Genomic DNA, 56,900 nt, shown 5'->3' with positions numbered 1-56,900 from the left:
GCGGTTGCCTCGCAGGGCTGCCGCCGGCGCTTGTGAATCAGCGAGGGGCGCTGGATGTGCACTACCTGCTCGGCGCTGCCGGCCAGCACCCGGCCAGTGGCGTCGACGATCTGCACCGCCAGGCGATGACTGCCACGATCCAGGTTGTGCAGCTGCAGGCCGGCGGGCCAGGCCTGTCCGTCGAGCAGCAGCCGATAGCTGTGGCCGGGCAGCAGCGCCGGTTCGCTGCTCGCCTCGACGCGCAGATCACCGGTTGGGTCGGGATGCCCGGCATCCGCAGCGGGGAACAGGATCGCTACCTGCTGATAAGGCGAGCGCTGCTCCGTGCGTGCCGCTGCGGGATCGGACGGAATCGCGAGGGTGACAGTTGCCGGCATGCGGTTGATCGGGTTCTGGATGAGCGGCTGTGCACCCTCGTGGGGCGCGCGGTCGCTGAACATCGGCGTGCCGCTGGCGTCGCGATAGCTGTAAACCTCGGCTTGGGCGATTGCAGGCAAGGTCAGCAGCAGCCAGCCCAGGCACTGGCGCATCAGGGTGCAGGCCGCGCCGGGCCGGGCCGCGCTGGGCTGTTCACGCTGATGCGCTGCACCGTGACGGTCTGCGCATCGCTCTGCTGGATCGGCTGGCCGGCGGCATCCAGCACCTGCACCACCAGGCTGTAGGTGCCCCGGTCGGCCTGGCGCACCGGCAGGGACGCGCCCTGGGTGGTCGGCCCGTGCGGCTGGCCGTCCAGCAGCAGGCGCAGGCTGTGCCCGGTGGCCAGCGGCGGCTCCACGGCGACCTGCACGTCGAAGCTGCCATTGTTGGCGCGCAGGGCCTCGTCGTCCGGCAGGTTGATGATCTCCAGGCGGGCATAGCGGCTGACGGGCATGGGCGTCGTCGGCGCATCGGCGGGGTTGGATGGCGTGGGCGGGGCAATGCGGTTGATGGGGGGCTGCTCGATGCGTTCGGCGGGGCGTCGCTCGGGTGGCTGGTCGGTGAACACCGGGCGGCCCTGGTCATCGGTGTAACGGTAGATCTCGGCACTGGCGGTTGCGGTCAGCAGGCCGAGCAGGCAGGCGGTGAACAGGCGCATGGGGCATCTCCGACGGACTCGCGACAAGCCTTGCACCGGCCCGGGGGGCTGGCAAGCACGCCAGGCGCGGAATGTGCCGGGGATCAGCAAGTCTGCTGCGAACGTCGGGCGGTCAGCACCTTTCGGGCCGCGGTCGGCTGCACGGGCATGGTGGACAAGAACGGCGTTGTCCGCCTACGCCTCGTGCGCTCTTTATCGCGGCTGAAGCCGCTCCTACAAAAAAAGCAGGCACAAAAAACCCCCGCCGAGGCGGGGGTTCGTTTTGCCGGGGAGGCGATCAGACGCTGTAGTACAGGTCGTATTCCAGCGGGTGCACGAAGGTGCGCACCTTGATCTCTTCCTCGGACTTCAGCTCGATGTAGGCATCGATGAAGTCGTCGGAGAACACGCCGCCCTTGGTCAGGAAGGCGCGGCCCTTGTCCAGCTCTTCCAGGGCTTCCTTCAGGCTGCCGCACACCTGCGGGATCTGCTTGGATTCTTCCGGCGGCAGGTCATACAGGTTCTTGTCGGCGGCGTCGCCGGGGTGGATCTTGTTCTGGATGCCGTCCAGGCCGGCCATCAGCAGGGCGGCGAAGCACAGGTAGGGGTTGGCCGCCGGGTCCGGGAAGCGCGCCTCGATGCGGCGGGCCTTCGGGCTGGTGACGTACGGGATACGGATGGAAGCGGAACGGTTGCGGGCCGAGTAGGCCAGCATGACCGGGGCTTCGAAGCCCGGGACCAGACGCTTGTAGGAGTTGGTCGACGGGTTGGTGAAGCCGTTCAGGGCCTTGCCGTGCTTGATGATGCCGCCGATGAAGTACAGGGCGGTCTCGGACAGGCCGGCATAGCCTTCGCCCGCGAAGGTGTTCTTGCCATCCTTGGAGATGGACATGTGCACGTGCATGCCGGAGCCGTTGTCGCCATACAGGGGCTTGGGCATGAAGGTCACGGTCTTGCCGTAGGCATCGGCGACGTTGTGCACGCAGTACTTCAGGGTCTGCACTTCGTCAGCCTTGGCGACCAGGGTGTTGAACTTCACGCCGATTTCGTTCTGACCGGCAGTGGCCACTTCGTGGTGGTGCACCTCGACGACCAGGCCCATTTCTTCCAGGGCGTTGCACATGGCGGTACGGATTTCGTGGTCGTGGTCGACCGGCGGTACCGGGAAGTAGCCGCCCTTCACGCCCGGACGGTGGCCCTTGTTGCCGCCTTCGATGTCGGCGTCGGTGTTCCAGGAAGCCTGCTCGGAGAAGATCTTGAACATCGAGCCGGAGATGTCGGACTTGAACTTCACTTCGTCGAAGATGAAGAACTCGGGCTCCGGACCGACGAACACGGTGTCGCCGATGCCGGTGGACTTCAGGTATTCCTCGGCGCGGCGGGCGATGGCGCGCGGGTCGCGATCGTAGCTCTGCATGGTGCTCGGCTCGATGATGTCGCAGACCAGGATTAGGGTCGGCTCTTCGGTGAACGGGTCGAGCACGGCGGTGCTGTCGTCGGGCAGGAGGATCATGTCCGAGGCTTCGATGCCCTTCCAGCCGGCAACGGAGGAGCCGTCGAACATCTTGCCATGCTCGAAGAAGTCGTCGTCCGCATCGCGGGCCGGCATGGTCAGGTGCTGCTGCTTGCCTTTGGTATCGGTGAAGCGAAGGTCAATCCACTTCACATCATGTTCTTTGATCAGTTGAAGCGACTTCGACATGGTGTCCTCCAGGGGAATCGATCTGGGGGTTCGCCAACCAGGCTGACGCCCCAGGGGATAGGTGATGCCGGGGCGGGATCATCCGTCAGGGCAACCTGCCTCACAAGGGAGCAATTAGTGTGCCAGTGCACCTGAATGCACCGGGGGTCGTGCGTGGTGCGGCTTTGATGAAAGTTACGGCGGCGGCGGCGGATAACGCAGGCACCATAATGGTGCGTTTCGCTCGGTCCGGAAGCAATTTGGTGCGCGCGCGGTCTGTGCAAATTGCTGGTCAATAGGTGAGCGATTTCCGGTATACTCCGCGCCCTTCTTTTCGGCCCCCCCGCCAGCGTTCCTCAATGAAACTCATCGTCAAGCCCTTCGCGGAAATCACCATCAAGAGCCGTCCGGTGCGCAAGCAGTTCATCCGGCAACTGGCGAAGAACATCCGCGCGGTGCTCAAGGACCTGGACCCGGAGCTGCGCGTCGAGGGCGAGTGGGACAACCTGGACGTGATCACCACCGTGCAGGAACGCCGGGTGCTCAACGAGATGTTCGAGCGCCTGCGCAACCTGCCGGGCATCGCGCATTTCCTGGAAGTCCACGAATACCCTTATGTGGATTTCGACGACGTCTTCGAGAAGTGCCGCGAGCACTACGGCGACCAGCTGCCGGGCAAGCAGTTCGCGGTGCGCTGCAAGCGCGCCGGCAACACCCACGACTTCACCTCGGTCGAGCTGGCCAGCCACGTCGGCAGCCGCCTGCGTCGTGAATGCGGGGCGTCCGGCATCGACCTGAAGCACCCCGAGGTCGAGGTGCGCTTCGAGGTGCGCTACGACCGCCTGCTGATCATTCATGCGCAGCATGAAGGCCTGGGCGGTTACCCGCTGGGCTCGGTGGAGCAGGTGGTGGTGCTGATGTCCGGCGGCTTCGATTCCACCGTGGCCGCCTACCAGATGATGCGCCGCGGCATGCTCAGCCACTTCTGCTTCTTCAACCTCGGCGGCCGCGCCCACGAGCTGGGGGTGATGGAAGTCGCCCACTACCTGTGGGAGAAATTCGGCCGTTCGCACCGCGTGCTGTTCGTCAGCGTGCCGTTCGAGGAAGTGGTCGGCGAGATCCTCGGCAAGGTCGACAACAGTCAGATGGGCGTGGTGCTCAAGCGCATGATGCTGCGCGCCGCCAGCCAGGTGGCCGAGAACCTGCACATCGATGCGCTGGTGACCGGCGAGGCGATTTCCCAGGTCTCCAGCCAGACGCTGCCCAACCTCTCGGTGATCGACGCGGTGACCGATACCCTGGTGCTGCGCCCGCTGATCGCCGCCCACAAGCAGGACATCATCGACACCGCCACGCGCATCGGCACCGCCGAGTTCGCCAAGCACATGCCCGAATACTGCGGCGTGATCTCGGTGAACCCCACCACGCGCGCCAAGCGTGACCGCGTGGAGTACGAAGAAAGTCATTTCGACATGGCGATCCTCGAGCGGGCCATCGAGCGCGCCCGTTTCGTGGCCATCGACAAGGTCATCGACGAACTCGGCCAGGACGTGCCGGTGGAAGAAGTCCGCGAGGCGCTGCCCGGCCAGATCGTGCTGGACATCCGCCATCCGGACGCCGCCGAGGACGAACCCCTGCAATTGCCGGGCGTCGAAGTCAGGGCCATGCCGTTCTATGCCATCAACAGCCAGTTCAAGAATCTCGACGCCAATCGCCAGTACCTGTTGTATTGCGATCGCGGCGTGATGAGCCGCCTGCATGCCCACCACCTGCTCAGTGAGGGGCATGCCAATGTGCGCGTTTACCGTCCGGCCTAAGCAGCCGGGCCTGCTCGGTGGCAGTATTCGCCACCGCCCTCCCGACCTGTCCTGAACTCTGTTGATCTGGCCTCTGCTCATGTCGAGCGGAGGGAACGCCTTCAGACGGCGGGCCGCCTGCCCCGACGTTTATATCGAGATAGAACCGTGATCGAAAAACTCCGCAACATCGCCATCATCGCCCACGTCGACCATGGCAAGACCACCCTGGTGGACAAACTCCTGCGCCTGTCCGGCACCCTGGACCGCAAGGAGCTGGAAAACGAGCGCGTGATGGACAGCAACGACCAGGAAAAGGAACGTGGCATCACCATCCTGGCCAAGAACACCGCGCTGAAGTGGAACGGCTACAACATCAACATCGTCGACACCCCCGGCCACGCTGATTTCGGTGGTGAGGTCGAGCGCGTGATGTCCATGGTGGATTCCGTGCTGCTGGTGGTCGACGCCCAGGACGGCCCCATGCCGCAGACCCGCTTCGTGACCCAGAAGGCCTTCAAGGCCGGCCTGCGTCCGATCGTGGTGGTCAACAAGATCGACCGTCCCGGCGCGCGTCCGGACTGGGTTGTCGACCAGATCTTCGACCTGTTCGACAACTTGGGCGCCACCGACGAGCAGCTGGACTTCCCGATCGTCTACGCCAGTGCCCTGAACGGCATCGCCGGCATGGACCACGAGAAGATGGACGACAACATGGATGCCCTGTTCCAGGCCATCATCGACCACGTCCCGGCGCCTAAGGTTGACCTGGACGGTCCGTTCCAGATGCAGATCTCCCAGCTGGACTACAACAGCTTCCTCGGCGTGATCGGCATCGGCCGCATCGCCCGCGGCGTGATCAAGGCCAACAGCCCGGTCACCGCCATCGGCGCCGACGGCAAGAAGCGCAACGGCCGCATCCTGAAGATCATGGGCCACTCCGGCCTGCAGCGCGTGGAAGTTGCCGAGGCAGAAGCGGGCGACATCGTCTGCGTCTCTGGCATGGACGAGCTGTACATCTCCGACACCCTGTGCGACCAGAACGCCGTCGAGGCACTGCCGCCGCTGACCGTCGACCAGCCGACCGTGAGCATGACCTTCCAGGTCAACGACTCGCCGTTCGCCGGCAAGGAAGGCAAGTTCGTCACCAGCCGCAACATCAAGGACCGTCTGGACAAGGAGCTGCTGCACAACGTGGCGCTGCGCGTCGAGCCGGGCGAAAGCCCCGAGAAGTTCAAGGTCTCCGGCCGTGGCGAACTGCACCTCTCGGTGCTGATCGAAACCATGCGCCGTGAAGGCTTCGAACTGGCCGTCGGCCGTCCGGAAGTGGTGATCATCGAGAACGAGGCCGGCGAGAAGCAGGAACCGTACGAGAACGTCACCATCGACATCGAAGAGCAGCACCAGGGTCCGGTGATGGAGCAGATGGGTCTGCGCAAGGGCGATCTGACCAACATGATCCCCGACGGCAAGGGCCGCGTGCGTCTGGAGTACACTATCCCGGCGCGTGGCCTGATCGGCTTCCGCAACAGCTTCCTGACCATGACCTCGGGCACCGGCATCCTGACCTCGACCTTCAGCCACTACGGCCCGATCAAGGCCGGCGAAGTGACCAACCGCCAGAACGGCGTGCTGGTTTCCATGGCCACCGGTACCGCGCTGACCTACTCGCTGGAAACCCTGCAGGCCCGCGGCAAGCTGTTCCTCGAGCCGGGCCAGGACATCTACGAAGGCCAGCTGTGCGGCATCAACAGCCGTGACAACGACCTGGTGATCAACCCCACCAAGGGCAAGAAGCTCGACAACATGCGCGCTTCCGGCAAGGACGAAGTCATCGCCCTGGTGCCGCCGATCAAGTTCACCCTGGAACAGGCGCTGGAATTCATCGACGACGACGAGCTGGTGGAAGTGACGCCGAAGTCCATCCGCCTGCGCAAGAAGTACCTGAACGAAAATGACCGCAAGCGCTTCGAGCGCAGCAAGGTCTGATTCGGCCAGGGCTGAAATGAAAAACCGCCGGTAGCGATACCGGCGGTTTTTTTTGGCCTGTTCAAGACGGCCTCAGTCGCGAGCTACCGTGCCTGGGCAGCCGGAACGGCGCGGCACGCCAGCCGTCACTGCCGCACGCCGACCGCCAGGCCTTCCTCGCGCTGGCCGACGAAGGTCGCCCAGGCCTCGATCACTTCCGGGCGCCGCCCCCCTTCGCCGATCACCAGGCTCACCGCCTTGCCGGCGCCCCGCGTCCGGAGGCTGCGCCAGCCCGGCTGGTCCCCCTTGCTGAGCAGCAGGCGCCGGGTGACGGTCTTGTAGGGTGAGTTGTACTGCACATGCTCGGCATTCAGGTAGGCAATCTCCGGCCGCGACATGAACTCGATGAAACGCCAGGCCTGCTCGGGCAGCCGCGATTTCGCCGGCACCACCAGGGCATCCACATAGACGGTGCTGCCCTCGTCGGGTATCAGAAACTCCAGATTCGGGTTCTCGCCAATCATCGCGCGGGCATCGCCTTCCCAGGCCATGGCGATGCACTGACGGCCAGCGGGCAGGTCGTCCAGGTACGCCAGGTTGTCCACCGCCCGCAGATGCGGACGCAGCTCGACCAGCGCCTTGTGGAAGGCCCGCAGTTCGCGCCCGGCTGGACGCTCGGCGAGCGCGCCGTGCCAGTTCATCCACAACGCAAAGAACTCGGCGCGCGCATCCAGCAGGGAGGCGCCGCAGCTCGACAGGCGGGCCAGATTCCTGGGGTCGAACAGCAGGCCCCACGAGCTAGGGGCTTCCGCGCCGAGCGCCTGCTCAACGCGCGCGCGATCCATGACGATGCCGACGCGCCCCCACATATAGGGCATGGCGTAGCGACGGCCCGGGTCGACACTGCTCAGTCGGCTGAGGATCAGCGGATCGATGTCCTCATAGACGGCCAGCGAGCGCGCGGCAATGGGCTGCAGCAGCCCTTCCCGGATCAGGCCGGGCAGGTAATGGCTGTCCGGCACCAGCACATCCGGCGGGAATTCCTGGCGCAGCAGCGCATCGGCATCCTCGTCGGTTTCAAAGGTGCGGTAATCGACAACGATGCCGGTTTCCTCGGTGAAACGGGCGATCAGGTCGGGATTGATGTAGTCGTTCCAGTTGGCCACAACCAGCGCCGGAGAGGCGTGCGCGGGCATGACCTGCAACAGGATCAGGAGAGGAACGGCCAAGATCGCCAGGCTGCGAACGCGCAACCGGCATGCAAGGGTAAGACGGGGGTGTGCTGCCATCATCGACGTTCCCTCTTGTCTGGCTGCGGGGGGCCGGCAATCCAAGCCGGGCGGGAACACTAGCGCACTCTAATGGCAATTAGCCATGCACTTTGGTCGAGGTGCGACATTCTGGCAGGGGCGCTGCGCCGCAAGGCCAGCCGTACTGCTGCGGCAGTTCGAGCTGAGTATTCTGGAGGCCGTCACCTGGGCCAAACAGCAGCCGCTACCGACCATGGCGTAATGCCAGCCCGTTGGCGATCTTTGTAGAATCGGCGCCCCGAACAGGCAGTCAGCGAGTCGATTCTTCAGATGGAGAGCAAGGGAAACCACGAAGTCGGTGTCACTGGCCTGGTGCTCTCCGGTGGCGGCGCGCGCGCGGCCTATCAGGCCGGCGTACTGTCGGCGATTGCCGAGTTGCTGCCGGACCCCACGCGCAATCCCTTTCCGGTCATCGTCGGCACCTCGGCCGGGGCGATCAACGCGGTCGGGCTGGCCTGCGGGGCGTTGCAGTTCGGCGAGGCGGTGCAGCGCATCCGCGCGGTCTGGCACAACCTGCATTGCGATCAGGTATTTCGCAGCGACTGGCCCGGTCTGCTGTTGCAGGTTGGGCGTTTCCTGCGCCGCGGCCTGCTCGGGATGCGGCGCGACAAGCCGCTGTCGCTGCTGGACAGCGCGCCGCTGCGCGGCATGGTCGAGCGGGAGATGAACTTCAATGGCATCGCCGCCGCAATCCGCCAGCGCAGTCTGCGCGCGGTGGCAGTGACCGCGTTCAGCTACGACTCCGGTCACGCGGTGACCTTCTACCAGGGCTGGGGCTCGATCGACCCCTGGTTCCGCCACCGCCGGGTCGGTGTGCCGACGCGCCTGGGTGCGGATCACCTGCTGGCCAGCGCGGCGATTCCCCTGGTGTTTCCGCCGGTGCGGCTGAATCACGAGTACTACGGCGATGGCGCGGTGCGTCAGGTGGCGCCGATCAGCCCGGCGCTGCACCTGGGCGCCACGCGCATCCTGGTGGTGGGCGTGAGCAGCAATCCGGAGCGGGACGACGCCACGGCGCCGGCCAGCAACCAGCCGCCGAGCCTGGCGCGCATCGGTGGCCACATGCTCAACAGCACTTTCGTCGACAACCTGGAATCGGACATCGAGCTGCTGGAGCGCCTCAACCATATCGGGCAGATCCTGCCCGCCGGCCGCGAGAAGCGGCAGCTGGGGCTGCGCAATGTGGACGTGCTGGTGATCAATCCCAGCGAGCCGCTGGAACCGATCGCCGCGCGGCACCGCAAGGCCCTGCCGCGTTCGCTGCGCACCTTCCTGCGCGGGCCGGGCGCGACCCAGGTCGGCGGCGCCGGGGTGCTCAGCTATCTCTTGTTCGAGCCCGGTTACTGCAACGAGCTGATGGAACTGGGCTACCGGGACGCGATGGCGCGGCAGGAGGATCTGCGCGCCTTTCTGGGGGTGCAGCAGACACAACCTGTGGTGGCGCTGGGTGTGCCGGGCTGACGGAGACGCAGCGGGTGAATTGTGTGGGGGCAGGCAGGGTCTAGTCTGGGTGAGTGCGTTACGAACAACGCTCTGGAAGTTGTTCCGACAACCCTGACAGGAGTCGCTTCATGCCCTTCCGACACCCTCTGGGCCTCAGCCTGCTGCTGGCCCTACCCACGCTTGCCCTGGCCTCCCCCTATTCCCAACTGGTGATCTTCGGCGATTCGCTGAGCGACAGCGGACAGTTTCCCGACCTGCTGGGTCCGCTGGATGGCGTGCAGCCCATCGGCGGGCTGCGCATGACCAACCGCACCGGCCCGACCTACCGGGACAATCAGGACGAGCCCTACGCCGCCGTGGCGCCGCAATACCTGGCGCAACGCCTGGGCCTGGCGGCGCTGCCTTCCACGCCTGCCCTGCAGGACAACGACAATCCCGACGGCACCAACTACGCGGTGGCCGGCTACCGCACTGACGACATTCTGGCCTCGATCATCGAGCCGGATGGTTCGGTGGTCGCGCGCTCCGGTGTCACGCTGCGCGAGCGTGACGGCTATCTGGTGGATACGCCGAGGGTCGATCCCGACACGCTGTTCCTGCTCAATGGCGGCGGCAATGACCTGTTCCAGGGGCGCGTGGTGGACGCCGCCAGCGCCGGGGTGGCGGCAGCCGATCTGGTGGCGGGTGTGGCGGCGCTGCGCCAGGCCGGGGCGCGCCACATCATCGTGTCGGACCTGCCGGATGTCGGCCTGACGCCCGCTGGCGCGGCGTCAGGCGACCGGGCGCTGTGGAGCAGCCTGTCGACGGCCTTCAACGATGTGCTGCGCAATCAACTGGCCGCCCTGGACAGCTCGGTGATCCTGCTCAACGTGCGCGGGCTGGTTGCCGAAGTGGTGGCCGACCCGGCGCGCTACGGCTTCGATCCGGCCGTGGTGCAGACCGATGTGTGTTTTGTCGGTTACCAATGCAACATGGATCCGACCTGGGGCATCACCGGCGCGACCGCCGATCCCGCGCGCCTGATGTTCTTCGATGGCGTGCACCCGACCACCGCCGTGCATGCCATCAATGCCGACTACATCCATTCGATTCTCGCCGCGCCGTGGGAGATCAGCCTGCTACCCGAGATCGCCCTGGGTGGCCTGATGTCCCACCAGCAGCAACTGCGCCATGAGTGGCAGTCGGCACGCGGCGACTGGCAGCGCCGTGGCGACTGGCACACCTTCGTCGCCGCCACCGGGCACAGTCGCGACTTCGAGCCGGGCGTCGGAGTCAGTGAGGCGGACAACGACGGGCTGGGCATCACCCTCGGCAGCAGCTATCGACTGGCCGATGCCTGGCGCTGGGGTTTCTCGCTGGGCCTGCAGGACCAGCGCCTGGAGACGCCGAGCGATTCCAGCTACAAGCTGGACGCCTATCTGTTGAGCACCTTCCTGCAATTCCAGCGCAGCCGGCTGTGGGCCGATGTGGGCCTGAGCTACGGCAAGCTCGAGTACCGCGATCTGGAGCGGCACTTCGCGATGGGCATCAGCGAGCGGGTGGAAAAGGGCGAGACGGACGGCGCCATTGGCGGTGCCAGCCTGCGTCTGGGCTACGCCCTGGGACGCAAGGGGCGCTGGTCGCTGAGCCCCTTCATCAGTGCCGAGTATGCGCGGGCGGACATGGATGCCTGGCGTGAGCGCAGCGACAGTTCAACGGCCTTGCGTTACGCCGACCAGACCCGGGACAGCAAGCGCGCCGGCGTCGGGATAGAGGCGCGGATCGGCATCGGCAGGCGCTCCGAGCTGTTCGGCGAGGTGGCCCGCGAGCGGGAATTCGAGGACGAGGCGCAGGTGGTCGACATGGGCCTGGTATCGGTACCCGGGTTCGACTACGGCCTGCAGGGCTACACCCCGCATCGCGACCACACCCTGGCCACACTCGGCGTGGCCACCGAGCTCGGTCAGGCCTTCCAGGTGCGTCTCGCCTATCAGCTGCGCGACGCCGAGGAGCGCCAGCACGGCGCCAACCTGTCGCTGACCTGGGGGTTCTAGCTGGCCATTTCCCAGCGGCTGCGGTCCCGCAATTGCCGCGAGGCGATGTAGCGGGGCCGGCCGCTGGTGTCCTCCAGCTCGGTGAGGCCGGCCAACTGGTTGACGATGCGATAGCGTCGACCGGCGGACTTGTCGGTGAGGGGATAAAGCTGGGCGATGTGCTGGGCCAGTTCGGTAAGCGTGCTCATAACCGCGTGCGCTGCCAGGAATGTTGGCAGCGTATGTACCGCAGCCAGGTTACAGCTTGAGGTCAGCGCGCCGGGGTGACCCGCCAGACACGGTTGCCGACATCGTCCGCCACCAACAGCGCGCCCCGGCTGTCCACCGCCACACCGACCGGCCGGCCGAAGGCCTGATCATTCTCGTCATCAAGGAAGCCGGTGAGTACGTCCCGGGGCGGCCCGGCCGGACGGCCTTGAGCATCGAAGGGCACGAACACCACCTTGTAACCGCTGCGTGGCTTGCGGTTCCAGGAACCGTGCTGGCCCACGAACGCGCCGTGGCGATACGGCGCAGGTAGCAGATCGCCGGTGTAGAAGGTCAGGCCCAGGGAGGCCGTGTGCGCACCCAGCGCGTAATCGGGCACGATGGCCTGCGCGACGAGATCGGGTCGTGGGGGCTTTACGCGCTCGTCCACATGCTGGCCGAAGTAGCTGTAGGGCCAGCCATAGAAGCCGCCTTCGCGCACCGAGGTCATGTAGTCGGGCACCAGGTCGCTGCCGATCTCGTCGCGCTCGTTGACCGCCACCCACAGCTCGCCGCTGTCCGGTTGCCAGGCCAGACCGTTGGGGTTGCGCAGCCCGGAGGCGAACAGCCGGGTCGAGCCGCTGGCGATATCGATGGCCAGGATCGCGGCGCGGTTCTTTTCCTCCGCCATGCCGAACTCGGCCACGTTGCTGTTGGAGCCGACCGTGGCGTACAGGGTCCGGCCGTCCGGACTGGCGATCAGGTCCTTGGTCCAGTGGTGGTTGCGCGGCCCGGCCGGCAGATCGGCGATCTTCTCGCCCTCGGCATCGATCCGTATTACGCCCGTCCGATAGGGGAAGCGCAGGATGGCGTCGGTGTTGGCCACGCACAGGTGGTCGCCCACCAGCGCCATGCCGAAGGGCGAGTTCAGGTCCTCCAGGAAGGGCGTCTGCAGCTCGGCGACGCCATCGCCGTCCGCGTCGCGCAGCAGCGTGATGCGATTGGCGCTGGGCACCCCGGCCCCGGCGTAGTTCATCATCTTGTTCATCACCCAGCCGCGTACGCCCTTCTGCGCGACCGGGCGTTGTGGCGCGTTGGTTTCCGTCACCAGCACGTCGCCATTGGGCAGGCTCAGCAGCGTGCGTGGATGCTCCAGCCCGCTGGCGAAGGCCTGCACCCGTAGGCCCGGCGCGGCACTAGGGGTGCGCTCTGGCGGCCAGCCGACTGCCTTTGCCGGGCTGACCGTGGGCAGCAGTGTCTTCTTCGGCTCGGGCAGTTCGGGTTGCGGGCCGTAGCCTGTGGATACATCCAGCGTGGCCGTGTCGCCGCAACCGGCCAGGGCGAGCAGCAAGGCAATGCGGAGGAAGCGCTGAGGGGTTCCGGCTGGCATGGCGTCCTCCCGTACTCGTGGCGTTCTTGCTACGACAGGGGAAGGGAGGAAAAGTGGCCAGGGAGAGGCGCGGTGTACTGCGAAAAGCGGCTTGGAGAGATGGTGGGCCCGCTGGGACTCGAACCCAGGACCAAAGGATTATGAGACCGGGTTTTGGCATATCAGGGCGTTTCAGGTGGTTGCTGTTTGTTAACTAACTTATTGAAAAATAAGAATTTCAGCTTTCTCTTTGTTGCCTTTGATTTCCCGGATTATGCTGACTTTGCATGAGAAACGGGGAACGAACGGGGAAAGTGGAAACATGGCCAAGCGCTCCCGGATGACCGAAATGGAGGCCCATGCGGTAAAGACGCGCCAGTCCGAACCGGTCGGTTCGCGCGGGAAGGGCACCCTGCTGCTGGAGCGCAAAGCGTCCGGAACCATCCTTGCCTTCTATCGCGAGCGGACGGCCAGCACCGACAACCGCCTGCCGCTCGGAATCCTCTCGCGCAAACCCGTACCCGAAACGCAGGAGCGCACACTCAGCGAGCTGCGTGTTGAGGCATTACGCATCTCCACCGCAGCGGAATCCGCTGGCGGACTGGCCCGTTACCTGAAACAGCAGGCCGAGGAGTTGGCCGCAGCTGAAGCAGAGCGGGAACGCCTGCGTCGCGAAGAAGAACGGGCGGCCAAGCGCGGCAGTTTCGGAGACCTGCTGGATGGATACGTTGAGCACATGGAAAAGAGCGGCAAGCGTAGCGCTCGTGAAGTGCACAACATCTTTAAGTCGCATGTGCGGGATCATCACTCCGAACTGATCGCTCGGCCGGCGGCGGAGATCCAGCCGGAGGACATTCAGCTCATCCTGGCCGGGGTGCTGCGGCGCAAACCCAGCAGAAGGGGAATCGGTAACAAGGCGGGTGGGAGCGCCAGTAACGGAATGCGGACTACCACGGACAAGCTGCGCCGCTACCTGCGGGCGGCCTTCAGTCACGCGGTGAAAAGCCACCTCTCGCCCGAGCGCCTGGCACACGGCGGCAAGCTGTTCGCGATCAGCTCAAACCCGGCACGAGACATCCCGGTCATCGAGGGCACTGGTGGCGGAAACACCGAGTCACTGGAGCCGGCTGAGCTGGCGGAACTGCTGCGTTACCTGGATACCCTTCCAGAGCGGAACCGGGCTGCCGCAAACGCCCTGATCTATCTGGGTGGGCAGCGGCTGCGACAGATCTGCGCGGTGCGGTGGGAGGATGTGACGGAAGACACGATCGCCCTCCTGGATGCCAAGGGTCGCAAGGCTCAGGCCTGGGCTCACTTGCTGCCGATCACGCCGCGCATCCGTGAAATCATGGAGCCCCTGTTCCGGGATCGCCTTGGCCCGGGTCCTTTAGCCCTGGTGCCGGGGCGCGCGGCGAACGATGCAACCCTGTCGAAGATTTTTTCCGAGGCGGGTAGCGTGCTTGCCGCAGCGGGTAAAGCCCAACCCTTTACTTGGAAAAATGTCCGCGTGACGGTCGAAACCCTGCTGGCTTCCCAAGGGGTAAGTGCGGAGGTGCGTGCCTGGTTGCTGTCGCACGGACGCAGCGGAGTACAGCAGAAACACTATGACCGCTACTCGTACTTGCCCGAGAAACGGGCCGCATTGGAGCAGTGGGGACGGTACCTGGATCGGCTGAAGGAGGGCGGTATCAACGAGAATATTGTCCTGCTGTCGAAACGACGCGGCTGACCGTTCCGCATGCCTCTCCGACCTTGACGGCCCACCGCACGGCCTGCTTTATTGACGGGGCAAGTCGCTGTTGTTGACAGCGCCCAGGTAGCCCGAACCTTCAAGGCTACGCCGCTTCGCGGTGGTTCAAACCAGTGCGCTCCGCGTCCGTCATCGCGCACGGTCGCCGTACCCATTCGGCGATGGATGCTGTTTCTACTCTCCGACGTCAGCCAGGCGTCCACCTTTTCCCGACGGCCACCTGCCGTGCCTTTACCTGCCCGGGTAGTTTTCACGCCCTGCGCTGAAATCAGCCCACGCCCGTCTCTGTGCCCCACACAGAGACGGGCGCGAAACACACCTCCCCAGCCCTTGTCCCACGCGGCATTCGGCGCTTTCTCCCAATGACAATCCGGCTGACAACAGCCGTTTTGCACTGCCGCGACTTCGCTATCGGTGCCAACGCTCCGCTGTTCGGAGCACCTGAGCGACCCTCAGGCTGGTACCGGTGCGACTGCCGCGCTACTCCCGCCCAACCCCGCGTGCCGGTCTCGTCAGCCGGCGCAGCCTCCCCCCGCCGCTGCCTTCGGGCAGTTCAGGAGGCCGGATCGTTGGGTTCATGCCCGTGCTCGGGGTCGTACCGAGCCGTCTGTCCCGCGTTAGAGGACATCCCCACAGGCGCAGGGGCCTTGCCACCCTGATAACACTCAGCAGCCGAGGCGGAAGGCGTGGGGGAAAGGGATCGAGCAATGGATCAGGAGATTCGCCATGCGTGCAGGACAGAACAAGCGCAATTTCGGCTACGGCCGCCAGCTCAGCTATGCCGGCCCACAGGCGCTGCGCGAGCTGTTCGGCGCCGGGCGCTACGCCACCGTGCAGGCGCACACGGAGCGCTGGCAGCGCTTCGCCGACTGGTGCCGCTCTTCGGAGGGGCCGGGCTGCAACGATGCCCGACAGATCAGCCGCGACACCCTGCAGGACTATGCCAGCCATCTTCGTGGTGAAGTCGAACAGGGCCGGCTGGCCATCGCCACCGCGCAGAACCGGCTGTCCAGCGTCAACCGCACCCTGGAGGCGCTGCGCGGGGATCACCAGGTGCGGCTGCCGAGCCCCAGCCAGGCGCTGGGCCTGTACCGCTGCACGGTGCGCCAGGCGCCACCGCCGGGTCAGGATCGGGTTCAGCTGGAGCGTCTCAGCCAGGCGCTGCATCAGCAGGGCCACGAGCGGGTCGCCGCCATCGTGCACCTGGCTCGGGAAACCGGCATGCGCCTGCGCGAGACGATCCTCGCCGACCTGCCGCGCCTGGAGCGTGAAGCCGAACAGCAGGGCCGCATCAACATCCAGGACGGCACCAAGGGTGGCCGCAAGGGCGCCGGCGCGCCGCGCTGGATCGAGGCCACGCCCGGCGTGCGCGATGCTCTGCACCAGGCCAGGGAAGCCTCGCCGACCGGCAGCCGCAACCTGCTCGCACCCGATGAGCGCTACGTGCAGTTTCGCGACCGGCAGATCCGCCCGGCACGCGAGCTGCTGCACGCGCACGGCCTGAAGGGCTTTCACGACCTGCGCGCCGCCTACGCCTGCGAGCGCTACCAGCAGCTCACCGGATCGGGGGCGCCGGTCAACGGCGGCCGCTGTGCCGATCGGACACTGGACCGCGAAGCGCGTCAGCAGCTCAGCCAGGAACTCGGCCACCACCGCATCGACGTGGTTGCCGCCTACGTCGGCAGCCTCGGTCGCTAAGGAGGGAAACCATGAAACCCTCGGTTGACATGGCCCTATTCCTCACCGCCGTGCTCAAAGGCGCCCACGCCACCCGGCAACGACACCTCAACCAGGCACGCCTGATCCAGGCGGCGATCCAGCAGCGCTGGCAGCTCGACAATCCTTGGCGCTGGCAGCTCAAGCACCTGCAGTGGTTTGTGCATGAGCATCTGACCGAGCACTCCCCGCACAGCCGCTACTACTACGGGCTGACGGTGAGGCTGATTGTGACGCGGCTGGGGAAGGAGAAGAGTTGGGGAATTGCAGGAATATCTTCCTAAGGGACGGATTAGCGTCTATCTTCAACCAATTCTGTTTGAAAAAACAGCAAGTTCTGGCGCTTGGAAAGCTGGAAACCTCGTTGAAATCGGGTTCGTTAGGAATGTCGAACTGTATAATGATAAATGTGAAGCTCAGTGTTTACTGGGGCGGCAGTAAAGGCTTCTGGTGCCGCACTCCTGGCAGAAAAATACTTCACCTTCAGTCAATAGTGAATTGAAATTGCTCCAATATTGTACGAGTCATATAGAATCTGACCAAGGTGCCGCAAATTTCACTAGAAAAGTTGTATGGCACATCATGTTATTGAAAGTCGAATTTTGTTGATACTCACTAAAAATCATCCTCAAGCTCAGGAGAGTCACAGCTGTCTGAGATTCGTGCTTTCGCGGCCTTCCAGTTGTAAAGCGATACTCTGGCAGCCTCTTCACTGATTGAGATCTTTAGGCGTAGAGATTCAATGTTTTGCTCAATGCTGTCCTCAGGTTTGCAAAGTCTATTTATCGCATCAGTTAAGCTTGCAAAGGAAATAGGTTGCAGAGAAAAAAGGCTGCTGCGGCGCTGCCAATACCCTTGCTGGGAAAAATAGCGGGCAAGGGAATTGTAAAAGTATTTTGAGTAGGCTTCACCCTGCAGGATATTCAACTCACACTGAATGATTGATGGATCTACAGGCTGATCGTGCCGCCGCAGAACCGTCTCAATCGCACAGCGCATAGCGCCTAGGTCGACCTTTTCGTAAGCAATCTCTGATGTGGTGTAAAGCATGCGGTCGACTTGTACTACTTGGTTAGCTGCCATTAGCTCGTTTAGATAAAGCGTTGCATGCCGGGAGCTGCGGCTTTTTATAAGTTGAGCAATCTCATTTTTAGTCAAAGGGCCTTTGCTTTTTCGCATCGCCTCCAGAATCACATTTTTCTGCGAAAACAATTCAAATTCAGGGTTCAGGCTGATGGAGTCAGCCTGTGATTTGCCATTAAAGTAAATGCCGTTGGATTTTCCGCGCATCTTGACTACATAGCGGAGTATATAATAGTCAAGCTTACGTAGATCAGGCATGGCCGCATGGGCTTCATTTAAATGTGCAACGTCCCTTGCGCTGGTGGCGAAATAGGTGTTCAGGTCGCGAAAAATGGCGGGCTCGTCGAGGGTGGTAAAGTCGACAAAGCGGGTGTGTCGGTATATCCCTTTCCCTGAGACATACATTAGTTCTGAATCCTGCAATCCATGCCCAGCGATCTTTTCTGAAAACGGACTGTTGGAGATGCCGCGCTGGTTCGCATGCCTTGCTATATCCAGCCAGGGCAGGCCGTTCGGATGCTCACTGAGCACGGCCGCGGCTGCCTCGTGCTTCCCTAGCCTTAGTGGACGTACTTGGTAGTTTTCAAGTGCCAATTGTCCCTGTGCATGAAGAAAATGCAGCACATCGGCTGCATCCTTTAGATCCGAGCTCAACACTTGTTGAAGATATTGAAGAACATCATCTTTATCAGCTACTGAACCGTGCATGGCAAAAAAATTATCTAGGATAGATAATGGCGGGCGGGGCGATGAGCCTTTAGAGGCAATATGGCCCTGGCTTACGAATGCCAGAAAATCATGGAAATGTGCCGGCTCTGCGAAGCAGCCGAAGAGATCTGCCATTTCAACGCGTAGCTCGTGTAAAGGCAAGTTCATTGCCGCATGCCAAATCTCAGCGTTATCCAGGGCAAGGTAACTATTTAGTTGCTCGTTAATTTTGCTTTCCAGTTGCCGAATTCGCTCTCGGGAAACATCGTATTTTTGACCAATCTCGGAAAGGGTCAAGCGCTCGTCAACAAACCCCCATCGGTGTTGAAAAATTATTTGGCTTTTCTCATCGAGGGTCGCCAAAAAATTGTCCAACTGACCTAACAAGTACTCGCCCAACGCAGCTACTGACTCAAACGATTGCCTTGTGGCGGTTATCAAGGAGGATGGGGCGGCATGATAGTTCAAGTCGCCCGCTGCAATTTTTTGCAGTTCCGAGGAAAGTCGCGCCCGCACCTGTAATAGTCGGCTGCGGGTGCGACCGACAATCCTACCTTCTCCTTCTTTTTCAAAAGACTCAAAGCTCAAAATAGCGCGGATATCAGCACGGCCTATAACTCGCTCAAGCTTGGCAATAACTTTGAGGTCGGCAGTGTCCAGTTGCGTGAGGTTGAGTCGCATGTCATCTCGAACGAACTCGATTGGCTCAGCCATAGCTTCTAGCTCTGGAGGTGGTAAGAATTCAGTTGCCTGCATATACAGGACTTTAAGTTCCTGCCAGTCATCTCTATATGCTTTACCGACCCCGTCAAGTTTGAGCAGGCTATCTATTGGGAGGTTCAAAATATCCTCAAGGCGCTCGAAAGCTGAAATTTCAGCACTTTTGCTTGCGCTGCGGCATAATCTATTAATTAATTTATCGAAGCGACCGCCTAGGCGAACATCGTCAATGGGCGTCTTCGGATGGGGGAGACCAGGTTGGGAATCAGTCACTGACAGGTCCGATTGAGAACAAATTAATGGATAATTGTCTTTGATGTCCTGATGCTCATCTGCAGGATTGAGCATTTCCTGTTCTATGTGTGAGGTGGAATTGTGCTCGATCAGAGATAGCAGCTCCTGGAAAGCCGGGAGCGTGCGCAAAATAAGGAGCTCTTGAATATCCAGTCGGGCGACCAGAATATCCAGTTTTGTTGATACTTCCGTTGCGGGGATCAGACTAGAATCGACCATCTGCTCTTTCAGAGAGCGAGCTGCTGCCCTAATATTGAGAGTATCCTGCATACTACTAACCTCTCAATCGTACCAAAAACACCGATGTGGAGCGAAATGCGGCAGTTATAAGGTCGATTTGTTCTTTAGGTAATTTCAGAAGGTCTGCGCGACTATTTACAATTCCACGATATTTAGCAAGCAGGTCAAGCTGTACCCGGTCCTCGGCAACTTGAGGTGCTGAGACAGCTTGGGAAATTTTGCCATGCGCTGTAATCGCCTCTGGCCCAGAGGTCTTTTGCTCGACCTGAGTGATTTTTGCTAGCGCATTTGCAGATGCTAACCTATTAACTAATGAAGATATTTCCGCTGCTGTGAGCCACGGCAACGTTTTGTACTGAAACTCCAAAGATAAAGCCTTTGGGCTGGGTGCTACTCCGTGCCTCTCTTGATAGGAGGCGTATGCTTGAGCTACGGCGTTACTAATAGAGCTATCATCAAGATTCATGCCGAAAGCAGCTTGGAGATATCCTTGATAAGAGTCAAAGTGTGTGGCCACCTGATCCAAAGAGATGTCTTCAAGGCTATTCTCTAGGGCGTCAATAGAAGGCACATTGCCGTTGGTTAGTCGGTAATGCCTGAGTTTTTCGATTAATTCTTCACGGCTATTTAGTCGGTACTTTAAGCTTGCAATCAGTTCCAGTACACGCGCCGCTGACTGGCTGTAAGTAACCTCAATTGTGTCATCGTGCAGATCGTACTGATCTTCGCGAAGCTCATCCAAATCGCCTTCTTTCAGCCTATTTATTTTCTTGCTGCGCACAGCTTTAGCCAACTGCTGAACATCCTTAAGGCGATCCAGTGATCCCACAAAGTCGAGCACATGGACACACTCCTTATTATTCGTCTTTCGCAAGCCGCGGCCCAGTTGTTGTAGCCATATTGTCTTAGATCCTGTGTAGCGCATAAAAACTAGCAAATTTGTTTCAGGTATGTCGATCCCTTCATTAAATAGGTCGCAAACCAATATATATTTCAGGTCTCCCTCTCGGAACTTTCGTATATTCTCTCGTCTTTCATTATCCGGCATGCGCGAATGCACGCTAGTAGCGGTACCGGGTTCGAAAAAGCCTAAAAGATGCCGTAGATGCCGAATGTTCCGGCAGAAGACGATTCCCTTTACATAGGCTATCTGCTTCTGCTTAATTGTGGCCTCAATCAGGCGCACAACTTCCTGATCCTTCTTGTGCAGGAAAAGTCGTTTATCTAGGTCCGCGACCGACAAGCCGCTCTCCAGCTGGTCAATACGATCTTGGTCAATGTCATCGAGCAAAACTAGATACTTCGGAAAAGCCAATTTTTTATTCTGCAACCCCCATATTAGGTCATAGCGGCCAATATGGCCGTCTACACCGCCAAAGAAGTCGCTAACGCTTTTGTTATCGGTGCGCCAAGGCGTTGCTGTCAGACCAATAAGAAGACGTGGGCGGAAGTGCTCCACAACGCTCGCATAAGTCTTTGCCGGGGTGTGGTGGGCCTCATCAATGATTACATATTCAAAGCTATCCGCTGCCAGTTCGGTTAGTTGGCCATACAACGTGTCAAAGCTGGCGAAGACCAAATCAGTATTCTCGGGACGAGCGCCCGCGAAGCAGGCAGAAAAGCTGTAGCGCCCAAAGCCAAGTACGTTCTTAAAAGCGGTCACCGACTGAAGTAGTATCTCGATCTGGTGAGCGATAAATAGCACGCGCTGCCGCCCCTCCGCACGTTCGAGTAACTGTTTGATCAGCAACGCAACTGTGTAGGTTTTGCCTAGCCCGGTAGCCATCTCAATCAGCAGCTTCCGTTTGCCTTTATCGAACTGCTCCAGTGCTTGCTCAATCACATCTATCTGATACTCGCGTGGTTTGATTCTTCGACCAATTTCTGAACCGCGCACCACAAACAAGTTTTTCAAAGCATCCCGGTCAATCAGCTCGACACCTAGACGCAAGGCCCTTACTTTCACCTCGGATGTAAAATAAGAGTTCGTAACCAGAATCATCTGCTTTACATCGGCGAGCCGAGCACCGGTAACAAGCTGATTCAGGGCGCTAACATCGACAGTCGTGTTTATATCCCGTTGTTTGACCTCCACGGCAAACTTACGCCCGTCGCGGTAAGCAAATATGTCCACCCCTCCATCACCAAATCGATAATCGCTACCAACTTCTGTGACAAATGCGTCCTGCCAGCCTGAAGCAAGCAGGAGATCCTTCACAAAGTGCTCGAAGTCTTTATGGCTCAGGCTATCCACCAGCCTAAAGTCTGCAATCTGCATTGATTCTCCTAGCTATCCATGTCGATGCGTGATGCGTGCACCGCTCCTACCTGTCGAAGCGAATTACGTGGTCCCGTGCAACGAATAGCTCGAAGACTTCGACATAGGCAATGGTTGACTTTTAATTTCTATTAGTGCGCGCTGTACACTTTCTCGGCGGTGGGTAATTGCCTGCCGAGGCTGGCCGAGTAGCTGACCACGGTTGCTCCCTATTACCAATGGCAATTTCGCTCATAACTCCCTCCGTTGACTTGCTCCTCGGCTTCTTCAGTCAGCTGATCGCTGATGGCGGTAATGTACCCCGTTTGGTTGTGGGTTTGGCCAGCAAAGCCCTGCCGAAACGGAGGATCCCCACCGGGGAGCCTGCGCTTCGGAAGGGCTCACCCCTCATGGCGGCATCAAGCGCGGCGACAGCGGCGACTCCGGCGACACGTCACGACGGCTCTGGCTTTCAGGGTTGCGATGCGTGGGCGACAGTTGGCGACAGCTCGGCGTTCTCGCTGTCCGTGTCGCCAGTCGTCGCCATGGCTTCGCCAGTGCCCGAGGCGCGCGGCGTCTGGCCGGTCGCCGGCGTCGCCGCTGTCGCCAGGGGTGACAGGACGAAGACCCGGCCATCCGGACTGAACAACTGCCGGTGCTCAACCAGGATGCCCAGCAGTTCATCCCGCTGCCGGGCGCTCTTGCGCACGAGGCGCGGGCCCTCGCGTTGCAGGCGGCGCGCTTCGAAGCGCTGCCAATCATTGGCAAGCAGCCACTCCAGCAGCCGTTGCGCCAGGAGCGTGCGCGAGTCGGTCTGCGCAGGGTTAACGACGCGCAGCGCTTCGCCCAAATACCACTCCATCAGCATGGCGGCGCGCTCGATTAGCTCGCAGGTGATGGCCTCCGACTCTTCGACTACCGTCATCACGCCGGCCATGCGCAACACATTCTCGGCACCCTTGGCGGCCATGGGCTTGATCTCCTGGAGCTCGCCCCCCTTGCCCAGCCGGGTCTCGATGCGGTTGTGCACTTCAATCCAGGCGGCCAGCGCCGGCGCCTCCAAAGTCAGTGACGGCGGGGCCAATCCCTCATGCGCATCGAGGGCGGGCGTGCGGGCCAAGAGTTGCGCCATGCGCTGCCAGTAGCGATTCAGGCATACATCCTCGTCGGGATTCAGGTCGCGATACAGACGGGTGCCGGCCAGCGATTGCGGCCAGGCGACCAGAAACCGCGCCAGAAAGCCCTGACCCTGCAGGATCGGGTTGCTCAGCACCTCCCGAGCGACCACGGGCTGGATCATCAGGTGGACACTCAGGCGGCAGCCGGCACGGGCGGCGCTTTCGCCCTCAACGGCGCGCAGGCGACGGATCGGTGACCCGTCCCACAAACTGGAAAGCCCCGAAGCGCTCTTGAGCAGGTTCTCTGGCTTACCGGCGTGCCCGCCGAAGAACAGTCCGCCCTCGTCACTGAACAACCCCTGTGAGGCCTGGCCCAGCAGAAACGATTTCTGCAGTCCCTCCAGCGTGGGATCTTCCGCGAGGATGAACGGCAAGGGCGGAGGCTGCGGCTCCTCCTGGTCCACCAGCTCGGCAGCCGGCTTCTCGGCCTTGCCCGTGGGCTTCTCAAGCGCCTGGCCCCGCACACTCTGGTTGGCGTCCCGGCGCTTGCGATAGACCGTCAGCGCTTCGCGGTAAGTCTCCAGCAGCGTTTGTTGCCGTTCCTGGTGGGCGCGCAGTGCCAATCGGTCGGCAGCGGACTTGCGGTCACCCGATTCGGCAATGGTCAGCGCAAACAGCGACAGCGGGATCGGCTGGCCGGCGCGCAGTACGTTAGCGTGCGGCTGGGCCGCCATCGCAGCGGCGGCCAGCACCGATTGCGCAGCCAGGGCGGCAGGCACCTGGACGATCTCGACGATGGCCTTCGCTGCGCCGCCCAGCACTTCCCCCAGGGCTGACAGCGGATAAGGTGTGTCCGCGTCCTCGATGACCAGGGGGATGGGTTCGGCGTAATCAGGCGGGGGAACCAGCGGGGCGTTCATGACTGCGCCCTCCACGCCGCCAGGTCATTGAAATCAGTCAGGCTGAGCGGTTCCTCACCGCTCCAGGGCGGAAAGACCAGGCCGCAGCCCAACGCTTCTGCCGTGTCGGTGGCGGCGCTGCGGCCCGGATTGCCGGGGGTGAGACGGTCATCATCGCCGGCCACCACCAGCTCGCAGTCGGGATAGTCCTGCCAGAGCTGCCGCCCCGCCGCCAGCAGGTTGCCGGCGTTCATCGCACAAGCGACGGGGAAGCCCGTCTCTGCATGCAAGGTGGCGCCGGTGGCCCAGCCCTCGCAGAGGTACAACCGGGCGCTGGCCCCCAGGGTACCGAGCAGAGCATGGCAACCTTGCACACGTCCGCCCTTGAGGAAGCGCTTGTCGCCATCCGGGGCAATGCGCTGCAGGTTCAGCAACTGGCTCCCGCAGATCAGCGGCACCAGCAACTGCTGATCCTTTTGCCGGAGCCCGTAAGGCTGCACCAGCTTGCGGAGCAAATAAGGATGACTCGGATCCGCCGGCGTCGCGTTTGCCCACAGCCGCTGCGCATAGCGCATCGTGTTGCGCTGGCGGCGCTCCAGCTCGGGCGCAGCCTGCGGCGTGGCCTGCCGCTCCCCCGACCACCTGTGGCGAACCACGGCATCCTGCCGCGCGCCGCTCCAGGTGTGATAGCCACCGGTCTTCCAGCTGCCAAAGCAGCCGACCGGGCGCGCATCGCCATGTAGCAGGTACCAGCCATTGAGGGAACCGGAGCGATCCCCAGGCACATGGAAGCGATGAATATGGCCATCCGCGACCGGCAGCCAGTCCAGCCGACCAAACACCGATTCCAGGGCCCTGCGAAATTGCTGAGCGGTTTCCGTCATGCCCAGTCCTCCTGAGCGGGCAGACGCAGCACCACCAGCACCGTCAGCTCTTCACAGGCGTACTGCCACTGCTGATGGGTTTCCCGCCACGCGGGACTGGCGGGCGTCATGCCGCGCAGGCGCCGGAACAGGTCGCGGGTCCGCCGCAACTGCGGGAAGTGATGGTCTCCCAGCACCAGCGTCAGCTCTTTCGCCGGGCAAGCCGATCCCCTCGGCGCCGAAGCGCCGTTTTGATTTTCCATGGGTCAATCCTTTTGCGTTTCCCGCCAGGCACGCGGCGCGGCCTGGCAAAACGGGATCGGGTAGGAGGTCAGCGACTGGCGCGCGTCAGGAAGGTATCGACGGCTTCAATATCCCAGCGGATCGCGCGCCTCAGGCGCAGCGGCTGCGGGAAGCCAGGGATCTTGGTCCAGCGCCACCAAGTGGTGCGGCTGATCTGATACTTCGCGCAGCACTGAGTAGAGGTGGCGAGGGTGCCAGGGATCGGCAAATCCCGGGCAGGAGGGGTGAGGGAGGTCTCGTTGGCCATGACTCGCAAGCTCCTTGCACGGCAAGTCCGTGGGTGGTTGGTGGGGGCGCTGTCGCGCTCGCCTTCGCACCATAGCCGAACTGATCCTACGGTTTCAGCCCGTCGCTTGAGGGCATGCCGCAGACGAACACCTTCATCAGAACTCCTAGAACGTCCATGGACACCTATGGACTTCAAATGTCCTTATGACCGTTCGTCGGAATGTATTTTTTCGTGCCGCTCTTTTTCCTGGCCACATCGAAAAACGCTCTGGCTGTTCGCCTGCGGAACGGCGTACAGATAATCGCTCGGGACGTAGGCCGAGAAACGGGGAACGAACGGGGAAAATTGGAGATGGTGCTTGTGAGATCGAAGGGGGTTAAAGCTGTAACCCCTTGATTTTATTGGTGGGCCCGCTGGGACTCGAACCCAGGACCAAAGGATTATGAGTCCTCTGCTCTAACCGACTGAGCTACAGGCCCTCAGAAGGAGGGGCGGAGTATAGCGGTCGCCTCGCCCGGGGCCAACTGCTTGAGCCGCAAACAAAAACCCCCGGGCGAGCCGGGGGTTTTGGTCGATCACTCGTCGAGGAACGAGCGCAGGTGTTCGCTGCGGGTCGGATGGCGCAGCTTGCGCAGCGCCTTGGCCTCGATCTGGCGGATGCGCTCGCGGGTGACATCGAACTGCTTGCCGACTTCCTCGAGGGTGTGGTCGGTGTTCATGTCGATGCCGAAGCGCATGCGCAGCACCTTGGCTTCGCGGGCGGTGAGGCCGGAGAGCACGTCGCGGGTGGCTTCCTTGAGGCTTTCCACCGTGGCCACCTCGATGGGCGACTGCATGGTGGCGTCCTCGATGAAGTCGCCCAGGTGCGAATCTTCGTCGTCACCGATCGGGGTTTCCATGGAGATCGGTTCCTTGGCGATCTTCAGCACCTTGCGGATCTTGTCCTCGGGCATCTCCATGCGCTCGCCCAGCTCTTCCGGTGTGGGTTCGCGACCCATTTCCTGCAGCATCTGCCGGGAAATGCGGTTGAGCTTGTTGATCGTCTCGATCATGTGCACCGGGATACGGATGGTGCGCGCCTGGTCAGCGATCGAGCGGGTAATCGCCTGGCGGATCCACCAGGTGGCGTAGGTCGAGAACTTGTAGCCGCGACGGTATTCGAACTTGTCCACCGCCTTCATCAGGCCGATGTTGCCTTCCTGGATCAGGTCGAGGAATTGCAGGCCGCGGTTGGTGTACTTCTTGGCGATGGAGATCACCAGGCGCAGGTTAGCCTCGACCATTTCCTTCTTGGCGCGACGGGCCTTGGCCTCGCCGATGGACATGCGGCGGTTGACGTCCTTGATCTCGGCGATGGTCAGGTCGACCTCGTTCTGCAGATCGATCAGCACCTGCTGGTTGCGCTGGATGTCTTCCTGCAGGTTGCCGATCGCCTCGGCGTACTTGGCCTTGCCCTTGGCAATATAGGGGCTCCAGTCCAGATCGACTTCGTTGCCCGGGAACAGCTTGAGGAAGTCGGTACGCGGCATGCGCGCATCACGTACGCATAGCTGCATGATCGCGCGTTCCTGCTGGCGCACGCGCTCCAGGGCACTGCGCACCTTCTCGACCAGGGCGTCGAACTGCTTGGGTACCAGCTTGATCGGCATGAACAGCTCGGCCAGGGCCAGCAGTTCGGCGACGGTGGTCTTGTGGCTGCGGCCATGCTTGGCCAGCGCCTTCTTGGCAACGGCCAGTTGCTCAGCAACGGCGTTGAAGCGGCGGGCTGCTTCTTCCGGATCCGGACCGCCATCGGTCTCGGTTTCGTCGTCGCTGCTCTCGCTGCTTTCTTCTTCCTCGTCCTCGTCGTCCTTGGTGGCGGCGGCGCCGCTCTTGACGATGACCGGCTCGACTTCCTCGGCCGGCAGGCTGCCGTCATCGGGATCGATGTAGCCGCTGAGAATGTCGGACAGGCGGCCGCCTTCGCTGACCACGCGCTGGTAATCGGCGAGGATGCCGTCGATGGCGCCGGGGAAGTGGGCGATGGCGCTCATCACCTCGCGCAGGCCTTCCTCGATGCGCTTGGCGATTTCGATTTCGCCTTCGCGGGTCAGCAGTTCCACCGTGCCCATTTCGCGCATGTACATGCGCACCGGGTCGGTGGTGCGGCCGATGTCGCTGTCCACCGCCGCCAGCGCGGCCGCGGCTTCTTCAGCGGCGGCTTCGTCGGTGTCGGCTTCGGCCAGTAGCAGGGCGTCCGCATCGGGGGCCGTTTCGAAGACGTTGATCCCCATGTCGTTGATCATGCGGATGATGTCTTCCACCTGTTCCGGATCGGAAATATCCTCCGGCAGGTGGTCGTTGACCTCGGCATAGGTAAGATAACCCTGCTCGCGGCCGCGGGCGATCAACTCTTTCAGGCGAGATTGCTGTTGCGCTTTTACGGACATGGCACCCTATCCACTGACGGTCTGGCGGGCTGAAAACAAGCCGAGGATTATAGCCTAAAATTGCCCCTACAAGCCAGATGTGCTTGTAGAAGTGGCTTCGTAGTCGCGGCTCAACAGCCTGCGCAACTGATCTTTTTCATCTGCGCTCAGGTCGGTTAGACGCGCCTTTTGCAGCAGATGTTCAAGGCGGCGTTCGCGCTGGCGGGTTACGAGCCTAGTTATAGTGTCGAAAAACTGTTGTTCAAGGTTGTCCGGCGCAATCAGCCACTCCTTCTCCGCCAGTGCACGTAGCAGGCGGCCCTGTTCGGTGCCGTGCCAGCGGGCAATCAGCTGCAGGGCCCGCAGACGCGGGTTCTTCTGCAGGGCTTCGAGCAGCGCGACCAGCAACTGGGCATAGGTGTCGTCCTCGGCGGCAAAGCTGCCGGCGTTCTCCACCTTCTGGGCCAGTTCCGGGTGATGCAGGAGTGTGCGCAATGCGCTCAGATTCGGGGGTTCGACGCCGCTCGCGGCGCGTGAGGCACGTGGCGCGGTGCGGCGTTGCCCCGTGGATGGGCGTTCGCTCCGTGGCTGGCCGTAGGGTGGCGGAGTGTCCTGATAAGAGGCCGGGGTGGCGACGGGCGGTGGAGCGGCTGCTTGCAGCTGCTGCAGGGCCTCGCCGCCGAGCCCGGTCAGGTCGGAAAGGCGCTGGCGCATCAGGGTGCGCAGGTTGGCGCCGGGAATCTTTTCGATGAGCGGCGCGGCCAGGGTGGCCAGGTGCGCCTTGCCTTCCAGTGAGCGCGGATCGGCCTCCTCGCTGAGCTGCTCGAAGAAGTAGTCGGCCAGCGAGCGCGCCTGCTGGTGGATGCGCGCCTGGAAGGCTTCGGTGCCCTCGCGGCGTACCAGGCTGTCCGGGTCTTCGCCTTCGGGCAGGAACAGGAAGCGCGCGCGCCGGCCGTCCTGCAGGTTGGGCAGGGTGGCTTCCAGGGCGCGCCAGGCGGCCTTGCGGCCGGCGCTGTCGCCGTCGAAGCAGAACAGCACGCTGGGCACCAGGCGGAACAGGCGCTTGAGGTGCTCCTCGCTGGTCGCGGTGCCGAGGGTGGCCACGGCATTGCGCAGGCCGAGCTGGGCCAGGGCGATGACGTCCATGTAGCCCTCGACCACCATGATCTCGTCGAGGTTGCGGTTGCTCTGGCGCGCCTCGAACAGGCCGTAGAGCTCCTGGCCCTTGTGGAATACCGGGGTTTCCGGCGAGTTCAGATACTTGGGCTTGTCGTCGCCCAGCACCCGGCCGCCGAAGGCGATCACCCGCCCGCGGCTGTCGCGGATGGGGAACATGATGCGGTCACGGAAGCGGTCGTAGCGCCGGCCGGTGTCGGTGTTCTCGATCAGCAGGCCGGCGTCGATCATCGCCTTCTGCTGCAGCGGGTCTTCGCCCAGGTGCTTGAGCAGGCCATCCCAACCGGGCGGGGCGAAGCCCAGGGCGAAGTCGCGGGCGATGATCCCGGACACGCCGCGACCCTTCAGGTAGTCCACCGCCGCCTTGCGCGCCGGATGGCTTTTCAGCGCCTGGCGGTAATAGTCGCTGGCGGCGGCCAGCAGCGGATAGAGCGGCGAATCGACCGGCTGGCGCGAACGACTGCCGGGGCCGCGCTCCTCGCGGGGCACGTCCATGCCGATGCGCTTGGCCAGATCCTCGACCGCCTGGGGAAAATCCAGGTGGTCGTGGTCCATCACGAAGCCCAGGGCGTTGCCGCCGGCGCCGCAGCCGAAGCAGTAGTAGAACTGCTTGTCCGGGCTGACCGTGAAGGAAGGGGTCTTTTCCTTGTGGAACGGGCAGCAGGCGCTGTAGTTCTTGCCGGTCTTCTTCAGCTGGACGCGCGAGCCCACCACTTCGACGATGTCGGTGCGGTTGAGCAGGTCATCGATGAAGGACTGCGGGATCAGGCCGGCCATGGGGCGTCAGGATACGCTCGTGTAGACGGAAACGGAAAAGCCTCGTCCGCAGGACGAGGCTTGCGTGGCATCCAGAAATGCCAACGCCCGGCAATGCCGGGCGTTGTGGTCAACCAGCGCTGTAACTCAGTACAGACGCTCGCGACGGCGCTGTTCGCGCTGCACCTTCTTGGCGTGACGCTTCACGGCAGCGGCAGCCTTGCGCTTACGCTCGGCGGTCGGCTTTTCGTAGAATTCGCGGCTGCGGACTTCGGCCAGAACACCGGCCTTTTCGCAGGAGCGCTTGAAGCGACGCAGGGCTACGTCGAAGGGTTCGTTCTCTTTAACTTTGACGGCGGGCATCCAGGTCGTACCTTTCAATTACCAGGTGTGGTGAACGCTCTCCTGCAAGCGGCACTGGAGGACGTCGGTTTTCAAGGGTTGCGGATGTTACCCCTTAGCCCTGCGGAATGCAAAGGCCTTCATCGAAAAGCGCTGGCCGGGGCTGGGGGTGGGGATTATCATGCGCGCCTTCATTTTTTACCAGGCTGGAAACGGTATACCCCATGCGCGTGCTGGGACTGGAAACCTCCTGCGACGAAACCGGCGTCGCCCTCTATGACAGCGAACAGGGTCTGCTGGCCGATGCGCTGTTCAGCCAGATCGACCTGCACCGCGTCTACGGCGGCGTAGTGCCGGAGCTGGCCTCGCGCGACCACGTCAAGCGCATGCTGCCGCTGATCCGTCAAGTGCTCGACGAAGCCGGCTGCACGGCCGAGTCCATCGATGCCATCGCCTACACCGCCGGCCCCGGCCTGGTGGGCGCCCTGCTGGTGGGCGCTTCCTGCGCGCAGGCGCTGGCGTTTGCCTGGGGCATTCCGGCGGTTGGCGTGCACCACATGGAAGGCCACCTGCTGGCGCCGATGCTCGAAGAGCAGCCGCCGCAGTTTCCGTTCGTCGCCCTGCTGGTCTCCGGCGGCCACACCCAGCTGGTGCGCGTCGATGGCATCGGCCGCTACGAGCTGCTCGGCGAGTCCCTGGACGACGCCGCCGGCGAGGCCTTTGACAAGACCGCCAAGCTGATGGGGCTGCCCTACCCGGGCGGCCCGGAGATCGCCCGGCTGGCCGAGCGCGGCACGCCCGGACGCTTCGTGTTTCCCCGGCCGATGACCGATCGGCCCGGCCTGGAATTCAGCTTCAGCGGCCTGAAGACCTTCACCCTGAACACCTGGCAGCGCTGCGTGGCCGAAGGCGGCGACAGCGAGCAGGCGCGCTGTGACGTGGCGCTGGCCTTCCAGACCGCCGTGGTCGAAACCCTGACCATCAAGTGCAAGCGCGCCCTCAAGCAGACCGGTCTGAAGAGCCTGGTGATCGCCGGTGGCGTCAGCGCCAACCAGGCGCTGCGCCGTTCTCTGGAAAAGATGCTCGGCGAGATGCGCGGCCAGGTGTTCTATGCCCGCCCGCGCTTCTGCACCGACAATGGCGCGATGATCGCCTACGCCGGCTGCCAGCGGCTGCTGGCCGGCCAGCAGGACGGCCCCGGCATCGACGTACGGGCGCGCTGGCCGATGGACACCTTGCCGGCGATCTGAGCGACAGGCTCAGCGGATTACTTGAAGTGGCGTTCGCGGCCGGCCAGCAGATCGCGCAGGTTGGCGCGGTGACGCCAGACGATCAGCAGGGTCAGTACACAGGCCGGTAGCAGCGCCGCGGGCAGTTGCCAGGCCAGCAGCGGCAGGGTCAGCGGCGTGGCGATCAACGCCGCCAGCGAGCTGATGCGCGTCAGCATGAACACCAGCAGCCAGGTGCCGATCGCCAGCAGGGCGGCGGGCAGGTACAGGCCGAGGAACAGGCCGGCGGCGGTGGCCACGCCCTTGCCGCCGCGAAAGCGGTAATAAACGGGAAACAGGTGACCGAGCACGGCGGCCACGCCGATCCAGGCCTGCTGCTGGATGCCGAGCCCGGCCAGTTGGGCGACTATCACCGGCAGCCAGCCCTTGAGCAGGTCGCCGAGCAAGGTCAGGATGGCCAGGCGCCGACCGGCGACCCGCAACATGTTGCTGGCCCCGGGATTGCCGGAGCCCTGGGCGCGCGGGTCCGGGCCTCCGCTCAGCTGGCTGAGCAGAATGGCGAAGGACAGCGAGCCCAACAGGTAGGCCAGGATTGCCAGCAACCAGAACATGAGAGCCGATCCGGGGCGAGGGAGTCCCGATTCTAGCGGGGTCGCACGCCCCTTGTCGTGCCGCGGAGAGCGTAGTTGGACAATGTGTTTATCGAGGGGCTGGAAGTGGACACCGTCATCGGCGTCTACGACTGGGAACGGGAGATCCGCCAGTGCCTGCGTCTGGACCTGGTCTGCGCCTGGGACAATCGCCGCCCCGCCGCGGGCGATGACCTGAACCTGGCGCTGGACTACGCCGCGCTGGCCGAGCGCATCCAGGCCTTCGCCGCCCAGGCGAGCTATCAACTGGTGGAAAGCTTCGCCGAGCAACTGGCCGCCGTGCTGATGGCCGAGTTCCAGATCCCCTGGCTGCGTCTGAAGATCACCAAGCCGGGCGCCGTGCCAGCCGCCGCCGGGGTGGGCGTGGAGATCGAACGCGGATGTCGCTGAACCAGGTGCTGCTCGGTCTGGGCAGCAATACCGATCGGGAAACCCATCTGCGCGCCGGTCTGGAGGCCCTCGATGAGGTGCTCGATGACCTGCGCTGCTCGCCGGTGTTCGAAAGCCTGCCGGTGGGCATTCGCAGTGGGCCGTTTCTGAACATGGTGGTCAGTGGCACCAGCCGGCTGCCGTTGACGGAGCTGGACCGCCGGCTGAAGTTCATCGAGGCCGACAATGGCCGCTACGCCCCGGAGCGCAAGGGCCTGACCCTGGATATCGACGTGCTGCAGTTCGACGACTGCGTCGGTGACTTTCACGGCCTGATCCTGCCGCGCGCGGAAATTCTGCGCAACGCCTTCGTGCTCTGGCCGCTGGCGCTGCTGGCCCCGGAGCGACGCCATCCGGTGGTAGGCCGGTCCTTCGCCGAGCTGTGGGCGCAGGCGCGCATCGATCAGCAGCTGTGGCCGGTGCCCTTCCAGTGGCGTGGCCGCGAGCTGACGCCGGCGGCGCTCATCGCGCAGTATCCGCGCCCTGCTTAGGGTGGTCGGCGTTGTTCCGGGCGCCGCTCGCCGTTCCGGCGAGTGGGTGGACAAGAAGGTGTTGTCCACCTGTGGGGCCGGGTTTATCCCGGCCAGGAACCAAGCCCTTCACCGAAGCGCCTGACCCACCTCCGTCGGCCGGGATAAACCCGGCCCGACAGGGTGCAGCGCCGAGCCCTCAGTGTTTGGCTGCGCGATAGGTCCTTAGCGCTTCCAGTCGCTGGCGCGCCAGGGCTTCACCCAGCGCGGCGCCTTGGTAGCCCTGCTCCAGCAGGGGTTGGATGGCCTGGCCGCGTACGCAGTCGGCGGCGCCGCGCAGGTAGGCGGTTTGCGGAAATTCATTCCCCTGTCCGGCACCGCGCCCCGCCATTTCGCAGGCGGCCAGGAACTGCTCGAAGCGCTGCGGACGGCGGTACACGTCGAAGCCCTGCAGCAACGCCAGCAGGGCTTCGGCTGACAGCTCCAGCGCTTCTCGCCACGCGTCGCAGTGCTGACGGGCGAGCAGTGCCAGCTCGGCGCATTCGCGCGGCGCCTTGCAGCGACCGTTGATGGCGGCGATCTGTTCCGCGCTGGCATCCAGCAGCAGGCAAGCCCAGCGCACCGCCAGCGGTTGCTCGTGCTTGGCGCAGGCGCGCAGCGTGGCCCGCAGCGCTTCGCCCCGGTTGGCATCGAAGAGCGCATTCACTTCCGGCAGCAACTCAGCCAGCGCGCCGCAGTCATGCAGCACCTGCAAGAACACGTCGGGACGCGGTTCCAGTAGGGCGCGGGAGATTTCCTTCCAGCTGCGTTCCGGCGTCAGGTCACGCAGCTCGCCGGACTCGCTGAGCTGGCGCATCAATGCCTGGGTTTCCGGGGCGACCGTGAACCCGAGTGGCGCGTAGCGGGCGGCGAAGCGCGCCACGCGCAACACCCGCAGTGGGTCCTCGGCGAACGCCGGCGCCACATGGCGCAGCACACGCGCCTGCAGATCGCTCAGCCCGCCATAGGGGTCGATGACCTGGCCGTTGTCGTCCTCGGCCATGGCGTTGATGGTCAGGTCGCGGCGCAGCAGATCCTGTTCGAGGGTGACCTCGGGGCTGGCGTGGAAGGTGAAGCCGCCGTAGCCGCGCCCGCTCTTGCGCTCGGTGCGCGCCAGCGCGTACTCCTCGCCGGTCTGCGGGTGCAGGAACACCGGGAAGTCCGCGCCCACCGGCCGGTAGCCCAGTGCCGCCATGTCCTCGGCGCTGGCGCCGACCACCACCCAGTCGATTTCACTGACCGGCCGACCCAGCAGGCGGTCGCGCACCGCGCCGCCGACTTTGTAGATTTGCATCGCTCACCTCCGTGGCCGCGCAGGATAACAGGCGCAGCCAGGGAGGTTCAGCGCGCCACCGGCAGTTTCTGCACCAGGGCGTCCACCGCCCGGTCGATCTGTTGCTGGCGCTGTCGCTCCGGACTCAGCTCGGTGCGCGCGGCGCCCTCCCAAAGCAGCTGTTCGTTGCGGTCGGTAACCCGCAGGTGCAGTAGACCACGCACGTCCTCGAAGCGATGGATCGCCTGATAGGGGCCGAGCGGACTGGGTGGTGGCATATCGACCGAATAGGTCAGCGGCTGGCTGGCGCTGGTCAGTCGGTACTGGATGAGCAGTGGTGCATCGCTGCCGCCCTGTCGATAGCCGTGGCGGGCCAGGCTGCGCTGCAGCGACTCGGCAAGCAGCGTGGCCTCAGCGCCGGACGTGTCGGCATAGGGCGCGACCAGCTGGTAGTCGTGGCGGGCACCGAAGTCGCTGGCGTCGTGGAGGATTTGTACCTGGGCGGGATCGGGCGTGCTGCAGGCGTACAGGCCGATGCCGAGCAGAAGGATGGCGGTATGGCGCATGGCGGGGCCTCCTCGGGAGGGGCTCCGCTACGCCGGGACGGCCGGAGCCCGATCAGATCGGCGGCAGGGCAAGGTCCAGATGCGGGTACTCCTCGCCGGGCCCCTGCGGGGGCATGTGCTGGGAGTGGATGACCTTGTCGCCGCGCACCGTCTCTAGATGGACATCGAAACCCCACAAACGATGCAGGTGCTTCAGCACTTCCTGGGTGGATTCGCCGAGCGGCTTGCGTTCGTGCTGGATGTGGCGGAGGGTCAGCGAGCGGTCGCCGCGCCGGTCCACGTCCCAGACCTGCACGTTCGGCTCGCGGTTGCCCAGGTTGTACTGCGCGGCCAGCTGCTCGCGGATCGTCTGGTAGCCCGACTCGTCATGGATGGCCGGCACCAGCAGCTCGTCGTGCTGATCGTCGTCCAGCACGCTGAACAGGCGCAGGTCGCGGATCACCTTGGGCGAGAGGAACTGCAGGATGAAGCTCTCGTCCTTGAAGTTGGCCATGGCGAACTTGAGCGTGGCGAGCCAGTCGCTGCCGGCGAAGTCCGGGAACCAGCGACGGTCCTCCTCGGTGGGCTGTTCGCAGATGCGCCGCAAGTCGCTGTAGATGGCGAAGCCCAGGGTGTAGGGGTTGATGCCGCTGTAGTAGGGGCTGTCGAAGGCTGGCTGGTAGATGACGTTGGTGTGGCTCTGTAGGAACTCCATCATGAAGCCGTCGGTGACCAGCCCCTCGTCGTACAGCGCGTTCATCAGGGTGTAGTGCCAGAAGGTGGCCCAGCCTTCGTTCATCACCTGGGTCTGGCGCTGCGGATAGAAATACTGGGCGATCTTGCGCACGATGCGCACCACCTCGCGCTGCCAGGGTTCCAGCAGCGGGGCGTGCTTTTCGACGAAGTAGAGGATGTTTTCCTGGGGTTCGGCGGGGAAGCGCTGGCCGTTGTCGCGGCGTGCGTCCTTGTCGGCGCTGCGCGGAATGGTGCGCCACAGGTCGTTGATCTGTTTCTGCAGGTGCTCCTCGCGGCTCTTCTGGCGCAGCCGTTCCTCCTCGGCGGAGATCGGGTAGGGACGCTTGTATCGGTCCACTCCGTAGTTCATCAGCGCGTGGCAGGAGTCCAGCAGATCCTCCACGGCCTTGATGCCGTGGCGTTCCTCGCACTCGCTGATGTACTGCCGGGCGAATACCAGGTAATCGATGATCGAGCCGGCGTCGGTCCAGCTGCGGAACAGGTAGTTGCCCTTGAAGAAACTGTTGTGGCCATAGCAGGCGTGGGCGATCACCAGCGCTTGCATGCACATGGTGTTCTCTTCCATCAGGTAGGCGATGCAGGGGTCGGAGTTGATGACGATCTCGTAGGCCAGGCCCATCTGCCCGCGCGTGTAGCCCTTCTCGGTGGCCAGGAAGTGCTTGCCGTAGGACCAGTGGTGATAGCCGATGGGCATGCCCACCGAGGCGTAGGCGTCCATCATCTGCTCGGCGGTGATCACCTCGATCTGGTTGGCGTAGGTCTCCAGGCCGAAGCCGGCGGCGAGCCGGCCGATTTCCTTGTCGTAGGCCTGGATCAACTCGAAGCTCCACTCCGAACCGGTGGAAAGGGGTTGGCGCTTCTTGCTGCCCATCAGGCCATCCTCCGCTGGAACAGGTCGCGGAACACCGGGTAGATGTCGGCGGCGGAGATCAGCTGCTGCTGGGCGAAGCTGTCCGGATACACCTCATGCACCGTTTCGTACTCGTACCAGAGCGCCTGGTGCTCGCGCGGGGTGATTTCCACATAGGTGAAGTACTGGACGAAGGGCATGATCTTCTCTTCCAGCAGCTCGCGGCACAGCGGCGAGTCGTCGTTCCAGTTGTCGCCGTCGGACGCCTGGGCACCGTAGATGTTCCATTCATGCACCGGGTAGCGGGCGGCCATGATTTCCTGCATCAGCTTCAGGGCGCTGGAGACGATGGTGCCGCCGGTTTCCCGGGAGTAGAAGAACTCTTCCTCGTCGACTTCCTTGGCGCTGGTGTGATGGCGGATGAACACCACCTCGATCTTGTCGTAGCTGCGCTTGAGGAACAGGTACAGCAGGATGAAGAAGCGCTTGGCGATGTCCTTGGTGGCCTGGGTCATCGAGCCGGAGACGTCCATTAGGCAGAACATCACCGCCTTGGAGGTCGGGTTGGGCTGCTTGATCAGCAGGTTGTACTTGAGGTCGAAGGTGTCCAGAAACGGGATGCGGTCGATGCGCGCCCGCAGTTTCTCGATCAGCGCTTCGGTGGCCTGGATGTCGCTGAAGTTGTCCGGTTCCTCGCGGCGCAGGCGTTCCAGCTCGGCGCGCGCGGCGCGCAGTTTGAGGCGGCTGCTGCCGGACAGCGCGATGCGCCTGGCGTGTGCCGAGCGCAGGGTGCGGATGATGTTGATGCGCGACGGATTGCCCTCGTTGCTGATGCCGGCGCGCACCGTCTTGAAGCTGTCGGCGCCGGTGATGTGGCGCTTGACCAGGTTGGGCAGCTCCAGATCCTCGAACATGAAGTCGAGGAATTCCTCCTGGGTGATCTGGAACACGAAGTCGTCCATGCCTTCGCCGCTGTTGCCGGCCTGGCCCTGGCCGCCGCCGCCGCCGCCGCCCTCCTGGGGGCGGGGGATGCGCTCGCCGGCGATGAACTCCTTGTTGCCCGGGTGCACGCTGGTCTGCCGGCCGCCCCGGCCATGGTGCAGGATGGGTTCGTCGATGTCCCGGCCGGGAATGGTGATCTGCTCGCCGTGCTCCATGTCGGTAATGGAACGCCGGCCGACGGCTTCCTCGACGGCTTTCTTGATATGGCCACGGTAACGGCTGAGGAACCGCTGGCGGTTCACCGTGCTCTTGTTCTTGCCGTTCAGGCGGCGGTCGATGACATAGCTCATATACGCCCTCCGGGCTAAGCGGGACGCTGTGAGCCCGAAGCCGGCAGCGCGCGGCGGCGCGCGTGTCCGGCCTCGGGCGTTCAGCTGCGTTACTGCGACTTACGTACCCGCAGATACCATTCGGACAGCAGGCGCACCTGTTTCTCGGTATAGCCACGCTCGACCATGCGCACCACGAAGTCGTTGTGCTTCTTCTGGTCTTCCTTGCTGGCCTTGGCGTTGAAGCTGATGACCGGCAGCAGATCCTCGGTGTTGGAGAACATCTTCTTCTCGATCACCACGCGCAGCTTCTCGTAGCTCAGCCAGCTGGGGTTCTTGCCGTTGTTGCTGGCGCGGGCGCGCAGCACGAAGTTGACGATCTCGTTGCGAAAATCCTTCGGGTTGCTGATGCCGGCCGGCTTCTCGATCTTCTCCAGCTCCTCGTTCAGCGCCATGCGGTTGAGGATCTCGCCGGTTTCCGGGTCGCGGTATTCCTGGTCCTGGATCCAGAAGTCGGCGTACAGCACATAGCGGTCGAAGATGTTCTGCCCGTATTCGCTGTAGGACTCCAGGTAGGCGGTCTGGATTTCCTTGCCGATGAACTCGATGTAGCGCGGCGCCAGGTATTCCTTGAGAAAGCGCAGGTAGCGCTCGCGTACTTCCGGCGGGAACTGCTCCTGCTCGATTTGCTGTTCCAGTACGTAGAGCAGGTGCACCGGGTTGGCGGCGATCTCGTGCGGGTCGAAGTTGAACACCTTGGAAAGGATCTTGAAGGCGAAGCGGGTGGACAGGCCGTTCATGCCCTCGTCGACGCCGGCGGCGTCGCGGTACTCCTGAATCGACTTGGCCTTGGGGTCGGTGTCCTTGAGGTTCTCGCCGTCGTAGACGCGCATCTTCGAGTAGATGTTGGAGTTCTCCGGCTCCTTGAGGCGCGACAGCACCGAGAACTGGGCGAGCATCTTCAGGGTGTCCGGCGCGCAGTGGGCGCGCGACAGCGTGCTGCCGGCCAGCAGCTTGTCGTAGATGCGGATCTCGTCGGTGACGCGCAGGCAGTAGGGCACCTTGACGATGTAGATGCGGTCGATGAACGCCTCGTTGTTCTTGTTGTTGCGGAAGTTGTGCCATTCCGACTCGTTGGAGTGGGCGAGGATGATGCCGTTGAACGGAATCGCGCCCAGCCCTTCGGTGCTGTTGTAGTTGCCTTCCTGGGTGGCGGTGAGCAACGGGTGCAGCACCTTGATGGGCGCCTTGAACATCTCGACGAATTCCATGAGCCCCTGGTTGGCGCGACACAGGGCGCCTGAGAAGCTGTAGGCGTCGGCGTCGTTCTGCGGAAAGTCCTCCAGCTTGCGGATGTCCACCTTGCCGACCAGCGAGGAGATGTCCTGGTTGTTCTCGTCGCCGGGCTCGGTCTTGGCGATGGCGATCTGGTTGAGGATCGAGGGGTAGAGCTTGACCACGCGGAACTGGCTGATGTCGCCGCCGAACTCCTGCAGACGCTTGGTCGCCCACGGCGACATGATGTTGCTCAGCAGGCGGCGCGGAATGCTGTATTCCTCTTCGAGGATGGCGCCGTCCTCGCTGGCGTTGAACAGGCTCAGCGGCGATTCGAAGACCGGCGAGCCCTTGATGGCGTAGAAGGGCACCTTTTCCATCAGCTGCTTGAGCTTCTCGGCCAGCGAGGACTTGCCGCCGCCCACCGGGCCGAGCAGGTAGAGGATCTGCTTCTTCTCCTCCAGGCCCTGGGCGGCATGGCGGAAGAACGACACGATCTGCTCGATGCTCTCTTCCATGCCGTGGAAGTCGGCGAAGGCCGGATAGCGACGGATGACCTTGTTGGAGAAGATCCGCGACAGGCGCGGGTCGCTGGCGGTGTCGACCAGCTCGGGCTCGCCGATGGCCAGCAGCAGACGCTCGGCGGCGCTGGCATAGGCGCTTGGGTCGCGCTTGCAGAGATCCAGGTACTCCTGCAGGGAATACTCTTCCTCGCGAGTCGTTTCGAATCGTTGCTGGAAGTGGCTGAAAATGCTCATGTGTCACCTCGCTCGAGTCATTGAGCCGGCGCGGCTCGTTCTTGCGGGTGCTGGCTGCCTGCCGAGAACTCGGTCAGGTCAAAATCCCCCAGAACCTAAGGTCGCTAACGCCGGGAGCCGGTGGACCGGCTCTTTCGTTTTTCGATGGCCTGGGAGCAAGGATAGTTCGTAATCGCGCCGGTCAATGGCGGGCCGGCCCGAGCGGTCGGCGGCTGGTCGCCCCGGGGCGGGCGACCGGAAAACCGGCGGGGCGGTGCTCAGCCGAGGTCGCGGCTCAGCTCCTGCGGATACATCAGGCGCCAGCGCTCGAAGCCGCCTTCCAGGCTGTAGACCTGGCTGAAACCCTGCTGCGCCAGGAAGGCTGCGGCGCCCTGGCTGGACATGCCGTGATAGCAGTTGACGATCAGCGGCTGGTCGAAATCCGCCTGGGCGATGAAGGCATGCAGCGACTGGTTGTCCAGGTGGCGGGCACCGGGGATGTGCCCGTTGGCGAAGCTCTGTGCATCGCGGATATCGACCAGTTGCGCGCCCTGCGCCAGCAGTTCACGGGCCTGCTCGGGGGCGATGCGCTGGAAGGTGTCGGTCATGGACGGCTCCTGAAGAGGCGGTAAAGGTGATCGAGGCCGGTGGCGAGCAGGGACGTGCCCTCGCTGTCCTGCTCCGGCGGAGGTGACAAGGCGGAAGGCTCGTCGCGGGCTTCCCGTTTCGGCTTCTGGCACGCGCAGCGGTGCAGCTCGCCGCTGTCGACGTTGAGCAGGGTCATGGTGCCGCCCCACACGCAGCCGGTGTCCAGCGCGTACAGGCCGGGTTCGTCGCAGTGGCCCTCGAGCGCCGCCCAGTGGCCGAAGATCAGCTTCTGGCCGCGGGCCTTGCGCTTGGCGTGGCTGAACCAGGGGGCGAAGCCGGCGGGTGCGCTGGACAGGCCTTCCTTGCTTTTCAGGTCCAGGGTGCCGTCCTCGGTGCAGAAGCGCATGCGGGTGAAGTAGTTGGTGATCACGCGCAGACGGTCGATGCCGTGCAGGTTCTTGTTCCACTTGGCGGGCTCGTTGCCATACATGCCGTCGAGGAACTCCCGGATGCGGTTGTCGTCCCGCAGCGCTTCTTCCACTTCGGCGGCGCGCAGCAGGGCCTTCTTCAGCGTCCATTGCGGGGGAATGCCGGCATGCACCAGCGCGATGTCGCGCTCGGCGTCGTAGTGCAGCAGTTTCTGCCGGCGCAGCCAGTCGAGCAGATCGTCGCGATCCGGCGCGTCGATGATTTCGCGCAGCGAGTCGTGCTTCTTCAGGCGCTCGATGTTGTAGGCCGCAGCCAGCAGGTGCAGGTCATGGTTGCCCAGCACCGTGGTGACCGAGTCGCGCATGGCGTAGAGGAAGCGCAGCGTGCCCAGCGAATCCGGACCGCGGTTGACCAGGTCGCCAACCAGCCACAGGTGGTCCCTGCCCGGCTGGAAATCCACGCGCTCAAGCAGGCATTTGAGCGGCTCCAGGCAGCCCTGGATGTCGCCGACGGCATACAGGGCCATCAGTGCAACGCCCCGGGCACGGCGAGGCGGAAGGGCGGGATGGGTGCGTCGAAACGGGTGCCGTCGTCGGCCAGCATCTGGTAGGTGCCGTGCATGCTGCCCACTTCGGTGTGCAGCAGGGTGCCACTGGTGTAGGTGTGGCTTTCGCCGGGCTGCAGGTGCGGCTGCTGACCGACCACGCCCTCGCCGCGCACTTCCTGAACCTGTCCGTCGCCGTCGGTGATGATCCAGTGGCGGCCCAGCAGCTGGGCGCCGATCGGGCCGCTGTTGTGCAGCGTGATGGTGTAGGCGAAGGCGTAGCGCTGCGACTCCGGTTGCGAGCGATCGGAGAGGTAGCGGGTGGTGACCTGGATGTCGATGCTCGGGCTATCGGTCATGCGCGTTGGCTGTCTACCTGGAATCTGACTTAGGGAGTTGGCGCCTGCAGGGCCAGCCGGTCGGCCAGGCGCACGAAGGCGGCCAGATCCAGCTGTTCGGGACGCAGCGAGCCATCCACGCCGGCCGCTTCGATGTCCTCGGCGCTGAGCAACTGCTTGAGGGTGTTGCGCAGGGTCTTGCGACGCATGTTGAAGGCTGCACGCACCACGCGGTCCAGCTGGTGCGGGTCCTGCGCCGGGTGCGGCAGGGTTTCGTGCGGCACCAGGCGGACAATCGCCGAATCCACCTTGGGCGCCGGTTTGAACGCGCCCGGGCCGACATTGAACAGATGCTCCACGCGGCAGTGGTACTGCACCATGATCGACAGACGGCCCCAGTCACCGCCGCCCGGCTCGGCAGCCAGGCGCTCGACCACCTCCTTCTGCAGCATGAAATGCATGTCGCGGATCAGATGGGCGTGATCCAGCAGGTGGAAGATCAGCGGGGTGGAGATGTTGTACGGCAGGTTGCCGACCACGCGCAGGCTGTGCGGGCCATCGGCCAGGGTGGCGAAATCGAACTTCAGCGCATCGCCCTGGTTGATGTGGAAATTCGGCCGGCCGGCGAAGCGGCTGTTGAGGATCGGGATCAGGTCCAGGTCCAGCTCGACGACTTCCAGGCTGGCGCCACTGTCCAGCAGCCCCTCGGTCAGCGCGCCCTGGCCCGGACCGATTTCCACCAGCCGCTCGCCGGCGCGGGGACGGATGGCGCGCAGGATGCGGTCGATCACTCCCATGTCATGCAGGAAGTTCTGGCCGAAGCGCTTGCGGGCGCGGTGTTGGTAGTCGGACATGACAGGGTTCCGGGAGCTGACTGCGCAAAGCGAAAGGCGCGCAGTTTAACAGGTGAAATCGCCTGACGGAAAAGCGGCGCCAGAGCGCCGCTGCGCTTTCAGGATGAGCGGCTGTCCGCCATCAGGTAGGCGGTCTGCAATGCCACCCGCAGGCTGCCGGTATCGACGCGCCCGGTGCCGGCCAGGTCCAGCGCGGTGCCGTGGTCCACCGAGGTGCGGATGATCGGCAGCCCCAGGGTGACGTTCACCGCCGCGCCGAAGCCCTTGTACTTGAGCACCGGCAGGCCCTGGTCATGGTACATGGCCAGCACCGCGTCGCAGTGCTCGAGGTGCTTGGGGGTGAACAGGGTATCGGCCGGCAGCGGGCCGATCAGCTCGAGGCCTTCCCCGCGCAGGTGCTCCAGGGTTGGCTCGATGATCTCGATCTCCTCGCGGCCCATGTGCCCACTCTCGCCGGCGTGGGGGTTGAGCCCGCAGACCAGGATACGCGGCCGGGCGATGCCGAACTTGTCGCGCAGGTCGGCATGCAGGATGCGCGTGACGCGCGTCAGGCGCTCGGGGGTGATGGCGGCGGCGACGTCCTTGAGCGGCAGGTGCGTGGTCACCAGGGCGACGCGCAGCCCTTCGGTGGCGAGCATCATCACCACCTGCTCGGTGTGGGTCAGTTCGGCGAGGAACTCCGTGTGCCCGGAGAACGGCACGCCGCCCTCGTTGATCACGCCCTTGTGCACGGGAGCGGTGATCATGCCGGCGAAGGTGCCGGCCACGCAGCCTTCACCGGCGCGGCGCAGGGTTTCCAGCACATAGCCGGCGTTGGCTGGGTCGAGGCGGCCGGGCCGGGCCGGGGTGTGCAGCGGGGTGTCCCAGACATACAGGCTGCCGGCCGGCGCCGGGCCCTGTGGCCAGCGCCCCGGCCCCACATCCAGCAGGGTGATGTCCAGGCCCAGCTCGCTGGCCCGCTGGCGCAGCAGCTCCAGGCTGGCGATGGCCACCAGGGCCTGGGGCTGGGCCTCGCGGGACAGCAGCAGGCAGAGGTCGGGACCGATGCCGGCGGGCTCGCCGGGGGTGAGGGCAAAGAGGCGGCAAGACATGCTGGATACCTGTAAGGCCGGCTGATGCCGGCCGGCATGGTTGGAAGACAGGGCTCAGGGGCGGGCGCCGATACCTGTAGGGCCGGGTTTATCCCGGCTGCGGGAGGTGGAGGTCGGCCCTGTGCAATGGTCTGGCTCCGTCGGCCGGCGTAGAGCCGGCCCTACAAAAGAACCTGATGACGCGCCTAGATCTTGATCTCCACATACGCCTCGTCGCGGATCTGCCGCAACCAGGTCTGCAGCTCCTCGTCGTACTTGCGTCCGCGCAGGGCGTTGAGCGCCTGCTGTTCGCGGAACTGGTCACTGCTGTCCACCGAGCGGCGGCCCAGCACTTCGAGGATGTGCCAGCCGAACGGGCTGCGGAACGGCCGCGACAGACGCCCCACCGGGGTGTTGGTCATCACATTGCGGAACTCCGGCACCAGCGCGTTCGGGTCGACCCAGTTCATATCGCCACCGTTGAGCGCCGAGCCCGGGTCTTCGGAGAACTGGCGGGCCAGTTTGGCGAAATCCTCGCCGTTCTGGATGCGCTGGTAGAGTCGCTCGGCCAGCTTCTGGCTGTCTTCCAGGCTGCGGATTTCGCTGGGCTTGATCAGGATGTGGCGCACATGGGTTTCCTGGCGCAGCATCTGCCCGCCTTCACCGCCGCGACGCTCCAGCAGCTTGATGAGGATGAAGCCGCCCGGCGTGCGCAACGGCTCGGTCATCTCGCCGACCTTCAGCGCCGAGACCATGGCATCCAGGGGCGGCGGCAACTGGGCAGCCTTGCGCCAGCCCATCTCGCCGCCCTCCAGGGCGTTCTCGTCGGCGGAACGGGCGATGGCCAGCTGGGCGAAATCGGCGCCGCGGCGCAATTGGGCGTGGATGTCGCGCGCCTGGCGCTCGGCGGCCTGGATGGCGCTGCTGGACGCCCCTTCGGGCAGCGGAATCAGCAGGCTGGCCAGGCGCAGGTCCTCGGACAGTTGCAGCTTGCCCAGGTCCGAGGCGAGGAAATTCTTCACTTCCTGGTCACTGACCTGGATACGTTCGGCCACGCGGCGCTGGCGCACCCGGCTGATGATCATCTCGCGGCGCACCTGTTCGCGGGCGCCCTCGTAGGACAGGCCGTCGCGGGCGAGTGCGGCGCGAAACTGGTCGAGGCTCAGGCCGTTGCGCTGGGCGATGCTGGCCATGGCCTCGTTGAGCTCGGCGTCGCCGATGCGGATGCCGGAGCGCTCGCCGATCTGCAGCTGGATGTTCTCGATGATCAGGCGTTCCAGCACCTGCTGGGTGAGCACATGCTGGGGCGGCAGGGCCGCGCCGCGCCGACCGATGGTCTGCTGCACTTCGCGCAGACGGGCATCCAATTGGCTCTGCATGATGACGTCGCCGTCCACGATGGCGGCCACGCGATCCAGCGGACGCACCTCGGCGCTGGCGGCGGCGGTGAACAGCAGGGCGCCCAGCAGCAGCGGGCGCAGACAGTCAGCGAGCTTGTTCTTCACGTCTTCGGTAACCTTGAATGCCTTGATCGAGGAAGGACTCTAACCTGTTGCCGGTCACGCCGCCGAGCCCCTTGAGAATGATCTGCACAAAGAAACCGTGATCGGTTTCCTCGTTCAGTGCCGGATTGAGGCTGGTTTCGTCACGGTCGATCCATTGGCGGTAGACCATGCGCAGTTTCCAGCAGCAGCTGTCGTACTCGAAGCCGCTGATGGCATCCAGGGTGCGTTCGCGGCCGTAGTCATACTGCCAGCGCGCCAACAGGCTCCATTGCGGGGCGATGGGCCAGACCACCGAGAAATCATGCTGGCTGACCTTGTAGTAGTTCTTGATGTAGTTGGGCTGCCCCGGACTGCCATAGTCCGGGTTGGTGACATAGATACCTTGCAGCGGATCGTAGCGCAGCGTGTCGTTACGGTAGCGGTAACCTACGTTCAGGATCTTGTTCGGATTGTCGGCCGGCTGGTAGTGAAACATGGCGCTGCCGGAGCGGGTGCGGTGCACGTCCGGGTCCCAGTTGAAACTCGCGGTCATGCGCCAGTCCTGATTGAAGCGGTACTGGTAGTCCAGGGCGTAGGGCGATACCGAAGCCTGTGCGTCGTTGCGGGTGCGGTAGTCGATGTCCGGCATCTGCACTTCGCGGTCCTGGAAGTAGAAGATCTGCCCGATGGACAAGCGCTGGCGCTCGAAACCGTTGGACTGGATCCAGCGATTGGTCAGGCCGAAGGACAGTTGGTTGGCGTCGCCGATGCGGTCCTTGCCGGAGAAGCGGTTGTCGCGCCACAGCGAGGCATAGCTGAAGCTGGCCTCACCGCTGTCGAAGATCGGTATCTCGTCCTGCTCCTCGTAAGGGGCGTAGAGGTAGAACAGCCGGGGCTCGAGGGTCTGGCGGAAATTCTGGCCGAACAGCCGGGTGTCGCGATCGAAATACAGGCCGGCGTCGAGGCTGGCGATCGGCAGACCGCGGTCCGGCGCGTCGTTGAACGCATTTCTGGGGACGCCCCCGGGGCCGTCGTGTCCTTGGGCGTCCAGTTCCAGATCGTACTGGGTATGGGCGTACTTCAGCGTCGGCCTCAGGAAACCCCAGGTCCACTGCAGCGGCAGTGAAAGGCTGGGTTCCAAGTGGATACGTGAGCCTTCGGCGCGTTTCAGGCCGCGCAGGTTGTTGTCATCCCAAGGCTCTTGGCTGCCGTCCTGGCGGACGTATTCGCCGCTGCGCAGGCTGCGCTGGAACTGCGCATATTCCGCGCCGTAGCCGAACACCAATCCACCGGGATTGAATGGCAGGCGCCCGTTCAGAGTGAACTGGGGAAGGCGGTCGTAAGGCGTTACCCCTTCCACGGTGGTGCGTTCATAGGCATGGGCCGCCAGGCGAGCCGTGTAGCCGTCCCCCCGCCAGCTCAATCCGGCACGCTGATTGAGATAGTCGGGCGTGCCGATGCCCAGATTGGTGTCCAGGTCCTGAAAGTAATACGGATCGCTGATGCTGGTGTAGTCCACCTCGCCGCGCAGGCGTGGCGTGAAGTTGCTGGTGTGCTGCCAGTTGTACAGCCAGCGGGTGGCCTCGTATTCCGATTGCAGGCGGCGATCGTCGTTGTCGTCGTCCAGCCAGGCGGCGCCCATCTGGCCACGGCTGTCGCGCGTCAGGTAGCGGAATTCGCCTTCCATCTGCAGCCCGCGCTCGGTCATGTAGCGCGGATACAGGGTGGCGTCGTAGTTTGGCGCCAGGTTGAAGTAGTAGGGCGTCTGCAATGCCACGCCGCTGTCGTCGGTGGTGCTGAGGCTCGGCGGTAGGAAGCCGGACTGGCGGCGATCGTCGATCGGGAAATAGATGTAGGGCGTGTAGAAGACCGGGATGTCCTTGACCCGCAGTGTCACGTGGGTGGCGGTGCCGAAGCCGGTGGCCGGGTTGAGGGTGACGTTGCTGCCCTTGAGCTCCCAGGTGTTCTCGCCTGGTTCGCAGCTGGTGTAGGTGCCGTCCTTGAGGCGGATTACCGCGTTCTCCTCGCGGGTGGCGTAGAGGGCGGTGCCCCGTGCGCGGGCGGGGTGCATGACGTATTCGGCGTTATCCACCCGGGCCTGGCCGGAATCCAGTTGCAGCTCGGCGCGTTCGCCCAGCACCAGCATGCCCCGGTCGCGCAGGCGCACCTGGCCCTCGAGCTCGCCCCGGCTGGTCTGCTGGTCGAGGGTGGCGGTCTGTGCCTCGGCCTGCAGGCCGGCCTGGCGCAGCACCACATCGCCCTGCAGGATGGTGCGTTCGCTGCGCTGATCGTAGCTGGAGGCGTCCGCCGAGGCGTAGGTCGGGGCTTCGTCGGCGGGGGTGCGGTCGCCCATGCCCGGGCGCGTCGGTTCGACGTAGCCACCCCGGCACCAGGGACCGATCTCGGCCTGTTGCGCGGTCGTCAGCTGTTCGCGCGGTACCCAGTCCAGGTGCTGATGCGGGTTGATTGGCGGGCGTGGGGAGGGTGCGCTTTGCGGCGCTGGCGCAGCTGCCGGCGTGCTTTCGGAACTGCTATGCTCCGGCCGCGGCGGCAGGTCGGTCGGCGCGGGCTCGGCGGCGCAGACCCAGGTGCCATCCTCGGCGCTTCGGCAATCGAACTGCTCCTCCGCCGCGAAGCTGTTCGCCAGCGGCTGAAGTGCCAGCAGGCCGCCAGCCAGCAAGGGAAATTTCCTGCGAAATGCGAAGATTTTCACGGCCATCTTTCGGGTCCGACTGCTTAGCGCGATGGGCCTGCGAAGAGCTGTCGCATGCTTCTCGATGGGCTGATAAAAGGCGTTGGATGATAAAACATGACCTGCACAACGGCCAGCGCCGTCGGAGACTCCCGAATGATTGATCACGATGTCCGCCTCCAGCGGCTGAGTGCCTGGTTCGACCGGCTTTTGCCTGCACTGTTCGCGTCGCAGGGCTGGGGAGACGTGGTTCCGGGTGAACTGACCCCGGCCAGCAGCGACGCCAGTTTCCGTCGTTACTTCCGCTGGCAGGGTGGTGAGCGCACCTTGATCCTCATGGATGCGCCGCCACCGCAGGAAGATTGCCGTCCCTTCGTGAAGATAGCCGGCCTGCTGGCCACTGCCGGCGTGCACGTGCCGCGCGTGCTGGCCAGCGACCTGGAACAGGGCTTCCTGGTGCTCGATGACCTGGGCCGTCAGACCTACCTGGAAGTGATCGACGCGCAGAATGCCGATCGCCTGTTCGACGATGCGGTTCGCGCGCTGCTGGCCTTCCAGCAACTGCCGCAGGATGCCGGGCTGCCCGGTTATGACGACGCCCTGCTGCGTCGCGAGCTGCAACTGTTCCCCGACTGGTATCTGGCCCGCGAGCTGGAGGTCAGTTTGAGCACCGCCCAGCAGGCCGCCTGGGAGCGCAGCTGCCGGGTGCTGATCGACAGCGCGCTGGCGCAATCGCGCGTGCTGGTGCACCGCGATTACATGCCGCGCAACCTCATGCTCAGCGAGCCGAATCCCGGCGTGCTGGATTTCCAGGACGCCGTGTACGGCCCGGTCAGCTACGACATCACCTGCCTGTTCAAGGATGCCTTCCTGAGCTGGCCGCTGGAGCGCGTGGATGCCTGGCTGGAGGGATACTGGCAGCAGGCGCGTGAGGCCGACATCGCGGTACCGCAGCGTTTTGCCGACTTCCTGCGCGACTGCGACCTGATGGGCGTGCAGCGTCACCTCAAGGTGATTGGCATCTTCGCGCGCATCTGCCACCGCGACGGCAAGCCGAAGTACCTGGCCGACGTGCCGCGCTTCTTCGCCTATATCGATGCCGTGACGGCGCGGCGTCCGGAGCTGGCCGAGCTGCGTGACCTGCTGGCCGGATTGCCGGGGCGGCCGGCTGGACGATCTGCATGAAGGCGATGATCCTGGCCGCCGGCAAGGGCGAGCGCCTGCGTCCGCTGACCCTGCACACCCCCAAGCCGCTGGTGCGTGTCGGTGGCAAGCCGCTGATCGAGTACCACATCGAGGCATTGGCGCGCGCCGGCTTTCGCGAGTTGGTGATCAACCATGCCTGGCTCGGCGTGCAGATCGAGGACCATCTGGGCGATGGCGCCCGCTTCGGCGTGCGCATCGCCTACTCCGCCGAAGGCGAGCCGCTGGAGACCGGTGGCGGCATTCGCAAGGCGCTGCCGCTGCTGGGCGACCAACCTTTTGTGGTGGTCAACGGCGATATCTTCACGGATTACGATTTTTCCCGTCTGCGCGACATTCCGGTGGCTTCAGCCCACCTGGTTCTGGTCGATAACCCTGAGCATCATGCCGATGGCGACTTCGCCTGGCGCGAGGGGCGGCTGGTGGCGGACCGGGAGGGATCGCCACGGCTGACCTACAGTGGTATCGCGGTGCTGCATCCCCGGCTGTTCGCGGACAGCCCGGACGGGGCCTTCAAGCTGGCTCCGCTGCTGCGCCGCGCGCAGGCCGAAGGATCGGCCAGCGCGGAGCATTTCACGGGGCGCTGGATCGATGTCGGCACCCATGAGCGACTGGAGCAGGCGGAGCGCCTGCGGATAGGAGAGTCTTGAACATGCGTTGGCCTGTCACCCTGTTGGGCGCAGCCGCCGGCCTGGCGATTGCGAGCATTCCCGGCGCGCTCCTGGGTGGCGTGCTCGGCCACAGCCTGGACCGGCGTCTGCAGATCCGTTCCTGGAAGGGACTGATCCAGCGCCTGGGCTGGAGCGGCGGCGAGCTGGACGACAACGACCTGCTGTTCATCCTGCTCGGGCGTCTGGCCAAGTGCGACGGGCGCGTGCGGGAGACGCACATCGCCCAGACCCGCGCGGAAATGCGCCGCCTTAGCCTGGACACCGAGCAGCAGCGCCGCGCCATCGAAGCTTTCAATCGGGGCAAGACGGGCGATGATGGCCTGTTGTTGCCGCTGCGTCGGCTGCGCAAGCGGCCCGAGAAGGTTCGCAGTGTGCTCTCTAGCTGCTGGCGGCTGGCAGCCGCCGAGCCGCAGATCAGCGAGCGCAAGCGCAACCTGATCCTGCTCTGGGGTCGCTGGGCCGGCTGCACGCCGGGCGAGGTGCTGGATCTGCAGCCGACCGCCAGCCAGCACAACCCTGGCAAGGCACGTGAATCGTCGGTGGCGCCGCGCGCGCGCAATCCTTACGAGGAAGCCCTGCAGCTGCTCGGCGTGCGGGAAACCTCCGAGTCGGTAGAGATCAAGCGCGCCTATCGTCGCCTGCTCAGTCAGTACCACCCGGACAAGCTGGCCGGCGCCGGCGCCAGCACCGACGCGGTGCGCGAGGCGACCGAGAAGACTCGCGAACTGCACAGCGCCTATACGCTGGTGCGCGAGCGCCACGGGTTCTGACCGCGCGGGTTGCGTGTGTAAGCGAATATCGGAGCCGGCCGAGGCTCTGTCGGCCGGCGTAAAGCCGGCCCCACCAAGGCCTGGCATCTCCACAGTTGCGCTTGGCCTGTAGGGCCGGCTTTACGCCGGCCGGCGGCGACCGGGTCGCGCAGAAGTCTTAGCGCTGCGCCGAGCGCGCTTCCAATTCCAGCCAACCACGCACGCGGCGTACCAGCTGCTCCTGTTCGGCGCGGGCATCGCTCGGCAGGCTCTGCAAACCGATCTGCATATAGGCGGGGTGCTGCTGGCGCTTGCCGGCATTCAGGCGTTCGCGGGCGGCGGCCTGCTGGCTCGCCTGGTCGCGGTAATAGAAGTCGGCGGTCGCCAGGTGCAGCTGCGGCAGCAGCTCGTCGAGTCCGGCCTCGGCATCCCCGGGCTCGCGCGGGGAGACGATCACCAGCTGCGCCACCTCGCCCGGCTGCTGCTCCTGAAGGAAGCGCGCGGCCCAGTAGGCCCCTGTGCCATGGCCGAGCAGGACCAGCGTGCGCGGCTGCTGCTGCCGCGCAAACTCCAGCGCGGCGCGCAGGCGCGCCTGCACACGCTGGGCGTGATTCGGTTCCGCCGGAGCCAGATCGTCCAGCGGAGCGAGGGCACTGATCACTTCCGGAATGGCTTCGGTCGCCGCTGTCGGGGGCGTGGCTGCCTGCTCGGCGCTGGCCGTTTCGGCCGTTGGCTCGACCTGTGTTTCCGGGGTTTCAGTGGCCTCCGGCGCTTCCAGCTTCTCGACGCCCTCCAGCACCACGGTCACCGGCTGGCCCTTGCGTGCCTTAACGCCGGCATTGGGGCCGTCCGGCAGGGTCAGGCTCAGGGTGCTCCAGCCGATATCCGGCAACTGACGGCGCAGCGGGCCGATGGCGGTGGGCCAGTCCGCGGTTTCGCCCTCGCCCGGCAGCAGGATCACCAGCCCGGCGGGCTGCGCCTGGTTGGCCGGCAGCCACAGGGACAGGAACGGATCGGCGCCGCCGTCGAGGGTAAGTTGCTGGCGCGCCGGCAGCTGGCGCTGCAACGCCTGCTGGTGCGACTCGCTGCGGCTTTCCAGCATCGGTCGGGGCGGCACCGGGCGCGGCGCCGGCTCGCTGATTACGGTCGCAGGGGTATCTTCGCCGCCAGCGTCTTCGGCCTGGGCCGGCAGGCCGTGTAGCAACAGGGCCAGAGTCAGGGGAGAGAGCAGGACGGCGGAGTGGCGCAGCATGGCAACGAACCGGCGATGAGGGAGACGCGGGGAGTCTAAAGGGCAATTGCCGGCTTGTCAGGCAAGCCGCCGGTGAACAGCGCAAGCGCGCCGGCGGGAGTACAATGCGCGCTTTTCCGGAATTGCCCTGCCGAGGTCCGCCCCATGCAACCCTTCGCCATCGCTCCGTCGATTCTCTCCGCCGACTTCGCCCGCCTCGGCGAAGAGGTGGACAAGGTGCTCGCCGCCGGCGCCGACATCGTGCACTTCGACGTGATGGACAACCACTACGTGCCCAACCTGACCATCGGCCCGATGGTCTGCAGCGCGCTGCGCAAGTACGGCATCACCGCGCCCATCGACGCGCACCTGATGGTCAAGCCGGTGGACCGCCTGATCGGCGACTTCCTCGAGGCCGGCGCCAGCTACATCACCTTCCACCCGGAGGCGTCCGAGCACATCGACCGCTCCCTGCAGCTGATCAGGAGCGGCGGCGCCAAGGCCGGCCTGGTGTTCAACCCGGCCACCCCGCTGGACTGCCTGAAGTACGTGATGGACAAGGTCGACATGATCCTGCTGATGAGCGTGAACCCCGGCTTCGGCGGCCAGAAGTTCATCCCCGGCACCCTGGACAAGCTGCGCGAGGCCCGCGCGCTGATCGACGCCAGCGGTCGCGACATTCGTCTGGAGATCGACGGCGGCGTCAACGTGCAGAACATTCGCGCCATTGCCGAGGCCGGTGCGGATACCTTTGTGGCCGGCTCGGCGATCTTCAACCAGCCCGACTACAAGGCGGTGATCGACGCCATGCGCGCTGAGCTGGCGCAGGTCGCGCGATGACCCTGCTGGAAGCGCTGTTCGGCGGCCGACTGCCGCGCCTGGTGATGTTCGATCTGGACGGTACCCTGGTGGATTCCGTGCCGGACCTGACCGCCGCCGTGGACAGCATGCTGCGCCAGCTGGGCCGGGCTCCGGCCGGCATCGAAAAGGTGCGTGACTGGGTCGGCAACGGCGCGCCGGTGCTGGTGCGCCGCGCGCTGGCCGGGCAGCTGGACCACACTCAGGTGTCCGACGAGGAGGCCGAGGCGGCGCTGACCCTGTTCACCGAGGCCTACGCCGGCAGCCATGCGCTGACCCGCGTCTACCCCGGCGTGCCGGAGTGCCTGGGGTGGCTGACCGCCCATGACATCCCGCTGGCCGTGATCACCAACAAGCCGAGCCGGTTTGTCGCCCCGCTGCTGGAAGAGAAGGGCCTGGCGCAGCACTTTCGCTGGACAGTGGGCGGCGACACGCTGCCCGTGCAGAAGCCCGATCCGGCCGCGCTGTGCTGGGTGATGGACAAGGCTGGGGTGTCGCCCGCCGACGCCCTGTTCATCGGCGATTCGCGCAACGATGTGCTGGCCGCCCGCGCCGCCGGTGTGCGCTGCGTGGCCCTGAGCTACGGTTACAACCACGGCCGGCCCATCGCCGAGGAGTCGCCCGACCGGGTTCTCGATGATCTGCGCCTGCTGGTTGCCAGCGTCGCGGGGCTGCGCTAGTGTGGCCGGCACCGTATCACCCCCTGGAAGAGATCAGATCGTGGTGGTCACCCGCAAACAGTGGATGAAAGTTCTCAAGGCCCTGGCCCGTTGGCGCTGGCGCGCCTGACTTTCGCCTGCCGGCCACGCCGGCCCGTTTGCCCGACCTTTTGTTTTGCCCCTCCGACCACGAGGCTGACATGACCCGCGAAGAATTCCTGCGTTTGGCCGCCGACGGCTACAACCGCATCCCGCTGGCGTTCGAGACGCTGGCCGATTTCGATACCCCGCTTTCCCTTTACCTCAAGCTGGCTGACCAGCCGCACACCTACCTGCTCGAATCCGTGCAGGGCGGCGAGAAGTGGGGCCGTTACTCCATCATCGGCCTGTACAGCCGCACCGTGCTGCGCGTGCATGGCCACCAGGTGCAGGTACACGACAACGGCGCGCTGGTCGAGGAAGCCGAGGTCGAGGATCCGCTGAGCTTCGTCGAGCAGTTCAAGGCGCGCTATCGCGTGCCGACCCTGCCCGGCCTGCCGCGTTTCGATGGTGGGCTGGTCGGCTACTTCGGCTACGACAGCGTGCGCTATGTGGAGCGCAAGCTCGCGCAGTGCCCGAATCCCGATCCGCTGGGCACTCCGGACATCCTGCTGATGGTGTCCGATTCGGTGGTGGTGTTCGACAACCTGGCCGGCAAGCTGCACTGCATCGTGTTGGTCGACCCGGCGCAGGCGGACGCCTATGACGCCGGCATGGAGCGGCTGCAGGCCCTGCGCGAACGGCTGCGTCAGCCGATCACGCCGCGCCTGGGGCTGGACTTCGCCAAGGCTGGCGGGCCGGAGCCGGCCTTCCGCTCCAGCTTCAGCCAGGAGGCCTTCGAGCAGGCGGTACGGCAGATCAAGGAGTACATCCTGGCCGGGGACTGCATGCAGGTGGTGATTTCCCAGCGCATGTCGATTCCCTTCCAGGCCGCGCCCATCGATCTCTACCGCGCGCTGCGCTGCTTCAACCCCACCCCCTACATGTACTTCTTCAACTTCGGCGACTTCCACGTGGTCGGCTCCTCGCCGGAGGTGCTGGTGCGTGTCGAGGATGGCGAGGTCACCGTGCGCCCGATCGCCGGCACCCGTCCGCGCGGTGCGACCGAAGAAGCGGACCGCGCCCTGGAGCAGGACCTGCTGTCCGACGCCAAGGAGCTGGCCGAACACCTGATGCTGATCGACCTGGGTCGTAACGATGTGGGTCGGGTATCAAATACCGGCTCGGTGAAGGTCACCGAGAAGATGGTGATCGAGCGTTATTCCAACGTGATGCACATTGTTTCCAACGTCACCGGCCAGCTGAAGCCCGGGCTCTCGGCCATGGACGCGCTGCGTGCGATCCTGCCGGCCGGCACCCTGTCCGGGGCGCCGAAGGTGCGCGCCATGGAAATCATCGACGAACTGGAGCCGGTCAAGCGCGGCATCTACGGCGGTGCGGTGGGCTACCTGGCGTGGAACGGCAACATGGACACCGCCATCGCCATCCGCACCGCGGTGATCAGGGACGGCGAGCTGCATGTGCAGGCCGGCGCCGGCATCGTCGCCGACTCGGTGCCCGCGCTGGAGTGGGAAGAAACCCTGAACAAGCGCCGCGCCATGTTCCGTGCGGTGGCGCTGGCCTCGTCCGACGTGGAAGGAGCGTGAGCCATGCTGTTGATGATCGATAACTACGACTCCTTCACCTACAACGTGGTGCAGTACCTGGGCGAACTGGGTGCCGATGTCCACGTGATCCGCAACGACGAGCTGACCGTCGCGCAGATCGATGCGCTCAAGCCCGAGCGCATCGTGGTCTCGCCGGGGCCCTGCACGCCGACCGAGGCGGGTGTATCCATCGAGGCGATCCTGCACTTCGCCGGCAAGCTGCCGATCCTCGGCGTATGTCTGGGCCACCAGAGCATCGGCCAGGCGTTCGGCGGCAAGGTGGTGCGCGCGCGGGTGGCCATGCACGGCAAGACCAGTCCGGTGTTCCACGCAGACCAGGGCGTGTTCGCCGGGCTGAGCAATCCGCTGACCGTGACCCGCTATCACTCGCTGGTGGTCGAGCGGGACACGTTGCCCGACTGCCTGGAGATCACCGCCTGGACCCGTCGCGACGACGGTGGCGTCGACGAGATCATGGGCCTGCGCCACAAGACCCTGAACATCGAGGGCGTGCAGTTCCATCCGGAATCCATCCTCACCGAACAGGGCCACGAGCTCTTTGCCAACTTTCTGAAACAGTCCGGAGGCGTGCGCCAATGAACATCAGGGAAGCCCTCAACCGGGTGGTCAACCACCTGGACCTGAGCACCGAGGAAATGCAGGACGTGATGCGCCAGATCATGACCGGCCAGTGCACCGACGCGCAGATCGGCGCCTTCCTGATGGGCCTGCGCATGAAGAGCGAGAGCATCGACGAGATCGTCGGCGCCGTGCAGGTGATGCGCGAGCTGGCCACACCGGTCAACGTGCCGGGCGCCAACCTGGTGGACAACTGCGGCACCGGCGGCGACGGCATGAACATCTTCAACGTCTCCAGCGCGGCCTCGTTCGTGGTGGCGGCGGCGGGTGGCAAGGTGGCCAAGCACGGCAACCGCGCGGTGTCTGGCAAGAGCGGCAGCGCCGACCTGCTGGAGGCCGCCGGCGTGTACCTGGATCTCAAGCCCGAGGAAGTAGCGCGCTGCGTCGACACCGTGGGCGTGGGCTTCATGTTCGCCCCGGCGCACCACGGCGCCATGCGCCATGCCGGCAATGCCCGCCGCGAGCTCGGTCTGCGCACGCTGTTCAACATCCTCGGGCCGATGTCCAACCCGGCGGGCGTCAAACGCCAGGTGCTGGGCGTGTTCAGTAAGGAACTGTGCCGGCACATGGCCGAGGTGCTGCGCCGGCTGGGCAGCGAGCACGTGATGGTGGTGCATTCCAAGGACGGCATGGACGAGATCAGTCTGGCCGCGCCGACCCACGTGGCCGAGCTGCGCAACGGGGAAATCCGCGAGTACGACATCCTGCCGGAGGACTTCGGCATCAAGAGCCAGAGCCTGATCGGCCTGACCGTCAACGATGCCCAGGAATCGCTGGCGCTGATCACCGACGCGCTGGGCCGGCGCAAGACCGAGAACGGTCAGAAGGCCGCGGACATGATCGTGCTCAACGCCGGTGCGGCGCTGTATGTCGCCGGTGTGGCCGGCACGCTGAAGGATGGCATCCATATGGCCCACGATGCGCTGTACAGCGGCCTGGCCCTGGACAAGCTGCAGGAGCTGGTGTCCTTCACCGCCGTGTTCCGCCAGGAGGCTGTGCAATGAGCCTGAGCGTGCTGGAGCGGATCATCGCCCGCAAGGCCGAGGAAGTTGCCGAGCGCCGTGGCCGTGTCGGCCTCGACGAACTGGAGCGGCTGGCGAAGCAGGCCGATGCGCCGCGCGGTTTCGCCCGTGCGTTGCAGGCGCGCGCGGCGCGTCGCGAGGCGGCGGTGATTGCCGAGGTGAAAAAGGCCTCGCCGAGCAAGGGTGTGATCCGCCCGCACTTCGTGCCCGCCGAGATCGCGCGCAGCTACGAGGCCGGCGGTGCCGCCTGCTTGTCGGTGCTGACCGACATCGATTTCTTCCAGGGCAGCGATACCTATCTGCAAGAGGCGCGTGCCGCCTGTTCGCTGCCGGTGATCCGTAAGGACTTCATGATCGATCCGTACCAGATCGTCGAGGCCCGCGCGCTGGGCGCCGACTGCGTACTGCTGATCGTGGCCAACCTGCAGGACGGCCAGATGGCCGAACTGGCGGCGGTGGCCAAGGCGCAGGGACTGGACGTGCTGGTCGAGGTGCATGACGGCGTCGAGCTGGAACGTGCGTTGCGTCTGGATACCCCGCTGCTGGGCATCAACAACCGCAACCTGCACACCTTCGAGGTCAGCCTGGACACCACGCTGGCGCTCAAGGAGCGAGTGCCGGCCGATCGCCTGGTGATCACCGAGAGCGGCATTCTCAGCCGCGCCGACGTGCAGCGCATGGAGGCCAACGAGGTGTATGGCTTCCTGGTCGGCGAGGCGTTCATGCGCGCCGAGGACCCGGGCGCCGAACTCAAGCGCCTGTTCTTTCCCGAGCGCTGAGCATCGCCCAATAAAAAACCGGCCCTGAGGCCGGTTTTTTATTGGGCGGGCTTCAGCGGGTGCCGAACACCACCATGGTCTTGCCTTTCACGTTCACCAGGCCCTGTTCCTCGAGGGACTTGAGCACGCGACCGACCATCTCCCGGGAGCAACCGACGATGCGGCCGATTTCCTGGCGG

Annotated in this window: 49 protein-coding genes and 1 tRNA gene (1 of these 50 running past the window's edge); 19 read left to right on the top strand and 31 right to left on the bottom strand. The window is 64.3% G+C overall.

From position 1 onward, the window contains the following. From VL129_RS13720 to glnA, 3 genes are all read right to left on the bottom strand, one after another. Positions 1–530, bottom strand: the 5' portion of a protein-coding gene (locus VL129_RS13720; RefSeq protein ID WP_325413608.1) for a DUF4124 domain-containing protein. The gene continues 55 nt to the left of window position 1, outside the view; only the first 530 of its 585 coding nucleotides appear in the window; it begins with the start codon at positions 528–530; its stop codon lies beyond the left edge, outside the window. Beyond that, positions 530–1,075, bottom strand: coding sequence for a DUF4124 domain-containing protein (locus VL129_RS13715; RefSeq protein WP_325413606.1), 546 nt, complete (start codon positions 1,073–1,075; stop codon positions 530–532). The genes VL129_RS13720 and VL129_RS13715 overlap by 1 nt, the downstream gene beginning before the upstream one ends. 277 nt (positions 1,076–1,352) lie before the next feature. After that, positions 1,353–2,756: a glutamate--ammonia ligase gene (gene glnA / locus VL129_RS13710; RefSeq protein WP_027590616.1), complete on the bottom strand. Its 1,404-nt coding sequence runs from the start codon at positions 2,754–2,756 to the stop codon at positions 1,353–1,355. Positions 2,757–3,094: 338 nt separating this feature from the next. Between glnA and thiI the strand changes: the two genes are divergently transcribed. Together thiI and typA are read left to right on the top strand one after the other, a co-directional pair. Then, on the top strand, positions 3,095–4,552 hold the full coding sequence (thiI, locus tag VL129_RS13705; protein WP_325413603.1) for a tRNA uracil 4-sulfurtransferase ThiI: 1,458 nt from the start codon (positions 3,095–3,097) through the stop codon (positions 4,550–4,552). 147 nt (positions 4,553–4,699) lie between these two features. After that, a complete protein-coding gene (typA, locus tag VL129_RS13700; RefSeq protein ID WP_325413600.1) occupies positions 4,700–6,520 on the top strand; it encodes a translational GTPase TypA in 1,821 nt (606 codons plus the stop codon). Positions 6,521–6,645: 125 nt separating this feature from the next. Here the strand turns inward: typA and VL129_RS13695 are convergent, their stop codons facing one another. Beyond that, positions 6,646–7,728, bottom strand: coding sequence for an extracellular solute-binding protein (locus VL129_RS13695; protein WP_325413598.1), 1,083 nt, complete (start codon positions 7,726–7,728; stop codon positions 6,646–6,648). Positions 7,729–8,079: 351 nt separating this feature from the next. Here VL129_RS13695 and VL129_RS13690 point away from each other — a divergent pair, with 351 nt between their 5' ends. Then, positions 8,080–9,270: a patatin-like phospholipase family protein gene (locus VL129_RS13690; RefSeq protein ID WP_325413596.1), complete on the top strand. Its 1,191-nt coding sequence runs from the start codon at positions 8,080–8,082 to the stop codon at positions 9,268–9,270. A 110-nt stretch (positions 9,271–9,380) separates the two neighbouring features. After that, complete coding sequence (locus tag VL129_RS13685; RefSeq protein WP_325413594.1) at positions 9,381–11,285, top strand: autotransporter domain-containing protein; 1,905 nt, start codon at positions 9,381–9,383, stop codon at positions 11,283–11,285. On the opposite strand, the gene VL129_RS13680 is transcribed toward VL129_RS13685, so the two are convergent. Beyond that, positions 11,282–11,473, bottom strand: a complete 192-nt coding sequence (locus VL129_RS13680) for a hypothetical protein (protein WP_325413592.1) — start codon at positions 11,471–11,473, stop codon at positions 11,282–11,284. The two genes, VL129_RS13685 and VL129_RS13680, sit on opposite strands and share 4 nt — an antisense overlap. A 62-nt stretch (positions 11,474–11,535) precedes the next feature. Beyond that, complete coding sequence (locus VL129_RS13675; protein ID WP_325413590.1) at positions 11,536–12,861, bottom strand: PQQ-dependent sugar dehydrogenase; 1,326 nt, start codon at positions 12,859–12,861, stop codon at positions 11,536–11,538. A 301-nt stretch (positions 12,862–13,162) separates the two neighbouring features. Between VL129_RS13675 and VL129_RS13670 the strand changes: the two genes are divergently transcribed. The 3 genes from VL129_RS13670 (at position 13,163) to VL129_RS13660 (ending at position 16,590) form a co-directional block, all read left to right on the top strand. Continuing rightward, positions 13,163–14,569 carry a tyrosine-type recombinase/integrase gene (locus tag VL129_RS13670; RefSeq protein WP_325413588.1) on the top strand — a complete coding sequence of 469 codons (1,407 nt, stop codon included), beginning with the start codon at positions 13,163–13,165 and terminating at the stop codon, positions 14,567–14,569. 747 nt (positions 14,570–15,316) lie between these two features. Further along, on the top strand, positions 15,317–16,288 hold the full coding sequence (locus tag VL129_RS13665) for an integrase domain-containing protein (RefSeq protein ID WP_325413586.1): 972 nt from the start codon (positions 15,317–15,319) through the stop codon (positions 16,286–16,288). 11 nt (positions 16,289–16,299) lie between these two features. Next, a complete protein-coding gene (locus tag VL129_RS13660; RefSeq protein WP_325413584.1) occupies positions 16,300–16,590 on the top strand; it encodes a hypothetical protein in 291 nt (96 codons plus the stop codon). Between the two features lie 331 nt (positions 16,591–16,921). Here VL129_RS13660 and VL129_RS13655 read toward each other — a convergent pair whose 3' ends face one another. From VL129_RS13655 to rpsU, 10 genes are all read right to left on the bottom strand, one after another. Next, positions 16,922–19,381, bottom strand: a complete 2,460-nt coding sequence (locus tag VL129_RS13655) for a sigma factor-like helix-turn-helix DNA-binding protein (RefSeq protein WP_325413582.1) — start codon at positions 19,379–19,381, stop codon at positions 16,922–16,924. A 4-nt stretch (positions 19,382–19,385) separates the two neighbouring features. Then, entirely contained in the window at positions 19,386–21,629 is a 2,244-nt protein-coding gene (locus tag VL129_RS13650) for a DEAD/DEAH box helicase family protein (RefSeq protein ID WP_325413580.1), read from the bottom strand. A 451-nt stretch (positions 21,630–22,080) separates the two neighbouring features. Beyond that, complete coding sequence (locus tag VL129_RS13645) at positions 22,081–23,646, bottom strand: YfjI family protein (protein ID WP_325413579.1); 1,566 nt, start codon at positions 23,644–23,646, stop codon at positions 22,081–22,083. Then, positions 23,643–24,509: a toprim domain-containing protein gene (locus VL129_RS13640; RefSeq protein WP_325413577.1), complete on the bottom strand. Its 867-nt coding sequence runs from the start codon at positions 24,507–24,509 to the stop codon at positions 23,643–23,645. Before VL129_RS13640 ends, VL129_RS13645 begins: the two co-directional genes overlap by 4 nt. Next, positions 24,506–24,751: a hypothetical protein gene (locus tag VL129_RS13635; protein WP_325413575.1), complete on the bottom strand. Its 246-nt coding sequence runs from the start codon at positions 24,749–24,751 to the stop codon at positions 24,506–24,508. The genes VL129_RS13640 and VL129_RS13635 overlap by 4 nt, the downstream gene beginning before the upstream one ends. A 68-nt stretch (positions 24,752–24,819) precedes the next feature. After that, entirely contained in the window at positions 24,820–25,038 is a 219-nt protein-coding gene (locus VL129_RS13630; protein ID WP_325413572.1) for a helix-turn-helix transcriptional regulator, read from the bottom strand. 384 nt (positions 25,039–25,422) lie between these two features. After that, positions 25,423–25,499, bottom strand: a tRNA-Ile gene (locus VL129_RS13625). A gap of 96 nt (positions 25,500–25,595) precedes the next feature. Then, positions 25,596–27,449, bottom strand: coding sequence for an RNA polymerase sigma factor RpoD (gene rpoD / locus VL129_RS13620; protein WP_325413570.1), 1,854 nt, complete (start codon positions 27,447–27,449; stop codon positions 25,596–25,598). Positions 27,450–27,515: 66 nt separating this feature from the next. Next, on the bottom strand, positions 27,516–29,381 hold the full coding sequence (dnaG, locus tag VL129_RS13615) for a DNA primase (protein ID WP_325413568.1): 1,866 nt from the start codon (positions 29,379–29,381) through the stop codon (positions 27,516–27,518). 126 nt (positions 29,382–29,507) lie between these two features. Further along, entirely contained in the window at positions 29,508–29,723 is a 216-nt protein-coding gene (rpsU, locus tag VL129_RS13610) for a 30S ribosomal protein S21 (protein WP_003085057.1), read from the bottom strand. Positions 29,724–29,926: 203 nt separating this feature from the next. Between rpsU and tsaD the strand changes: the two genes are divergently transcribed. Continuing rightward, entirely contained in the window at positions 29,927–30,952 is a 1,026-nt protein-coding gene (gene tsaD / locus VL129_RS13605; RefSeq protein ID WP_325413565.1) for a tRNA (adenosine(37)-N6)-threonylcarbamoyltransferase complex transferase subunit TsaD, read from the top strand. Positions 30,953–30,969: 17 nt separating this feature from the next. On the opposite strand, the gene plsY is transcribed toward tsaD, so the two are convergent. Further along, complete coding sequence (gene plsY / locus VL129_RS13600) at positions 30,970–31,542, bottom strand: glycerol-3-phosphate 1-O-acyltransferase PlsY (RefSeq protein WP_325413563.1); 573 nt, start codon at positions 31,540–31,542, stop codon at positions 30,970–30,972. 75 nt (positions 31,543–31,617) lie between these two features. Here plsY and folB point away from each other — a divergent pair, with 75 nt between their 5' ends. Next, the gene (folB, locus tag VL129_RS13595; protein WP_325413561.1) at positions 31,618–31,971 is read left to right on the top strand and encodes a dihydroneopterin aldolase; all 354 of its coding nucleotides are present in this window, start codon (positions 31,618–31,620) and stop codon (positions 31,969–31,971) included. Continuing rightward, entirely contained in the window at positions 31,962–32,501 is a 540-nt protein-coding gene (folK, locus tag VL129_RS13590) for a 2-amino-4-hydroxy-6-hydroxymethyldihydropteridine diphosphokinase (RefSeq protein ID WP_325413559.1), read from the top strand. Before folB ends, folK begins: the two co-directional genes overlap by 10 nt. 178 nt (positions 32,502–32,679) lie before the next feature. On the opposite strand, the gene VL129_RS13585 is transcribed toward folK, so the two are convergent. From VL129_RS13585 to VL129_RS13530, 12 genes are all read right to left on the bottom strand, one after another. Next, the gene (locus tag VL129_RS13585; RefSeq protein ID WP_325413557.1) at positions 32,680–33,813 is read right to left on the bottom strand and encodes a tRNA nucleotidyltransferase/poly(A) polymerase-related protein; all 1,134 of its coding nucleotides are present in this window, start codon (positions 33,811–33,813) and stop codon (positions 32,680–32,682) included. A 47-nt stretch (positions 33,814–33,860) separates the two neighbouring features. Beyond that, entirely contained in the window at positions 33,861–34,358 is a 498-nt protein-coding gene (locus tag VL129_RS13580) for a DUF4136 domain-containing protein (RefSeq protein WP_325413555.1), read from the bottom strand. Between the two features lie 52 nt (positions 34,359–34,410). After that, the gene (locus VL129_RS13575) at positions 34,411–35,964 is read right to left on the bottom strand and encodes a SpoVR family protein (RefSeq protein ID WP_325413553.1); all 1,554 of its coding nucleotides are present in this window, start codon (positions 35,962–35,964) and stop codon (positions 34,411–34,413) included. Beyond that, positions 35,964–37,235 (bottom strand): YeaH/YhbH family protein, encoded by a 1,272-nt coding sequence (locus VL129_RS13570; protein ID WP_325413551.1) that lies wholly within the window; start codon positions 37,233–37,235, stop codon positions 35,964–35,966. Before VL129_RS13570 ends, VL129_RS13575 begins: the two co-directional genes overlap by 1 nt. Positions 37,236–37,324: 89 nt before the next feature. Next, positions 37,325–39,247, bottom strand: coding sequence for a PrkA family serine protein kinase (locus VL129_RS13565; RefSeq protein ID WP_325413549.1), 1,923 nt, complete (start codon positions 39,245–39,247; stop codon positions 37,325–37,327). A 257-nt stretch (positions 39,248–39,504) separates the two neighbouring features. Next, positions 39,505–39,834, bottom strand: coding sequence for a thiosulfate sulfurtransferase GlpE (gene glpE / locus VL129_RS13560; protein ID WP_325413546.1), 330 nt, complete (start codon positions 39,832–39,834; stop codon positions 39,505–39,507). Next, positions 39,831–40,769: a symmetrical bis(5'-nucleosyl)-tetraphosphatase gene (locus VL129_RS13555; protein WP_414705205.1), complete on the bottom strand. Its 939-nt coding sequence runs from the start codon at positions 40,767–40,769 to the stop codon at positions 39,831–39,833. Before VL129_RS13555 ends, glpE begins: the two co-directional genes overlap by 4 nt. Continuing rightward, the gene (gene apaG, locus VL129_RS13550) at positions 40,769–41,146 is read right to left on the bottom strand and encodes a Co2+/Mg2+ efflux protein ApaG (protein WP_325413544.1); all 378 of its coding nucleotides are present in this window, start codon (positions 41,144–41,146) and stop codon (positions 40,769–40,771) included. The genes VL129_RS13555 and apaG overlap by 1 nt, the downstream gene beginning before the upstream one ends. Before the next feature lie 29 nt (positions 41,147–41,175). After that, positions 41,176–41,979 (bottom strand): 16S rRNA (adenine(1518)-N(6)/adenine(1519)-N(6))-dimethyltransferase RsmA, encoded by an 804-nt coding sequence (gene rsmA, locus VL129_RS13545; protein ID WP_325413543.1) that lies wholly within the window; start codon positions 41,977–41,979, stop codon positions 41,176–41,178. A gap of 98 nt (positions 41,980–42,077) precedes the next feature. Further along, positions 42,078–43,070: a 4-hydroxythreonine-4-phosphate dehydrogenase PdxA gene (pdxA, locus tag VL129_RS13540; protein WP_325413541.1), complete on the bottom strand. Its 993-nt coding sequence runs from the start codon at positions 43,068–43,070 to the stop codon at positions 42,078–42,080. A 185-nt stretch (positions 43,071–43,255) separates the two neighbouring features. Next, a complete protein-coding gene (locus VL129_RS13535) occupies positions 43,256–44,554 on the bottom strand; it encodes a peptidylprolyl isomerase (RefSeq protein WP_325413539.1) in 1,299 nt (432 codons plus the stop codon). Next, positions 44,535–47,252, bottom strand: coding sequence for an LPS-assembly protein LptD (locus tag VL129_RS13530; protein WP_325413538.1), 2,718 nt, complete (start codon positions 47,250–47,252; stop codon positions 44,535–44,537). Before VL129_RS13530 ends, VL129_RS13535 begins: the two co-directional genes overlap by 20 nt. A gap of 129 nt (positions 47,253–47,381) precedes the next feature. Here VL129_RS13530 and VL129_RS13525 point away from each other — a divergent pair, with 129 nt between their 5' ends. The 3 genes from VL129_RS13525 to VL129_RS13515 are packed head-to-tail and all read left to right on the top strand — an operon-like array spanning position 47,382 to position 49,869. Then, positions 47,382–48,410 carry an aminoglycoside phosphotransferase family protein gene (locus VL129_RS13525; protein ID WP_325413537.1) on the top strand — a complete coding sequence of 343 codons (1,029 nt, stop codon included), beginning with the start codon at positions 47,382–47,384 and terminating at the stop codon, positions 48,408–48,410. Then, on the top strand, positions 48,407–49,078 hold the full coding sequence (gene murU, locus VL129_RS13520) for an N-acetylmuramate alpha-1-phosphate uridylyltransferase MurU (RefSeq protein WP_325413536.1): 672 nt from the start codon (positions 48,407–48,409) through the stop codon (positions 49,076–49,078). Before VL129_RS13525 ends, murU begins: the two co-directional genes overlap by 4 nt. Before the next feature lie 2 nt (positions 49,079–49,080). Continuing rightward, positions 49,081–49,869: a DnaJ domain-containing protein gene (locus VL129_RS13515; RefSeq protein WP_325413535.1), complete on the top strand. Its 789-nt coding sequence runs from the start codon at positions 49,081–49,083 to the stop codon at positions 49,867–49,869. 157 nt (positions 49,870–50,026) lie between these two features. On the opposite strand, the gene VL129_RS13510 is transcribed toward VL129_RS13515, so the two are convergent. After that, entirely contained in the window at positions 50,027–51,100 is a 1,074-nt protein-coding gene (locus VL129_RS13510) for an alpha/beta hydrolase family protein (protein WP_325413534.1), read from the bottom strand. Positions 51,101–51,244: 144 nt separating this feature from the next. Here VL129_RS13510 and rpe point away from each other — a divergent pair, with 144 nt between their 5' ends. From rpe to trpC, 6 genes are all read left to right on the top strand, one after another. Next, on the top strand, positions 51,245–51,919 hold the full coding sequence (gene rpe / locus VL129_RS13505; protein ID WP_325413533.1) for a ribulose-phosphate 3-epimerase: 675 nt from the start codon (positions 51,245–51,247) through the stop codon (positions 51,917–51,919). Next, positions 51,916–52,617 (top strand): phosphoglycolate phosphatase, encoded by a 702-nt coding sequence (locus tag VL129_RS13500; protein ID WP_414705204.1) that lies wholly within the window; start codon positions 51,916–51,918, stop codon positions 52,615–52,617. The genes rpe and VL129_RS13500 overlap by 4 nt, the downstream gene beginning before the upstream one ends. A 179-nt stretch (positions 52,618–52,796) precedes the next feature. Further along, a complete protein-coding gene (gene trpE, locus VL129_RS13495) occupies positions 52,797–54,281 on the top strand; it encodes an anthranilate synthase component I (protein WP_325413532.1) in 1,485 nt (494 codons plus the stop codon). 3 nt (positions 54,282–54,284) lie between these two features. After that, entirely contained in the window at positions 54,285–54,881 is a 597-nt protein-coding gene (locus VL129_RS13490) for an aminodeoxychorismate/anthranilate synthase component II (RefSeq protein WP_325413531.1), read from the top strand. Further along, a complete protein-coding gene (gene trpD, locus VL129_RS13485) occupies positions 54,878–55,924 on the top strand; it encodes an anthranilate phosphoribosyltransferase (RefSeq protein ID WP_325413529.1) in 1,047 nt (348 codons plus the stop codon). Before VL129_RS13490 ends, trpD begins: the two co-directional genes overlap by 4 nt. Next, on the top strand, positions 55,921–56,721 hold the full coding sequence (gene trpC / locus VL129_RS13480; protein ID WP_325413527.1) for an indole-3-glycerol phosphate synthase TrpC: 801 nt from the start codon (positions 55,921–55,923) through the stop codon (positions 56,719–56,721). Before trpD ends, trpC begins: the two co-directional genes overlap by 4 nt. 52 nt (positions 56,722–56,773) lie before the next feature. Here trpC and VL129_RS13475 read toward each other — a convergent pair. After that, positions 56,774–56,900, bottom strand: a 127-nt coding sequence (locus tag VL129_RS13475) for a helix-turn-helix domain-containing protein (protein WP_325413626.1), incomplete at its 5' end; no start/stop codon positions are given.

The organism is Pseudomonas sp. (genome assembly GCF_035497915.1).
Classification (GTDB): Bacteria; Pseudomonadota; Gammaproteobacteria; order Pseudomonadales; family Pseudomonadaceae; genus Serpens.
The sequence above is the reverse complement of the archived record's forward strand: the minus strand, read 5'-3'. Positions and strand labels throughout refer to the sequence as shown.

Excerpts from the sequence above, each read along its gene's own strand:
- VL129_RS13585 (WP_325413557.1), bottom strand. The coding sequence starts at position 33,813 with ATGCAAATCTACAAAGTCGGCGGCGCGGTGCGCGACCGCCTGCTGGGT.
- trpD (WP_325413529.1), top strand. The coding sequence starts at position 54,878 with ATGAACATCAGGGAAGCCCTCAACCGGGTGGTCAACCACCTGGACCTG.
- murU (WP_325413536.1), top strand. The coding sequence starts at position 48,407 with ATGAAGGCGATGATCCTGGCCGCCGGCAAGGGCGAGCGCCTGCGTCCG.
- VL129_RS13635 (WP_325413575.1), bottom strand. The coding sequence starts at position 24,751 with ATGGAAAATCAAAACGGCGCTTCGGCGCCGAGGGGATCGGCTTGCCCG.
- trpC (WP_325413527.1), top strand. The coding sequence starts at position 55,921 with ATGAGCCTGAGCGTGCTGGAGCGGATCATCGCCCGCAAGGCCGAGGAA.
- VL129_RS13525 (WP_325413537.1), top strand. The coding sequence starts at position 47,382 with ATGATTGATCACGATGTCCGCCTCCAGCGGCTGAGTGCCTGGTTCGAC.
- folK (WP_325413559.1), top strand. The coding sequence starts at position 31,962 with ATGTCGCTGAACCAGGTGCTGCTCGGTCTGGGCAGCAATACCGATCGG.
- VL129_RS13660 (WP_325413584.1), top strand. The coding sequence starts at position 16,300 with ATGAAACCCTCGGTTGACATGGCCCTATTCCTCACCGCCGTGCTCAAA.
- VL129_RS13580 (WP_325413555.1), bottom strand. The coding sequence starts at position 34,358 with ATGCGCCATACCGCCATCCTTCTGCTCGGCATCGGCCTGTACGCCTGC.
- VL129_RS13630 (WP_325413572.1), bottom strand. The coding sequence starts at position 25,038 with ATGGCCAACGAGACCTCCCTCACCCCTCCTGCCCGGGATTTGCCGATC.
- VL129_RS13670 (WP_325413588.1), top strand. The coding sequence starts at position 13,163 with ATGGCCAAGCGCTCCCGGATGACCGAAATGGAGGCCCATGCGGTAAAG.
- glpE (WP_325413546.1), bottom strand. The coding sequence starts at position 39,834 with ATGACCGACACCTTCCAGCGCATCGCCCCCGAGCAGGCCCGTGAACTG.
- VL129_RS13575 (WP_325413553.1), bottom strand. The coding sequence starts at position 35,964 with ATGGGCAGCAAGAAGCGCCAACCCCTTTCCACCGGTTCGGAGTGGAGC.
- VL129_RS13715 (WP_325413606.1), bottom strand. The coding sequence starts at position 1,075 with ATGCGCCTGTTCACCGCCTGCCTGCTCGGCCTGCTGACCGCAACCGCC.
- VL129_RS13675 (WP_325413590.1), bottom strand. The coding sequence starts at position 12,861 with ATGCCAGCCGGAACCCCTCAGCGCTTCCTCCGCATTGCCTTGCTGCTC.
- apaG (WP_325413544.1), bottom strand. The coding sequence starts at position 41,146 with ATGACCGATAGCCCGAGCATCGACATCCAGGTCACCACCCGCTACCTC.
- VL129_RS13650 (WP_325413580.1), bottom strand. The coding sequence starts at position 21,629 with ATGCAGATTGCAGACTTTAGGCTGGTGGATAGCCTGAGCCATAAAGAC.
- VL129_RS13685 (WP_325413594.1), top strand. The coding sequence starts at position 9,381 with ATGCCCTTCCGACACCCTCTGGGCCTCAGCCTGCTGCTGGCCCTACCC.
- VL129_RS13510 (WP_325413534.1), bottom strand. The coding sequence starts at position 51,100 with ATGCTGCGCCACTCCGCCGTCCTGCTCTCTCCCCTGACTCTGGCCCTG.
- rpsU (WP_003085057.1), bottom strand. The coding sequence starts at position 29,723 with ATGCCCGCCGTCAAAGTTAAAGAGAACGAACCCTTCGACGTAGCCCTG.
- thiI (WP_325413603.1), top strand. The coding sequence starts at position 3,095 with ATGAAACTCATCGTCAAGCCCTTCGCGGAAATCACCATCAAGAGCCGT.
- dnaG (WP_325413568.1), bottom strand. The coding sequence starts at position 29,381 with ATGGCCGGCCTGATCCCGCAGTCCTTCATCGATGACCTGCTCAACCGC.
- VL129_RS13515 (WP_325413535.1), top strand. The coding sequence starts at position 49,081 with ATGCGTTGGCCTGTCACCCTGTTGGGCGCAGCCGCCGGCCTGGCGATT.
- VL129_RS13680 (WP_325413592.1), bottom strand. The coding sequence starts at position 11,473 with ATGAGCACGCTTACCGAACTGGCCCAGCACATCGCCCAGCTTTATCCC.
- rpe (WP_325413533.1), top strand. The coding sequence starts at position 51,245 with ATGCAACCCTTCGCCATCGCTCCGTCGATTCTCTCCGCCGACTTCGCC.
- VL129_RS13530 (WP_325413538.1), bottom strand. The coding sequence starts at position 47,252 with ATGGCCGTGAAAATCTTCGCATTTCGCAGGAAATTTCCCTTGCTGGCT.
- VL129_RS13555 (WP_414705205.1), bottom strand. The coding sequence starts at position 40,769 with ATGGCCCTGTATGCCGTCGGCGACATCCAGGGCTGCCTGGAGCCGCTC.
- VL129_RS13565 (WP_325413549.1), bottom strand. The coding sequence starts at position 39,247 with ATGAGCATTTTCAGCCACTTCCAGCAACGATTCGAAACGACTCGCGAG.
- VL129_RS13490 (WP_325413531.1), top strand. The coding sequence starts at position 54,285 with ATGCTGTTGATGATCGATAACTACGACTCCTTCACCTACAACGTGGTG.
- pdxA (WP_325413541.1), bottom strand. The coding sequence starts at position 43,070 with ATGTCTTGCCGCCTCTTTGCCCTCACCCCCGGCGAGCCCGCCGGCATC.
- VL129_RS13500 (WP_414705204.1), top strand. The coding sequence starts at position 51,916 with ATGACCCTGCTGGAAGCGCTGTTCGGCGGCCGACTGCCGCGCCTGGTG.
- VL129_RS13645 (WP_325413579.1), bottom strand. The coding sequence starts at position 23,646 with ATGAACGCCCCGCTGGTTCCCCCGCCTGATTACGCCGAACCCATCCCC.
- VL129_RS13570 (WP_325413551.1), bottom strand. The coding sequence starts at position 37,235 with ATGAGCTATGTCATCGACCGCCGCCTGAACGGCAAGAACAAGAGCACG.
- glnA (WP_027590616.1), bottom strand. The coding sequence starts at position 2,756 with ATGTCGAAGTCGCTTCAACTGATCAAAGAACATGATGTGAAGTGGATT.
- VL129_RS13665 (WP_325413586.1), top strand. The coding sequence starts at position 15,317 with ATGCGTGCAGGACAGAACAAGCGCAATTTCGGCTACGGCCGCCAGCTC.
- tsaD (WP_325413565.1), top strand. The coding sequence starts at position 29,927 with ATGCGCGTGCTGGGACTGGAAACCTCCTGCGACGAAACCGGCGTCGCC.
- plsY (WP_325413563.1), bottom strand. The coding sequence starts at position 31,542 with ATGTTCTGGTTGCTGGCAATCCTGGCCTACCTGTTGGGCTCGCTGTCC.
- VL129_RS13690 (WP_325413596.1), top strand. The coding sequence starts at position 8,080 with ATGGAGAGCAAGGGAAACCACGAAGTCGGTGTCACTGGCCTGGTGCTC.
- VL129_RS13655 (WP_325413582.1), bottom strand. The coding sequence starts at position 19,381 with ATGCAGGATACTCTCAATATTAGGGCAGCAGCTCGCTCTCTGAAAGAG.
- rsmA (WP_325413543.1), bottom strand. The coding sequence starts at position 41,979 with ATGTCCGACTACCAACACCGCGCCCGCAAGCGCTTCGGCCAGAACTTC.
- VL129_RS13640 (WP_325413577.1), bottom strand. The coding sequence starts at position 24,509 with ATGACGGAAACCGCTCAGCAATTTCGCAGGGCCCTGGAATCGGTGTTT.
- trpE (WP_325413532.1), top strand. The coding sequence starts at position 52,797 with ATGACCCGCGAAGAATTCCTGCGTTTGGCCGCCGACGGCTACAACCGC.
- rpoD (WP_325413570.1), bottom strand. The coding sequence starts at position 27,449 with ATGTCCGTAAAAGCGCAACAGCAATCTCGCCTGAAAGAGTTGATCGCC.